General features: G+C 61.4%; 41 protein-coding genes and 1 tRNA gene. 20 read left to right on the forward strand and 22 right to left on the reverse strand.

The genetic code is table 11. The features are described from left to right. Together AB5Y64_RS00315 and AB5Y64_RS00320 are read left to right on the forward strand one after the other, a co-directional pair. A partial coding sequence (locus AB5Y64_RS00315) for a hypothetical protein (RefSeq protein WP_368203035.1) occupies positions 1-230 on the forward strand: 230 nt, incomplete at its 5' end. A gap of 89 nt (positions 231-319) precedes the next feature. Continuing rightward, positions 320-859 carry a gamma carbonic anhydrase family protein gene (locus AB5Y64_RS00320; RefSeq protein WP_039041153.1) on the forward strand — a complete coding sequence of 180 codons (540 nt, stop codon included), beginning with the start codon at positions 320-322 and terminating at the stop codon, positions 857-859. Positions 860-936: 77 nt separating this feature from the next. Here the strand turns inward: AB5Y64_RS00320 and polA are convergent, their stop codons facing one another. Beyond that, positions 937-3687: a DNA polymerase I gene (gene polA, locus AB5Y64_RS00325; protein WP_039041150.1), complete on the reverse strand. Its 2751-nt coding sequence runs from the start codon at positions 3685-3687 to the stop codon at positions 937-939. Between the two features lie 401 nt (positions 3688-4088). On the opposite strand from polA, the gene elbB reads away from it, so the two are divergent. Beyond that, positions 4089-4739, forward strand: a complete 651-nt coding sequence (elbB, locus tag AB5Y64_RS00330) for an isoprenoid biosynthesis glyoxalase ElbB (RefSeq protein ID WP_039041149.1) — start codon at positions 4089-4091, stop codon at positions 4737-4739. A 72-nt stretch (positions 4740-4811) separates the two neighbouring features. On the opposite strand, the gene AB5Y64_RS00335 is transcribed toward elbB, so the two are convergent. From AB5Y64_RS00335 to AB5Y64_RS00350, 4 genes are all read right to left on the reverse strand, one after another. Next, positions 4812-5021, reverse strand: coding sequence for a cell division protein ZapB (locus AB5Y64_RS00335; protein ID WP_010672454.1), 210 nt, complete (start codon positions 5019-5021; stop codon positions 4812-4814). 221 nt (positions 5022-5242) lie between these two features. Then, positions 5243-6523 (reverse strand): hypothetical protein, encoded by a 1281-nt coding sequence (locus tag AB5Y64_RS00340; RefSeq protein WP_010672453.1) that lies wholly within the window; start codon positions 6521-6523, stop codon positions 5243-5245. Positions 6524-6544: 21 nt separating this feature from the next. Next, entirely contained in the window at positions 6545-7324 is a 780-nt protein-coding gene (gene cysE, locus AB5Y64_RS00345; protein ID WP_010672452.1) for a serine O-acetyltransferase, read from the reverse strand. A gap of 8 nt (positions 7325-7332) precedes the next feature. Next, positions 7333-8244, reverse strand: coding sequence for a cation diffusion facilitator family transporter (locus tag AB5Y64_RS00350; protein WP_039041148.1), 912 nt, complete (start codon positions 8242-8244; stop codon positions 7333-7335). Positions 8245-8331: 87 nt separating this feature from the next. Between AB5Y64_RS00350 and AB5Y64_RS00355 the strand changes: the two genes are divergently transcribed. The 3 genes from AB5Y64_RS00355 to trmL all read left to right on the forward strand — a co-directional run bounded on the left by AB5Y64_RS00355 (position 8332) and on the right by trmL (position 10914). Further along, a complete protein-coding gene (locus AB5Y64_RS00355; RefSeq protein WP_010672450.1) occupies positions 8332-9027 on the forward strand; it encodes a response regulator in 696 nt (231 codons plus the stop codon). Next, positions 9024-10379, forward strand: a complete 1356-nt coding sequence (locus AB5Y64_RS00360; RefSeq protein ID WP_039041147.1) for an ATP-binding protein — start codon at positions 9024-9026, stop codon at positions 10377-10379. Before AB5Y64_RS00355 ends, AB5Y64_RS00360 begins: the two co-directional genes overlap by 4 nt. Before the next feature lie 70 nt (positions 10380-10449). Then, complete coding sequence (gene trmL, locus AB5Y64_RS00365) at positions 10450-10914, forward strand: tRNA (uridine(34)/cytosine(34)/5-carboxymethylaminomethyluridine(34)-2'-O)-methyltransferase TrmL (protein ID WP_039041146.1); 465 nt, start codon at positions 10450-10452, stop codon at positions 10912-10914. 31 nt (positions 10915-10945) lie between these two features. Here the strand turns inward: trmL and dinF are convergent, their stop codons facing one another. The 4 genes from dinF to lexA all read right to left on the reverse strand — a co-directional run bounded on the left by dinF (position 10946) and on the right by lexA (position 14415). Then, positions 10946-12316: an MATE family efflux transporter DinF gene (dinF, locus tag AB5Y64_RS00370; protein ID WP_052258911.1), complete on the reverse strand. Its 1371-nt coding sequence runs from the start codon at positions 12314-12316 to the stop codon at positions 10946-10948. Positions 12317-12330: 14 nt separating this feature from the next. Beyond that, on the reverse strand, positions 12331-12957 hold the full coding sequence (locus tag AB5Y64_RS00375) for an SCO family protein (RefSeq protein WP_039041144.1): 627 nt from the start codon (positions 12955-12957) through the stop codon (positions 12331-12333). A 190-nt stretch (positions 12958-13147) separates the two neighbouring features. Further along, positions 13148-13357, reverse strand: coding sequence for a hypothetical protein (locus AB5Y64_RS00380; RefSeq protein ID WP_080560358.1), 210 nt, complete (start codon positions 13355-13357; stop codon positions 13148-13150). 431 nt (positions 13358-13788) lie between these two features. Then, positions 13789-14415, reverse strand: a complete 627-nt coding sequence (gene lexA, locus AB5Y64_RS00385; RefSeq protein ID WP_039041143.1) for a transcriptional repressor LexA — start codon at positions 14413-14415, stop codon at positions 13789-13791. A gap of 204 nt (positions 14416-14619) precedes the next feature. On the opposite strand from lexA, the gene plsB reads away from it, so the two are divergent. Further along, on the forward strand, positions 14620-17043 hold the full coding sequence (plsB, locus tag AB5Y64_RS00390) for a glycerol-3-phosphate 1-O-acyltransferase PlsB (protein WP_039041142.1): 2424 nt from the start codon (positions 14620-14622) through the stop codon (positions 17041-17043). A gap of 64 nt (positions 17044-17107) precedes the next feature. Here the strand turns inward: plsB and ubiA are convergent, their stop codons facing one another. Together ubiA and AB5Y64_RS00400 are read right to left on the reverse strand one after the other, a co-directional pair. Continuing rightward, the gene (gene ubiA / locus AB5Y64_RS00395; protein ID WP_039041141.1) at positions 17108-17971 is read right to left on the reverse strand and encodes a 4-hydroxybenzoate octaprenyltransferase; all 864 of its coding nucleotides are present in this window, start codon (positions 17969-17971) and stop codon (positions 17108-17110) included. Then, entirely contained in the window at positions 17968-18519 is a 552-nt protein-coding gene (locus AB5Y64_RS00400; protein ID WP_039041140.1) for a chorismate lyase, read from the reverse strand. The genes ubiA and AB5Y64_RS00400 overlap by 4 nt, the downstream gene beginning before the upstream one ends. Before the next feature lie 145 nt (positions 18520-18664). Between AB5Y64_RS00400 and AB5Y64_RS00405 the strand changes: the two genes are divergently transcribed. Continuing rightward, complete coding sequence (locus tag AB5Y64_RS00405; protein WP_010672440.1) at positions 18665-19096, forward strand: flagellar basal body-associated FliL family protein; 432 nt, start codon at positions 18665-18667, stop codon at positions 19094-19096. 56 nt (positions 19097-19152) lie between these two features. Continuing rightward, on the forward strand, positions 19153-19323 hold the full coding sequence (locus AB5Y64_RS00410; RefSeq protein WP_010672439.1) for a hypothetical protein: 171 nt from the start codon (positions 19153-19155) through the stop codon (positions 19321-19323). Between the two features lie 57 nt (positions 19324-19380). On the opposite strand, the gene AB5Y64_RS00415 is transcribed toward AB5Y64_RS00410, so the two are convergent. From AB5Y64_RS00415 to AB5Y64_RS00425, 3 genes are all read right to left on the reverse strand, one after another. Continuing rightward, positions 19381-19719, reverse strand: coding sequence for a DUF2799 domain-containing protein (locus tag AB5Y64_RS00415; protein WP_010672438.1), 339 nt, complete (start codon positions 19717-19719; stop codon positions 19381-19383). A 168-nt stretch (positions 19720-19887) separates the two neighbouring features. Next, positions 19888-20010 carry a hypothetical protein gene (locus AB5Y64_RS00420; RefSeq protein ID WP_010672437.1) on the reverse strand — a complete coding sequence of 41 codons (123 nt, stop codon included), beginning with the start codon at positions 20008-20010 and terminating at the stop codon, positions 19888-19890. Positions 20011-20271: 261 nt separating this feature from the next. Next, positions 20272-21294 (reverse strand): LacI family DNA-binding transcriptional regulator, encoded by a 1023-nt coding sequence (locus AB5Y64_RS00425; protein WP_039041139.1) that lies wholly within the window; start codon positions 21292-21294, stop codon positions 20272-20274. Positions 21295-21546: 252 nt separating this feature from the next. Between AB5Y64_RS00425 and AB5Y64_RS00430 the strand changes: the two genes are divergently transcribed. The 4 genes from AB5Y64_RS00430 (at position 21547) to AB5Y64_RS00445 (ending at position 24892) form a co-directional block, all read left to right on the forward strand. Then, positions 21547-21990, forward strand: coding sequence for a PTS sugar transporter subunit IIA (locus AB5Y64_RS00430; RefSeq protein WP_005307534.1), 444 nt, complete (start codon positions 21547-21549; stop codon positions 21988-21990). Between the two features lie 32 nt (positions 21991-22022). Continuing rightward, positions 22023-22310 (forward strand): PTS sugar transporter subunit IIB, encoded by a 288-nt coding sequence (locus AB5Y64_RS00435; RefSeq protein WP_026142047.1) that lies wholly within the window; start codon positions 22023-22025, stop codon positions 22308-22310. A 60-nt stretch (positions 22311-22370) separates the two neighbouring features. Next, the gene (locus AB5Y64_RS00440) at positions 22371-23627 is read left to right on the forward strand and encodes a PTS ascorbate transporter subunit IIC (RefSeq protein WP_011704190.1); all 1257 of its coding nucleotides are present in this window, start codon (positions 22371-22373) and stop codon (positions 23625-23627) included. A 215-nt stretch (positions 23628-23842) separates the two neighbouring features. Continuing rightward, complete coding sequence (locus tag AB5Y64_RS00445; protein WP_080770101.1) at positions 23843-24892, forward strand: glycosyltransferase family 9 protein; 1050 nt, start codon at positions 23843-23845, stop codon at positions 24890-24892. Positions 24893-24913: 21 nt separating this feature from the next. On the opposite strand, the gene AB5Y64_RS00450 is transcribed toward AB5Y64_RS00445, so the two are convergent. The 5 genes from AB5Y64_RS00450 to rfaD are packed head-to-tail and all read right to left on the reverse strand — an operon-like array spanning position 24914 to position 30435. Continuing rightward, positions 24914-25609 (reverse strand): glycosyltransferase family 32 protein, encoded by a 696-nt coding sequence (locus tag AB5Y64_RS00450; RefSeq protein WP_039041138.1) that lies wholly within the window; start codon positions 25607-25609, stop codon positions 24914-24916. Beyond that, positions 25606-26337, reverse strand: a complete 732-nt coding sequence (locus tag AB5Y64_RS00455) for a glycosyltransferase family 25 protein (RefSeq protein WP_039041137.1) — start codon at positions 26335-26337, stop codon at positions 25606-25608. Before AB5Y64_RS00455 ends, AB5Y64_RS00450 begins: the two co-directional genes overlap by 4 nt. Next, complete coding sequence (locus AB5Y64_RS00460) at positions 26318-27640, reverse strand: O-antigen ligase (protein WP_039041136.1); 1323 nt, start codon at positions 27638-27640, stop codon at positions 26318-26320. Before AB5Y64_RS00460 ends, AB5Y64_RS00455 begins: the two co-directional genes overlap by 20 nt. Before the next feature lie 22 nt (positions 27641-27662). Next, positions 27663-29426, reverse strand: coding sequence for a polysaccharide deacetylase family protein (locus AB5Y64_RS00465; protein WP_039041135.1), 1764 nt, complete (start codon positions 29424-29426; stop codon positions 27663-27665). A 49-nt stretch (positions 29427-29475) separates the two neighbouring features. After that, positions 29476-30435, reverse strand: coding sequence for an ADP-glyceromanno-heptose 6-epimerase (gene rfaD, locus AB5Y64_RS00470; protein WP_039041134.1), 960 nt, complete (start codon positions 30433-30435; stop codon positions 29476-29478). Positions 30436-30589: 154 nt separating this feature from the next. On the opposite strand from rfaD, the gene AB5Y64_RS00475 reads away from it, so the two are divergent. The 5 genes from AB5Y64_RS00475 (at position 30590) to AB5Y64_RS00495 (ending at position 36784) form a co-directional block, all read left to right on the forward strand. Beyond that, positions 30590-31234 carry a TetR/AcrR family transcriptional regulator gene (locus AB5Y64_RS00475; RefSeq protein WP_010672429.1) on the forward strand — a complete coding sequence of 215 codons (645 nt, stop codon included), beginning with the start codon at positions 30590-30592 and terminating at the stop codon, positions 31232-31234. A gap of 183 nt (positions 31235-31417) precedes the next feature. Beyond that, on the forward strand, positions 31418-32608 hold the full coding sequence (locus AB5Y64_RS00480; protein ID WP_039041133.1) for a glycine C-acetyltransferase: 1191 nt from the start codon (positions 31418-31420) through the stop codon (positions 32606-32608). Positions 32609-32697: 89 nt separating this feature from the next. Further along, positions 32698-33723, forward strand: a complete 1026-nt coding sequence (tdh, locus tag AB5Y64_RS00485; protein WP_010672427.1) for an L-threonine 3-dehydrogenase — start codon at positions 32698-32700, stop codon at positions 33721-33723. Between the two features lie 220 nt (positions 33724-33943). After that, positions 33944-34396 carry a cytochrome c5 family protein gene (locus AB5Y64_RS00490; RefSeq protein ID WP_039041132.1) on the forward strand — a complete coding sequence of 151 codons (453 nt, stop codon included), beginning with the start codon at positions 33944-33946 and terminating at the stop codon, positions 34394-34396. An 84-nt stretch (positions 34397-34480) separates the two neighbouring features. Beyond that, positions 34481-36784 (forward strand): bifunctional diguanylate cyclase/phosphodiesterase, encoded by a 2304-nt coding sequence (locus tag AB5Y64_RS00495; protein WP_052258909.1) that lies wholly within the window; start codon positions 34481-34483, stop codon positions 36782-36784. Here the strand turns inward: AB5Y64_RS00495 and rep are convergent. Then, the gene (gene rep / locus AB5Y64_RS00500; protein ID WP_039041131.1) at positions 36771-38783 is read right to left on the reverse strand and encodes a DNA helicase Rep; all 2013 of its coding nucleotides are present in this window, start codon (positions 38781-38783) and stop codon (positions 36771-36773) included. The genes AB5Y64_RS00495 and rep overlap by 14 nt on opposite strands. A gap of 152 nt (positions 38784-38935) precedes the next feature. Between rep and AB5Y64_RS00505 the strand changes: the two genes are divergently transcribed. Further along, complete coding sequence (locus tag AB5Y64_RS00505) at positions 38936-40156, forward strand: cysteine desulfurase (RefSeq protein ID WP_039041130.1); 1221 nt, start codon at positions 38936-38938, stop codon at positions 40154-40156. Between the two features lie 13 nt (positions 40157-40169). After that, a complete protein-coding gene (locus tag AB5Y64_RS00510) occupies positions 40170-40604 on the forward strand; it encodes a SufE family protein (protein WP_368203038.1) in 435 nt (144 codons plus the stop codon). 21 nt (positions 40605-40625) lie between these two features. Here the strand turns inward: AB5Y64_RS00510 and tcdA are convergent, their stop codons facing one another. Both tcdA and AB5Y64_RS00520 read right to left on the reverse strand, forming a co-directional pair. Continuing rightward, a complete protein-coding gene (gene tcdA / locus AB5Y64_RS00515) occupies positions 40626-41462 on the reverse strand; it encodes a tRNA cyclic N6-threonylcarbamoyladenosine(37) synthase TcdA (protein WP_290436149.1) in 837 nt (278 codons plus the stop codon). Between the two features lie 147 nt (positions 41463-41609). Next, positions 41610-41686, reverse strand: a tRNA-Asp gene (locus AB5Y64_RS00520). Positions 41687-41696 lie beyond the last annotated feature (10 nt).

The raw sequence follows: 41696 nt of genomic DNA on the forward strand, positions 1-41696 counted from the left end.
ATTGCTTGATTCAAATTGTTAAAGAGCGACGCAGCTTTTGGCTGCTGCGGGAGTGGCATTCTACTCAACCGCCTTCTCGAGTCAAGCCTTATTTTCAAAGGCTTTTCGATGCTACCGACTCAGGCTTTGCGTTGCCGCTTGCCCTGTCGATGGAGGCGCATTATAGGGAGCGGATTCGTTCTGGCAACCCCTCCTCTGCAATAAAATTGCAAAAATCGGCACTTTTTTAGTTATTCATATCCAGGCACAGCTTTTATACAAACTTATCCACAGAAACCGGCCTCGAATTGCTAGAATGGCCGAAAACAAGGAGGCCAAGATGGACTTGCGACTGAGACCTTACAAGGGAAAATGCCCGCAACTGGGCAAACGGGTATATGTGGATCCCTGTGCCACCCTGGTGGGGGATATCCAGCTGGGTGACGATGCCAGCATCTGGCCCATGGTGGCCGCCAGAGGGGACGTCAACCATATCCGCATCGGTGCCCGCAGCAATATCCAGGACGGCACAGTGCTGCACCTGACCCGCAAGAGTGCCAGCAACCCCGGCGGCTATCCGCTGCTGATAGGTGAGGATGTCACGGTCGGTCATAAGGCCATGCTGCACGGTTGCACCATAGGCGACCGGGTGCTGGTCGGCATGGGTGCCATCCTGCTGGATGGGGTGATCGTTGAAGACGATGTGATGATCGGGGCGGGCAGCCTGGTGCCACCGGGCAAGCGGCTCGAGGCCGGCTTTCTTTATATGGGCAATCCCGTCAAGCAGGCCCGCCCTCTCAAGCCGGTCGAGATCGCCTTCCTGAAGACCTCGGCCGACAACTATGTGCTGCTCAAGGATGAATACCTGCAAGAGGCCTGACCCTGCAGCCACAAACAGGAAGCCCGGCATCATGCCGGGCTTCTCTTCTTATATAGCTATGTGACCATCAGGCAGGATCAGTGGGCCTGATCCCAGTTGTCACCGGTGCCCGCTTCCACCACCAGCGGCACATGCAGTTCTGCTGCGGCTGACATCTTCTCCTTGATGAGGGCGATGTACTCCTCCAGCTTCTCTTCGCGGATCTCGAACACCAGTTCATCGTGTACCTGCATCAACATACGGATCGACTCGTCTTCAATGCCCCGGATCCAGCCATCCACGTTGATCATGGCGCGCTTGATGATGTCGGCAGCGGTGCCCTGCATAGGTGCGTTGATGGCGGCCCGTTCGGCCGCCTTGCGCAGACCGGCGTTGCGGGACTTGATATCCGGCAGATAGAGGCGACGGCCAAACAGGGTTTCGACATAGCCCTGGACGTCCGCCTGCTGGCGGGTACGCTCCATGTACTCCAGCACACCCGGGTAGCGTTCGAAGTAAAGATCCATGTACTTCTGCGCTTCGGCGCGACCGATCCCCAGCTGCTTGGCCAGACCGAAGGCACTCATGCCATAGATGAGACCAAAGTTGATCGCCTTGGCACTGCGGCGCATGTCGCTGGTCACCGCATCGAGCGCGACCCCGAACACCTCGGCGGCGGTCGCCTTGTGGATGTCCTTGCCCTCGGCGAAGGCGGTCAGCAACCCCTTGTCACCGGAGAGGTGGGCCATGATGCGCAGCTCGATCTGGGAGTAATCCGCCGCCACCAGCTTGTAACCGGCGCACGGAATGAAGGCCTGCCGAATACGGCGCCCCTGTTCGTTGCGCACCGGAATGTTCTGCAGGTTGGGGTCGGTTGACGAGAGTCGACCGGTCGCCGCCACCGCCTGGTGATAGGAGGTGTGCACCCGCCCGGTCTGCGGCTTGATCATCAGCGGCAGCTTGTCGGTGTAGGTGGACTTGAGCTTGGCCAGCCCACGGTGCTCCATCAGCAGTTGCGGCAGCTCATAGGTCTCCGCCAGCTCGGCCAGCACCTCTTCCGCAGTGGATGGCGCTCCCTTGGGGGTCTTTTTGATGATCGGCAGCCCCAGCTTGGTGAAGAGGATTTCACCCAGCTGCTTGGGCGAGGAGAGATTGAACTCCTGCCCGGCCAGCTCGTGGGCCTGCTTCTCCAGCTCTGCCAGACGTACTTCGATCTCCTGGCTCTGCTGGTGCAGCAACTTGGGCTCGATGGTGGTACCGAGTCGCTCCATCCGTGCCAGCACCGGCAGCAGCGGCAGTTCGATCTCGCTGAATACCTTGGCAAGTCCCGGCTCGGCAGAGAGCTTGCCCCACAGCGTCTGATGCAGACGCAGGGTGATGTCGGCATCTTCCGCCGCATAAGGGGCCGCCTGCTCCAGTTCGATCTGGTTGAAGGTGAGCTGCTTGACCCCCTTGCCGGCGATCTCTTCGAACGAGATGGTTTCGGCGTTCAGATACCTGCGGGCCAGGGAATCCATGTCGTGGCGGCTGGCGGTGGAGTTGAGCACATAGGATTCGAGCATGGTGTCGTAGGCGATACCCTGCAGCTCGATGCCGTGGTTGAGCAGTACGTTGCGATCGTACTTGAGGTTCTGCCCCACCTTGAGACGGGTCGGATCTTCCAGCAGCGGTTTGAGCTTGCCGAGTACCACGGCCTCGGTCAGCTGCACCGGCGCCCCCAGATAGTCGTGGCCGAAGGGCACATAGGCCGCCTTGCCCGGTTCGATGGCAAAGGAGACGCCAACGACCCGCGCCTCCATATAGTCGAGACTGGTGGTCTCGGTGTCGAAGGCAAACAGCGGCGCCGCCTGCAACCGTGCCAGCCACTCATCGAATTCGGCCTCATCCAGGATGCAGCGATAGTCGGTTTCGATGGCGGCTGCCGGGGCGGCGCCTTCCTCATCACCTGCGGCTTCGCTCTCCTCGTCACCAGACTCCAGCTCTTTGATCAGGTTGCGCAGCTCATACTCGCGATAGACCGCCAGCAGAGCCTCTTTGTCGATGGGGCCAAGCTGCAACTCTTCCAGGCTCTGCTCCAGCGCCACGTCGGTCTTGATGGTGGCCAGCACATAGGAAAGGCGCACCTGCTCTTCCTGCTCGCGGAACTTGTCGGCGAACGCCTTGGAGCCACGGAAGCCGAGCGCCGCCACCTTGTCGAGGTTGGCGGCGATCTCGTCGATGCTGCCTATCCCCTGCAACAGGGCCAGTGCGGTCTTCTCGCCGACACCTGTCATGCCGGGAATGTTGTCCACCTTGTCCCCCATCAGCGCCAGGTAATCGATGATGAGCTCGGGCGGTACGCCGAACTTCTCGATCACCCCTTCCCGATCGGTCTTCACATCCTTCATGGTGTCGATCAGGGTGACATGGTCGGAGACCAGCTGCGCCATGTCCTTGTCGCCGGTGCTGATGAGCACAGGCAACTGTTTCTCGGTCGCCTGACGGGCCAGAGTGCCGATCACGTCGTCGGCCTCCACCCCTTCGACCATCAGGAAGGGGAAACCCATCGCCTTGATCATCTGGTGGATAGGGGCGACCTGGCTGCGCAGATCGTCCGGCATGCTGGCGCGTGTTGCCTTGTATTCGGGATAGATGTCGTCACGGAAGGTCTTGCCCTTGGCGTCGAACACCACGGCCACGTGGCAGTCGGGGTACTGCTTGCGAAGGCTGCGCATCATGTTGGCCATGACACGGACGGCGCCGCTAGGCAAGCCGGTCGAGGTGCGCAGATCGGCCTGCTGCGAGGCAAAGAAGGCGCGGTAAAGATATGAAGAGCCGTCGACCAGAATAAGAGGATTGCTAGAGGCCATGAAAATCGTCCTGCCAAGAATAAACAGCCGCTAGGATGCCACAGGGCCCGCACCACACCAAGGGGACTCCCACCATCACCCCGGCGCACCGGTGGGGCATATTGCTGTGGATAACTCTGTGCTCAAAAATGGCACCATTGCATCACGGCCGTGATAAAGCTGTGGATTAAAACAAAAAATATCTTTTAAAACATTACGTTGAGATCATTAAAACTCAACATGACACACGCATCATGATCTCGAACAATGTGGAAAAAAATTCAAGGGGGGTACTGAGGCAGGATCCAAAACGAAACAATCCTAGCACAGGGAGATGACTTGACCAGCGGAGGTCGAACGATAACCATACAAAAGTACAACAATCTACCCTGGCTCACATTTTCAACAACGAGGAGTCTGTCATGAAAAAAGTGGCCGTGATCTTGAGTGGTTGTGGCGTGTTTGACGGCGCCGAGATCCACGAGGCCGTCATCAGCCTGCTGGCGCTGGCCCGTCAGGGAGCATCCGTTCAATGCTTCGCCCCCAATGTCCCTCAGCTTCATGTCATCAATCACCTGACCGGCGAGGTCAGCGAGGGAGAGAGCCGCAACGTGCTGGTCGAGGCGGCCCGCATCTGCCGCGGCCAGATCAGGGATGTGGCTGAACTGGATGCAGCCGACTTCGACGCCCTGCTGGTGCCGGGCGGCTTCGGCGCCGCCAAGAACCTGTGTGACTTCGCCATCAAGGGAGCAGAGTGCCGCATCCAGCCGGATGTGCTGAAGGCCTGCCAGAGCTTTGCCAGAGCAGGCAAACCGGCCGCCTACATCTGCATCGCACCGGCCATGATCCCGCTCATCTATGGCGCCGGTACCCTGGCCACCATTGGCAACGACGAGGGCGCCGCCAACGCCATCGAAGCCATGGGTGGCAGTCATCTCGACTGCCCGGTGCGCGAATTCGTGGTGGATCAGGAGCGCAAGGTCATCTCCACCCCTGCCTACATGCTGGCCAACAATATTGTGGAGGCGGCGGACGGCATCGAGAAGACCGTCAAACAGCTGCTGGCACTCTGATTGCCCGGCAGACCAAAACAAGCGGGCCGCTCAAGGAGCGGCCCGCTTTCATTCCGGTCAATCTAGACGGGATCAGATGGCATCGCCCATCTGGTCCATCTTGCCCAGCAGGGCACGCAGACGCTCTTGCCAGGCAACGTGCTCGTTGCGCAGTTGGTGGTTTTCGTCTTGCAGCTTGCTGTTCTGCTCTTTCAGCTCGTCCAGCTCCATCTTCAGCAAGGAGATGTTGTCGACGGCGGATTGTACTTTGGATTCGAGTTGCTCAAGGACTTCTAGTGACATATGCATACCTGTATGTTCAATTGCGATGCCCCACAGAGGGCGATTCAAGCGCGTGGAGCCAGCATACCCTGATGCGCTCGGCACAAACAAGCCAGCACGTTGCAAAATGCGCCCTGCGGCCCGGTATTGCTTAAATATGCGTCGGTTTTTCTCGCAGGCAGCAGGAACCTCGATCCCGGGCGTCCGCCGTGGCATAACCCGCCCTCCTGCCGATGCCGCCATCAGCCATGCAAGGCGATGAAGCCCCCCATCATCAGACAGGCCACGGCGTACATCAACAGGCCGTAGAGCAGGTTCCAGCGCAGCAGCAGCCCGGCGCTCAGGTTGTAGCGGGACGCCAGCGCCAGATTGGAGCCGGAGAGCGGGCTCGTCCCGGTCGCCAGCCCCCACCCCATGAGGAAGCACATGCCAAGCAGGCTGGGATCCGGTGCCAGCGGCCAGAGCAACGGCGCCACCCCCGAGATGCTGATGAGAGGATGCACGCCCACTATGGCCACCAGGAAGATCAGCAGCAGGGTCAGGCAGGCTTCCAGCCAGCCGAAGTGGTTGAACAGCGGCAGGCCGTGGCCACTGCCAAAGTCCAGTACTGACAGCGCGCTGTTGATGCCAGCCGCCAGCAGGCCGGCCCCCAGAAACAGCACAAGCTGGCCACCGATGGCCGGGAAGCGCTCCACCACCTGGCGCTTGAGAGCAGCCCCTCGCCCCGCTTGCGGCATGAACAGCAAGGCCAGCAAGGGCGCCACCAGGGCGATCACCGCCAGAATGCTGAGTCCGGGCCAGAAACGGTGGATCACCAGCACCAGCAGTGCCAGGGTCACCGGTAGCCCCAGGGTCTGGAGCCGCAGCGGATAACCTTCAAAGGTCTCCACACCGAGTCGCTCTACCTGCCAGGCCGTCAGCCCCATGGCCAGCAAGGCCGCCAGTATGCCAAAAGGCAGTATGCTGCCCAGTTGCAGACCCGGTGCATAGGTGAGGGCCACCGCCATGGCGACGAAGAAGGGGGACCAAAACGCAGCAGCACAGAAGATCCGGCTCAGCACCATGACCTGACGCCGCTCCAGCGTCCCGTTGCGCTCCAGCCGATCGCCGATGATGAAGAGCACCGAAAGATTGATGACGGCCCCCAGCAGATTGAGGCTGGCCATGGTGCTCCACAGCCCCTTGCGACCGGACCAGGAGGCGGTACCGGTCAAGAGACCGGAGGTAGCCAGATTGAGGGTGCTCACTGCGGCAAACATGGTCAGCATGTTGATATTCGGCAAGAGCCAGTCACCTGGGCTGAGGCTGGCACCTCGCCACCAAGAAAAGAGCAGCAGCAGGAGCGCCGCGCCGTAGAGGGCCAGCGCCTGACGCCGTGCGGCACCCACCAGCCAGGGCCAGGTGAGCAGGGAGGCGGCCCAGGCCGCGATGGCGGCGGGCCAGGGGGAGAAGTCCAGATAAAGGTGCAGCAGGTTGAGCAGCCACATCCCCAGGATCAGAAAGCCTGACCAGCGCTTGACCATACAACGGCCTCGGTCAGGGGATCAGAGGCACTGATCCATGTCCAGGGAAGGTTTGTCGCACTCGGGGCGGCCCACAATCCTGGCGGGCACGCCAGCGACCGTGGTGTGAGGCGGCACCGGGTTGATCACCACGCTGCCGGCACCGATCTTGGCGCCGACGCCCACCTCGATGTTGCCGAGGACCTTGGCCCCCGCCCCTATCATCACCCCTTCCCGGATTTTGGGGTGACGATCGCCACTCTCCTTGCCGGTCCCCCCCAGAGTCACACTCTGCAGGATGGAGACGTCGTTCTCGATGACGGCGGTTTCCCCGACCACGATACCGGTGGCATGGTCAAACATGATGCCCTTGCCGATGCGGGCGGCAGGGTGTACATCCACGCCGAACACCACGGAGATCTGGTTTTGCAGATAGAGCGCCAGGGCACGGCGTCCCTGACGCCACAGCCAGTTGGCCACCCGATACCCCTGAAGAGCATGGAATCCCTTGAGGTAGAGCAGCGGGGTGGAGAAGAGGTCGACCGCCGGGTCGCGATCCTGCACCGCGCAGATGTCGGCGGCCACTGCGGCCAGCAGCTCGGGTTCGCTGCGCAGGGCCAGCTCGATCACTTCCCTTAAGGCGATGGCAGGCATGGTGGTGCTGTCGAGCTTGTTGGCGAGCTGGAAGCTCAGCGCCGAGCGCAAATCCCGGTGATTGAGAATGGTGGAATGAAAGAAGCTGGCCAGCATGGGCTCCTGGGCCGCCATGCTCTGCGCTTCCTGCTGAATTTTTTGCCAGGTTCTGGCAACCAGATCATCCATGTTGCAGCCTACTGTTGTTCAGGGTGAGTGCTTTGTCGTTCTTTTGTCAGCACCGAGATGGGGTCCATGTGAATGATCACATCCATCCGCTCGAAGGCCTGGCGGACGGCCAGTTCAGCCTCGTCGGCTATCTGATGGGCCCTGACCAGAGGCAGTTGATCATCGAGTTCCAGATGCAACTGCACGAAACGGGTCGGCCCGGATTGGCGGGTACGCAGGTCATGTACGCCATGCACCCCCTCTACGGCGCAGCAGAGGGCCATTATTCTCGCTTGTTCCTCCTCTGGCAACTGACGATCGAGCAGGGCCTGCACCGATTCGTAGCCGATATGGACAGCCCCCCACACCAGGAACAGACCGATCAGAATGGCAAACAGGCCGTCGGCCCAGTACCACCCTTGCCCCGCCATCACCAGTGCCACCAGCACGCCGCCATTGAGCAGCAGGTCGGAACGGTAGTGCAGCATGTCAGCCTTGATGGCCACACTGTTGGTCTTGCGGATGACAAAGCTCTGGAAGCTCACCAGCAGCAGGGTCAGCACGATGGAGCCGACGCTGACCCAGATCCCGGCCTCCAGGCGCACCACGGGCACCTGATTCAGCATCGACGAGATGCCGTGCATCACCAGCAGCAGGGCGGACCCCGAGATGAAGGCCGACTGCACCAGACCCGCCAGGGACTCCGCTTTGCCGTGGCCGAAGCGATGCTCTTCGTCGGCAGGGGCCAGCGCATAACGGATGGCCAGCAGATTGATGAGAGAGGCGCTGATGTCCATGAAGGAATCGGTCAGGGATGCCAGCAGGCTGGATGAATCCGTCATCAGCCAGGCGATCAGTTTGCCCAGGATGAGCAGGGTGGCGGTGGTCACAGCGGCCATGCTGGCCAGGGTGACCCAGCGGGAATAGTGTTGGTGGCTCAAAACCGGCTTTCCTCCGACGCGTAAAAACTTATTATACCCTGACCCGGACGTCAGTTTGGCGTGCAAAATCAACAGAGTGACTCCCAGATGAACAAAATACTCCTGGTCGACGACGATCTCGAACTGACCCAGCTGCTCACCGAAATCCTGACCCTGGAGGGGTTTGAGGTCACCGTCGCCGAGGATGGGGAAGAGGGATTGCAGCGACTGGCAGAACAGGCATTCGACCTGGTGCTGCTGGACGTCATGATGCCCAGACTCAACGGCTTCGCCATGCTGACCCGGCTGCGCAAGACCCACGACACCCCGGTGTTGATGCTGACCGCCCGTGGCGACAGCCAGGATCGGGTCAACGGGCTGGAGGCCGGTGCCGACGACTATCTCGCCAAGCCGTTCGACGACAGGGAACTGCTGGCCCGGGTGCGCGCCATCCTGCGTCGAACCCAGAGCCAGGCTCCCCAGCGCGGCGGCAGCTCGGAAGAGGTGCGCTTCATGGATCTGGTGCTGCAGCCCGGCCTGCAACAGGCTCGCTGCGACGATCAGTTGCTGGAACTCACCGCCACCGAGTTCGGCCTGCTGGAGTGCCTGCTGCGCAATCCGGGCCAGATCGTCAGCAAGGGCCTGCTCTCCGAGCAGGTGCTGGGCAAGAAGCTCGAACCTTTCGATCGGGCCATCGACATGCACCTGAGCAACCTGCGCAAGAAGCTGCCGGAGCGGGCCGACGGCCAGCCCCGCTTCAAGACGGTGCGGGGACGAGGCTACCTATGGCTGGAGCAGGCATGAAATCGGCCCGCACCTTCAACGGCCTTTCCACCCAGATCTTCCTCTGGTTCTGGTTCATCCTGCTGCTGGTCGTGGCCGCGGTGGTAATCCTACCCACCCTGGACCCCCGCAACATCATCCCGCTGCCGGCCCACGAGATTACCCGTCTCAACAACAACCTGGCGGCGCTGCAACGGGGCGCGGATCCCGAGCAGGATTTCGATCTGGCCAAGGCCATCGATGCCGCGGGCCTTTTGCCGGTGGACAACATCTATCTACGCGATGCCAAGGGGCAGATGCAGTCCAGCACCCGGCTGAGCAAGTTCGTGATCCGTTTCATGCTCGACTCGGACAACCCGGCCAAGCCCATGCTGGGCAGCGAACACCAGCGCGCCATCGCCGGCCCCTTCCAGATGGTCCATCACGGCCAGACCTATCACGTCTATTTCGGTCTGAACGTCGAAAACTCCTACCTGTTCCTCTTCATCCAGATCCTGGATCACCCCATCCAGATCCTGGGCATCGCCATGCTGGTCAGCACCCCGCTCTGTCTATTGCTCGCCTGGCGCCTGACCCGCCCCATACTGCAGTTGCAGCAGTCGGTCTCCCAACTCGCCCAGGGTAACCTGGAAATACAGATCCCCAACCTGGGGCGGCGCGACGAGATAGGCCAGCTGGCCGAACATGTCAGTCGCATGGTCGATACCCTCAAGGACATGATCCAGAAGCAGAAGCAGTTGCTCTCCGACATCTCCCACGAGCTGCGCAGCCCCCTGACCCGCATCCAGCTCGCACAGGCGCTGATCCGCCGCAAGCAGGGGGACAGCGCCGAGCTGGCGCGCATCGAAGGGGAGATAGCCCGGCTCGACAAGCTGATAGGGGATCTGCTGGATCTGTCGCGGGTGCAGCAACATGTGGAGGCGCCGGTGACGCTGCCCCTGGCGGAGCTGCTGGAGCCCATCCTGGACGATGCCATGTTCGAGGCAAACCAGAACGGCAAACAGCTCAGGCTCCCTTCCCTGCCCGCCGAATCCCTCACCATGTGGCCGGAGCTGCTGGCGCGCGCCCTGGAAAACCCGCTGCGCAACGCCCTCAAGTATGCCCGCGAGTTCATCAAGGTGGACTGGTACCGGGAGGGACGGGAGTGGGTCATGACCATACGGGATGACGGCCCTGGCGTGCCGGTGGAGCAGCAGCCCCGGTTGTTCCTGCCCTTCTTTCGGGTGGACGATGCCCGCAACGCCAAGACCGGGGGCACGGGTCTCGGCCTTGCCATTGCCGCCGAGGCGATCCAGCGTCATGGGGGGACCATCCGGGCCAGCAGCAATCAGCCGACCGGACTGGTCATCACCATCCGTCTGCCCATGCCCTGACCTCCCCCTTTTCATCGGCACGGGTGCTGGGTATGCTGGCGCCCGTTTCGCACCAGCCCAGGATCCTTCCATGCTCGATATCGTGCTCTACCAACCGGAAATCCCCCCCAACACCGGCAACATCATTCGCCTCTGCGCCAATACCGGCTACCGGTTGCATCTGATAGAGCCCCTGGGGTTCGAGTGGGATGATAAACGGGTCAAGCGGGCCGGGCTCGACTATCACGAGTTTGCCGACGTCAAGCGCTGGCCTGACTATGAGGCCTTTCTGGCGGCCGTCGCCCCCCAACGGGTCTTTGCCTGCACCACCAAGGGACGCACCGCCCACTCGGCGGCCCGGTTTGCCCCCGGTGACGCCCTGCTGTTCGGGCCCGAGAGCCGAGGCCTGCCCATGGAGATCATCGAGAGCCTGCCATTCGAGCAGCGGCTGCGCATCCCCATGCTGCCCCAGAGCCGCAGCATGAATCTGGCCAACGCTGTCGCGGTGTTCGTCTACGAGAGCTGGCGACAGTTCGACTATTCAGGCTCGCTCTGACCGCTGACGATATTGGCAAGGCGGCCAGAATTCAGACTGACTGCGCCGTCCCCTGCCCCGCCAGCAGCCGTCCATCACGCTCCAGTCGCCAGCAGAGCCAGCCCAGCGTCAAGCCACGACCGGCCATCAGGGCACTCATGGCGGCCCACAGGGCCGCCACACCCCATCCCTGGCAGAGCCACCAGATGGGAAAGAAGCCGGCAAACACCGCCACCAGCATGCTGTTGCGCATCTCCCGGGCCCGGGTGGCGCCGATGAAGACCCCGTCCAGCAGGAAGCACCAGACCGCCAGCAGCGGCATGGCCACCAGCCAGGGGAGCTGACGTTGCGCCTCGGCGATCACCGCCGGTATGTCGGTAATGTGACGGATGAGCCAGTGGCCCCCCAGGGCAAACGAGAGGGTGAATGCCAGGGCGATCAGCAGCGCCCAGCCCAGATTGAGGACGATGGCCTCCCGCAGCAGCGGCCTATCACGCCGCCCGATGGCGCGCCCTACCATGGCTTCCACCGCATAGGCAAATCCATCCAGCCCGTAGGAAATCAGCATCAGGAAATTGAGCAGCACCGCATTGGCGGCCACCGCCACATCCCCCAGTCTGGCCCCCTGCAGAGTCATGAACACGAAGCAGAGTTGCAGGCAGAGGGAGCGGATGAAAATATCCCGGTTCAGGGCGAGCAGCCGCAGCAGGGCCGGCCACTGGCGCCAGCGCTGCCAGGCGTTGTGCCACACCCCGGGGTCAAGTCGGCGCAGATGCCGGCTCACCAGCCAGAACCCCACCACGAGCGTGCTGTAATCCGCCAGCAGGGATGCTGCGGCCACCCCTTTCACCTGCCAGCCCAATCCCAGCACGAACCAGGCATCCAGCACCATGTTGACGAGATTGCCCAGGATCAGCAGCAGCATGGGACTGCGTGCATCCTGCATGCCCAGCAACCACCCCATGATGACCAGATTGCACAAGGCCGCCGGGGCGCTCCAGACCCGCACCGACACATATTGACCGGCATAGGTCTGTACCTCGGAAGAGCCGCCGCCGAGGGCGATGATGGCAGGCAGGAACGGCAACAACAGGAGCAACAGCGCCATGCCCAGTCCGATCGCCAAGCCCAGGGCCCGCGCCAGGGTGTCGAGCTGCCCTTCGGCATGGGCTGCACCCTGAGCCTGGGCAGTCAGCCCTGTGGTGGACATGCGCAGGAAGCCAAGCAGCCAGAACAGCAGATTGATGAAGGTCGCACCGACCGAGACGCCGCCGAGAAACCAGGCCTGGCCAAGATGACCGATCACCCAGGTGTCCACCAGCCCCAGCAAGGGCGTGGTGACGTTGGAGAACACCATGGGCAGGGCCAGGGCGAAGACGGCTCGGTGGCGGCGAGGATCCTTCAGCCAGGCGGGAATCAGCATGGTGCGCGCCGGGCTCACTCGCCAGCCAGCCGCACGATGCGCGCGAAGTCGGCCACCATGGTCTGCATGTCCACGTGGGGCACCTCACCCGGTGCCACTTTGGGTCGGAAGGTGGCCACCAGCTTCCCCTCGGGGTTGATCAGCACGATGGAGGCGGAGTGGTCGATCAGGTAGTCCTTGCGATCCCCTTCCACGATGGAATAGACCAGCCCCAGATTGCGGACCAGAGGAAAGAGGGCACTGTGAGGTGCGGTCGCCGCCTTGAACTCGGGCTCGAAGAAGGCGGTATAGCTCTTCAGGCGGGCGCTGTCATCCCGCTGGGGATCCGCCGAGATGAATACCACCTGGCTAGTGGGGGCTATCTTCTTCAACGCCGGATAGACGCTGCGCAGATCCGCCAACGTGGTCGGACAGACATCCGGGCAGTAGGTGTAGCCGATGAACAGAAAGCTCCAGTGTCCCGTCAGGTTGGCAGGGGTAAAGGGCTGTGCATCCGCATCCGTGAGGGCAAACGGGTTGATGTCTCGCCCCGCCGGGTAGTAATCGGCCTGTTCCGGCACCGCGGGCTGACTCCAGTAATAAGCCGCCGCAATGGCGCCGATGAACAGCAATAGCAGCAGGTAAAAGCGTGGTTTAACCATATAAAACAAAGCCTTGCTTATGTTAGAAGCCCTGGGGGCAAAACCGGTAGGGGTCATTGTAACCCGCCTGCCCCCGCCGATGGCTAGTCTTGCATCCCGGCGGGAAAGCGTCTGTGCCATGGATAAGCCGCATCGGCGCCAAAACAAGAGCCCCGCTCTGGCGGGGCTCTTGTTTGTACAGGAAGAGGGATCAGGGCCGCAGCCTGTGCTGCGGCTGGGCACGTCTCAGGGGGACGCGCAGCGGGATGACGGGGGCAGTCCAGGGCTCATCCGGCAATCCGATGTCGTGATGACGGCGAAACAGACGAACCAGGCGGACAATCTTGTCTTTGGGGCACCCAAGCCAGATGGTCCAACCATCTCCCTTGTGATAGACCCAGAGCGCATAGAACCATGTCATCCGACTGCCCTTGATGAATCGGGTGATGGAAGATGCGGGCGCTGCGGCCGGCACCGGATCCCACGGCGAGCTTGAAGCCATACCTGTCCTCCTTGCTCAACAGGTCACGCTGACGGGTCTCTTTGTCCCCAACGACGAACCAACCACGGCAGCGTACTGACTGTACGAGTCCCCAGTCTGAGGCGACTCTCCCTTATGCGCACCGACCCGGCGATCATGCATCCCTGCCATGGCGTACTGCCCGGTGCGACTCCCCCTTCCCTGATCACCGACCATGACAGGGGCCTTATCAAAGGATATATCCGAAATGCATGTCGTGCGGCGAGACTATGTGCACAGGAAGGAGAAGCGAAAAGGTGGGGAGGGAGATGCCATCGGCAGATGAAAATGAAGAGGCCTCCCGCAGGAGGCCTCTTCATCGCATCGGATGCTTACATCCAGTCGGCGTTGCGGATCACGCCGACCGCCAGGCCCTCTATGGTGAGGTGCTGACTGGCGAGATCCACCTCGATGGGGGAGAGATCTTCGTTTTCCGGCAGCAGCCATACCTGGCTGCCCTTGCGCTGGAAGCGCTTGACGGTGACGTCCTCGTCCAGACGTGCCACCACGACCTGGCCGTTACGTACCTCCTGGGTCTTGTGTACCGCCAGCAGGTCCCCGTCCATGATGCCGATGTTCTTCATGCTCATGCCCTGCACCCGCAGCAGGAAGTCTGCCCGCGGGTGGAACAGGGCGGGATCCACCTGGTAATGGCTCTCGATGTGTTCCTGGGCCAGGATGGGTTCCCCGGCCGCCACCTTGCCGATCAGTGGCAGGCCGTTTTCTTCAGGCTGCACGTCCTCTTCTTCGAGCAGCAGACGAATGCCGCGGGACGTGCCCGGCATGATCTCGATGACCCCTTTTTTGGCCAGGGCCTTCAGATGTTCTTCGGCCGCGTTGGCCGACTTGAAGCCAAGCTTCTGGGCAATCTCGGCGCGAGTCGGCGGCATGCCGGTCTCGTTCATGTTCGCCTTGATGAGCTCGAGTACTTCAGCCTGGCGAGGGGTAAGGGGTTTCATAGCATGGGCACCTGTCTTTTTATACAGCACACTGGCAGTATATACAGTGCTGGGGCCAAGGCAAGGCGCAACTGGCATTTGTCGCGACCCGACGCACATTTGTCCCTCCCCCCGCTCTGAAGTGCCGACTCATCGTACCTCTCGGCGACAAGCTGTCGGTGATTTGCTATGCTCACGCCGCATTTTTTTGGAGAGCAGACGCACATGTCCCTTGGACAGAAGATTTCCAGAGCCATCCTGCAATGGCCGGTCAGCGGCTTGGTCAATCACAAGAGCCTGCCGGAAAATCCCATCACCGAGCTCAAGCTGGATCCGGCCAGACCCATCGTCTACGCCCTGAAGACCAGCTCGATCACCGACCTGATGACCCTGCAACAGTGCTGCGAGGATCTCGGCCTGCCCGGCCCCTTCACGCCGCTGGAGCTGAACGGTCAACTGCTGCCACGCTACGTCTGTCTGGATCGTCCGCCTCCCCTGTTCGGCACGCGCAACAAGCCACTCCCCTTCCTGCAGGAGTTCCACCAGCTGCTGGACCTGCACAAGCAGGATCCGGCGCTGGACATCCAGGTAGTACCCGTCACCCTGTTCTGGGGCCGCGCCCCGGGCCGGGAAGACGAGGAGGCCTCCGGCTGGAACATCATCAGCAGCCTGGCGCCAAACCGCCTGAAGAAGGCGCTGATCGTGATCCTGAAAGGGCGCGAGAACCTGGTGCGCTTCTCCCCGCCCCTCTCCCTGCGCTACATGGCGGACAAGCACGGCACCGACGAGGCCATCGCCCACAAGCTGGCGCGGGTGGCCCGTACCCACTTCAGCCGCCAGCAGCTGGCCGCCACCGGGCCCAAGCTGCCGAACCGCAACCTGCTGTTCAAGCAACTGCTGGATTCGAGCGTGATCCAGCAGGCCATCGAGGAGGAGGCCAGACGGGAAGGGATCAGCCTGGAGAAGGCGCAAAAGCGTGCCCACGGCTACATGGACGAGATCGCCTCCAATTTCTCCTATCGGTTGATCCGCCTCGGGGAGAGTTTCCTTGGCTGGCTGTGGAACAAGCTCTACCGGGGCCTCTCGGTCAACGGTGCCGAGCAGGTGCGTCAGCTGGCCCAGGAAGGGCACGAGATCGTCTACGTCCCCTGCCATCGCAGCCACATGGATTACCTGCTGCTCTCCTACGTCATCTACCACCAGGGCATGGTGCCGCCCCACATCGCGGCGGGCATCAACCTCAACTTCTGGCCGGCAGGCCCCATCTTCCGCCACGGCGGCGCCTTCTTCATCCGCCGCACCTTCAAGGGCAATCCGCTCTACAGCACGGTATTCCGGGAGTACCTCAACCTGCTGTTCGCCAAGGGCTACTCGGTGGAGTTCTTCACCGAGGGCGGGCGTTCGCGTACGGGTCGCCTGCTGCCCCCCAAGACCGGCATGCTGGCGATGACCCTGCAGGCCATGATGCGCGGGCTGGACAGACCGGTGACCCTGGTCCCCGTCTATCTGGGCTACGAGCACGTGATGGAGGTGAACACCTATCACAACGAACTCAAGGGGAGCCGCAAGGAGAAGGAGAGCTTCCTGCAGGTGCTCGGCATCCTGCGCAAGCTGCGCAACTATGGCCGTGGCTTCGTCAATTTCGGCGAGCCGCTGACCCTCAACAGCTATCTCGGCGAACATGTGCCCACCTGGAAGGAGAGCATCGGCCGGGAGGAGCGTCCCGAGTGGATGGCCTCCACCGTCAACCAGCTGGCCGAGCTGCTGATGACCCGCATCAACGATGCCGCCGCCGTCAACGGCCTCACCCTGAGTGCCCTGGCCCTGCTGGCCGCCGAGCGCCACGCCCTGACCCGGGACGAACTCCAGGCCCAGCTCAACACCTATCTGGACCTGCTCAAGCAGGTGCCCTACAGCCCGCACAGCACCATGCCGGACGAGGACGCCAGGACCCTGCTGGAGCAGGCGATGGAGCTCAACAAGTTCGAGGTGAGCGAGGACAAGCTGGGCCAGATCATCAGCCTGGACCGCTATCAGGCGATCCTGCTCACCTACTACCGCAACAACATACTGCACCTGTTCGCCATGCCCTCCCTGGTGGCGGCCCTGATCGAGCGGTGCGAGGGGATCTCCCGCAGCGAGATCGTCGCCCGCTGTGTCGACATCTACCCCCTGCTCAAGACCGAACTCTTCCTGCGCTATGAAGAGGACGAGCTGCCGGAGCTGATCGATGCCCTGCTGGCCGAGCTGTTGCGCCAGCAACTGGTCGAGGCCCGCGACGGCGGCTACTGGGTCAACCCCGGCAACCAGATGCGCCTGCTGCTCTTGGCCGAAAGCATTCAGGAGACCCTGCAACGCTACGCCATCGTGCTGACCCGCATGCTGGCCCAGCCCCACATCGAGGCGGAGCAGCTGGAAGCGGACGGCCTGATGATGGCGGAGCGCCTCGGCACCCTGCACGGCATCAACGCCCCCGAGTTCTTCGACCAGAAGCTGTTCAGCACCCTGATCCACACCCTGCGCAGCGAAGGCTATCTGGATCCGGGCTGCAAACCGGATCTCGGCCGCTTCCAGGCATTGGCCGACAACATAGTGCCGCTGCTCAGCAACAAGATCCGCCGCACCATCCAGGCGGGCAACCGGCTCTGAGGCGTCGACACCCAACAAAAAGGCCGCATCATGCGGCCTTTTTTCATCAAGGAAGGGGCGCGGGTTAGAGGTAGTGAACCATCACCCCGAGCAGCACCAGCGCCCCCACGTAGTTGTTGTTGAGAAACGCCTGGAAGCAGGCTTCCCGCTGCCGCTCCCGGATCAGTCGCTGCTGGTAGACGAACAGCGCCGCCGCCCCCAGCAGCCCCCAGTAATAACCTGACCCCAACCCCATCAGCTGCCCGACCCCCAGCAGGATCAGCAGGGTCGCCAGTTGCAGCGCGCCGATGATCCGCTTGTCGTGGCGACCGAACAGGATGGCGCTCGATTTCAGGCCGAGCTTGAGGTCGTCATCCCTGTCCACCATGGCGTACTCGGTGTCATAGGCAATGGTCCACAGCAGGTTGGCAAGAAACAACAGCCAGGCTTCCGGCGGCAGGGTATTGGCCTGGGCCGCATAGGCCATGGGAATGGACCAGGAGAAGGCCATGCCGAGCACCAGCTGGGGGATGGGGATGAAGCGCTTCATGAAGGGGTAGCAGACCGCCAGCAGCAGACCGGCAAAGGACAGGCTGATGGTGAGCGGGTTCAACGTCAGCACCAGGGCGAACGAGAGAAGCGCCAGCACGGCAAACAGCACCAGCACTTCCCGCTCGGCGACCCGCCCCATGGGCAGCGGTCGCCCGGCGGTGCGTTTGACATGACCGTCGAAGTTGCGATCCGCATAGTCATTGATGACACAGCCGGCGGAGCGCATCAGAAAGACGCCCACCACGAACACGGTCAGGATCCAGGGGTCAGGCAGGCCACCAGCCGCCAGACAGAGCGCCCACAGGGTCGGCCACAGCAGCAGCAGGGTACCGATGGGCTTGTCGATGCGGGCCAACTGCGCATAGGCCAGTCCCCGCTCCTTGGTTAACAGCTTCACTCCAGCTCCTTATCCGATGGCAACGAATGAGACGATAGCGAGGGCAGGAAAAGTTCATGGACCAGCAGTGGCCATTGCCTCAGAAACAGGCGGGAACGACGCCCCCAGACGGTGGCGGCCGGACACCAGGGATTGCTCGCTATCTCGAAACAGGCCAGTTGCAGGTGATCCCGCCGCGCCGGAGCATCACCGAAAATGCGCTCTCCCAGCGGCTGCTCTCCCAGATCCTGCAAACCGCCCCCCTGCAAGGCAGCTTCGGCAAACAGGGTCCAACCCAGGATGGCAGGCCCGCCATCACCGTGCAGGATCACCTCGCGGCACATGCCCACGGGGGCCGACACCGCCACCAGCGCCTGCTCGTCCACCGTCAGCGACACGGCGCGATTGCCGAGCAGTTGCACCGAGAGGTGATGATTGTAACGACGCAGGCGCCGGGTCATGGAATCGGCCTCCAGCAACCAGGGACGCAGCGCCTCGGGTGGTTCGCACTCTGCAGGCGCCCGCCACGGGACGAGCTGGACGAGGGGAACAGTCAACTCGGACTTCACAGCTTCACCATCCGGAGATTTCCGTTGTCAGGTTAAAAACCGGTTTATTATCCGTAAATCAATGGCGAATTGTAAGAACATCCGTGCTTGACGGCCCCGATGGCAGCATCAAAAATGGGGCATCCGTCGCTGCCGAGCCATCCAGATGAAGATCTTCAGAATTCTGCTGCTGTCCCTGGGGTGTACCCTCTTGAATACACAGGCCTTCGCCAATGAGGAAGAGGCCACCGATCCCGCCTCCTCCGCCGTCCAGCCGGGATTCGCCTATCACGCTCTGGATCCGGACATCATCACCAACTACCTTGGCGACGGCAAAACCCTCGGCTATGTACGGGTGACGGTAGAGCTGATGGCCACGGACGCTGCCGACCTCAAGTTGCTGGAGCAGCACGACCCCCTGATCCGCGACGCCATCATCCGGCTGATTGGCAGCAAGACGGGCGCACAGATCAAGTCCCTGGTGAACCGGGAAGAGCTGCGCAAGGAGTGTGAGGCCAAGGTCAATGAGCTGCTGGTCAAGGAGACAGGCAAGAAGGCGGTCCGCGAGCTCATCTTCACCAAATACCTGTACCAGTAACCACACCGGGAGGGGTCCCGCCCCTCTCACCCGTTGCATTCACTGTCGAGGACGTCATGGGTCACAAGACGCTGTGTGAGTGGCGCCGTCACGAGATCCCCGCCGATCTCAAGACGCTGCGCAAGATTGTGCGCAAACCCAAATTCGTGTGTGGCAAGTGTGCCCGCAGCGCCAATGACAAGGATTACCTGTGCCAGCCGCTGCGGCTGAAGCATAAAGAAGGGTAGGTCCCTCTTCTCACGAAGAGGTTCACGCAAGATTTCAGAAGAGAGAGGAAGGCTGATTTATTGATCAGTCCAGCCATGGCGACCCTGTTCAAACAGGCGACGGGCCTGCACGTCGTTGGGACAGACGCCGCGATACTCCTCTCCCGACCGTCCTGCCAGATAGAGATGCTCGGGTCGGCAATACCAGGCCAGCCCCTTCTGGCGACCCAGCTCCCAAAGGGCAACGTCCACTTTTTCCCCGCACTGGGTCTGGTGAAAAGCAACCCGATCGCCAGCAAAACCGAGCTTGCCGTCCGCCTCTCCCACGTCGCTCCACACCTTCTCGCAAGGGTCGTCGGAGTTGGAAACACAGCCCCCGAGCAGGGCGGCACAAAACATGATGACGAGTGAGCGCATATTCATCCTTGGCGTCGTTGGAATCGTTGTTGAGCCGCTGCCTGCCTCGTACAGCGTCATTTGAGCAGTTCATTCTAACCAGCCCGCCCCATTCTCACCAAGGGCTGCCCCCCTAGCCACACAAAAAATCGGGCGGGCACCAGGCCCGCCCTCAGGCGTTACAGGGAGTCACTGATCGTCGAGAGGGTCATAGTCCTGCCAGCTCTCGTCATCCAGCTCCTCCAGCTCGTCTTCCCAGGATTCCGGCTCCCAGTCATCATCGAGATCGAAATCAGGCGTCTGCGTACCCATGCTCATTCTCCTTGGATAGTGCACCGGCCTACAAAGTCTATCCAGAATAATGGGGCTCGCCAGTGGTTCCGATCAGAGCTTTACCTGGGTGCAGCCACCTGGAGTCATGGCTCCGGTGGCATCCACGCTCTGTGTCAACCTGGTGACAGACCGGGCGAACACGTCGGCTGGCAGTTCCCGCGCAGGGCGACGGGGCACCGACTTGGTCTTCGGTCACAACGCCTTGAACATGCTTGCCTCGCCCTGTCGTGGCATCGCTCCTCAGGTGCTCTGGCGCTTTTGCAATTGAAAATCCAGGGCGAGGCTCATGCCGGCCACCTCCTCGCCCGCCAGCTGGCGCAGGATCAGCTCCGCCGCCTCCCTGCCCATCTGGTGATAGGGGATCCTGACCGAAGTCAGCGCAGGATGACAGGCGCGCGCCACATCCAGATCGTCGAAACCGGCGATGGCGAGCTTGCCCGGCACGCTCAGATGGCGGCGCTGGCATTCGAACAGCACCCCGGCCGCCAGCTCGTCGTTGACGCAGATCAGCGCATCCAGTTCGGGCCAGCGCAGCAGAAACTCCCCCAGCATGGCCGCCCCCGTGCTAAAACTCGGCAGCTCAGAGGTGTTGATGATGGCGTCCGGGGAGAGGTAGTTGTCCAGCAGCGCCTTCTGCCAGCCCTGCATGCGCTGCTGCAGCATCCACTGCTCCTGGCGGGCACAGAGAAAGCCGATGTTGCGGTAGCCGCGCTCGATGAGGTGGCGGGTCAGCTGGTAGCCGGCATCGAAGTTGGAGACCCCGACGTTCATGTCGATGGGATGGCGCGCCATGGCTCCCACCTCCACCACCGGCAAGCGGGCCGCCTGCAGGCGCTGCCGGATGACCTCCCCGGGATCCCCCCCAAACAACACCACAGCGGCCGGATTGTGCTGCAGGAAATTGCTGAGCAGGCTGGCCTCCTGCTGCTTCAGGTGCTGGGCATCCCCCAGCATGATCTGGTAGCCCTCGGCGAGCAGGGTCTGCTGCAGCCCGGCAATCATGTCACCGCAGGCGCGCTCCGCCAGGCTGGGGACGATGACCACTATGGTCTGGGAAGTGGCGGAAGCCAGCGCCCCCGCCGCCCGATTGGGGATATAGCCGAGCTCATCCACCGCCGCCTCGATGCGCTCTCGCATCTTGTCTGACACCAGCTCGGGGGTGCGCAGGGCGCGCGACACCGTCATGGCTCCCACGCCAGCCAACTGGGCCACGTCGTTGAGGGTCACCCGACCCGTGCTGCGGCGTTTTTTCGCTTCTGACATCCTTTCCCTTCCTCGGCATACGGGTGCTCACTTTAAGGCAAAAGCGGGGCACTGACTATTTGCTCAAACCGGATTTTACCTTCTTTGAGGCCGATAAGGGGCAGGATGAATCCCTTCTGTGAGAGAAATGATAGCGCTATCACAGATCAATGTTAGCGCTATCTGGTAGCGCTAACTTTCGGGATCAAACTCACAGTTATCAAGAGGCAAGATCGCTAGATTGGCGCCATCCTATCCAGCCCGGACACTGCCATGCTGACCCAATTGCTGACCGAGGAGGTCATTTCCATCGAAGCGGGCGCCCGCGACTGGCGCCACGCCATCGAGCTGGCCACCGCCCCCCTGCTGGCCAACGGCACCATAGAGCCCTCCTATGTGGCGGCGCTCTATCGCTCCCACGAGGAGCTCGGCCCCTACTACGTGCTGGGACCGGGCCTGGCCATGCCCCACGCCCGCCCGGAAGACGGCGTCAACCGGTTGGGACTGGCGCTGACCGTGCTGAAGGAGGGGGTCAACTTCGGCTCCGAGGGCAACGACCCGGTGCGGCTGCTGGTCACCCTGGCCGCCAGCGACAGCAACTCCCACGTGGAGACCATCGCCCAGCTGGCCGAGCTGTTCATGAATGAAGAAGACGTGGCGGCCATCATGGCGGCCACCAGCAAAGACGACATCTTGCGCATCCTGGCGCGTTATTGAGTGGCGCCCTGCGCCCGACAGAGGAAGAGAACATGAAGATTCTGGTTGTATGCGGACACGGCCTGGGCACCAGCCTGATGATGGAGATGAGCATCAAGAGCATTCTCAAGGAGCTGGCCGTGACGGCCGAGGTGGATCACCGGGATCTCGCCTCCGCCGGCAGCGAGCGCGCCGAGATCTTTGTCGCCACCCGCGACATCGCCGAACAGCTGGTCAGCATGGGGGTCGACGGCCGGCTGGTATCCCTGGACAACATGGTCGACAAGGCCGCCATGAAAGAAAAACTCGCCATCGCCCTGCGCGAGCTGGGCGCACTCTAACCCCTTTGCGACTGTCTGGGCGGCCGGTGAGCCGCCGCTTCCATCTGCTTGGAGCTGACCATGGAATTTTTCAATTTTCTGATGTTTGACGTGCTGTCGGAGCCGGCCGTGCTGGTTGGCCTCATCGCCCTCATCGGCCTGATCGCCCAGAAGAAACCGGTGACCGAGTGCATCAAGGGCACGGTCAAGACCATCATGGGCTTCGTCATCCTGGGGGCCGGCGCCACCCTGGTGGTGAACTCGCTGGGCGACTTCGCCACCATCTTCCAGCACGCCTTCGGCATCAAGGGGGTGGTCCCCAACAACGAGGCCATCGTCTCCATCGCCCAGCAGTCGTTCGGCAAAGAGATGGCGATGATCATGTTCTTCGCCATGCTGGTGAACATCCTGATCGCCCGGCTCACCCCGTGGAAATTCATCTTCCTGACCGGTCACCACACCCTGTTCATGTCGATGATGGTGGCGGCCATCCTCTCCGCCGGCGGCATGAGCGGCATTCCGCTCATCGCGGTGGGCAGCCTGGTGGTCGGCGTGACCATGGTGCTGTTCCCGGCCCTCGCCCACCCCTACATGAAGCAGATCACCGGCTCCGACGATGTGGCACTCGGCCACTTCTCAACCTGCTCCTACGTGCTGGCCGGCTGGATCGGCGCCAAGTTCGGCAACAAGGCCCACAGCAGCGAAGAGGTGCAGGTGCCCAAGAGCCTGCTGTTCCTGCGCGATACCCCGGTGGCCATCTCCTTCACCATGGGCATCATCTTCCTCATCACCTCCGCCTTCGCCGGGCCCGAGTTCGTCGCCAGCGTCGCCAAGGGCAAGCACTGGTTCATGTTCTCCCTGATGCAGTCCATCACCTTCGCCGCCGGGGTCTACGTGATCCTGCAGGGGGTACGGATGGTCATCGCCGAAATCGTGCCGGCCTTCAAGGGGATCTCCGACAAGCTGGTGCCCAACGCCAAGCCGGCGCTGGACTGCCCCATCGTCTTCCCCTACGCCCCCAATGCGGTGCTGATCGGCTTCCTGTCGAGCTTTGCCGCCGGTCTGGTGGGCATGGTGTTGCTCTACCTGCTGGGGCTCACCGTCATCATTCCGGGGGTGGTGCCGCACTTCTTCGTCGGCGCGGCGGCCGGGGTGTTCGGCAATGCCACCGGCGGCCGTCGCGGCGCTTTACTCGGTGCCTTCGCCAACGGCCTGCTGATCACCTTCCTGCCGGTATTCCTGCTGCCGGTACTGGGAGATCTGGGCTTTGCCAACACCACCTTCAGCGATGCCGACTTCGGCGTGGTGGGGATCCTGCTCGGCCTCATCGTACGCTGATCACTCTTGCCCATCGGGGTCATGGCCGACGGTGCCATGCCCCCGCTCATCTTCCCGCACTGCCAGCCGGGTCCCACCAGCCCGAACAACGTCGAAAATATGTGCAAACACAGTGCGTTGGATCGGATTTTCACCCCATAGCGGCAGCATCTGACAGGGGAGTGCGATATGCTGATGCGCTGACGTTCAACCCGACCTCGCTCGAGGCCCTTTCCATGAAATATCTGGTAGTACAAACCAAACAGATAGGAGATGTGCTGATCTCCACCGCACTGTGCAACAACCTCAAGCAGCACGACCCTGCCGGGGAAGTTCACTATCTGGTCATGGATTACTGCGCGGGCATGGCAGAGGGAAACCCCAACATCGATCGATTGATCGTCATCGAGAAGGCGCGCCGCAACGAGTGGCGCTATATGAAGGATTTGCTGCTGGGCATTCGCCGCGAACGCTACGATGTGGTGATCAATAGCCAGGGCCAGATGATAGGCCTGCTCACCTGCCTCTTCTCCGGCGCCCGCCTGCGGATCGGCTTCGACTCTTTCCCATGGCGCCTGGGCCACAACCGCATCGTGCGCTTTCGCCATGACACCGAGCATCAGGGCAACAGTACCCTGGTGGACGATCGATTTTCACTGCTCAAGCCCCTCGGCCTCGCCAGGGAGGATCGCAACTACTACCTCTGGCTCAGCGACGCGGAGAGACAACGGGGGCGCGAGACCCTGCTGGCCGCTGGCGTCGACACGACCCGGCCACTCATCGCCATGGGAGTGAACTCCCTCGGCCATTACAAGCGCTGGCCCATCGACTGCTTCGCCAAGGTCGCCCAGTGGCTCATCGAGGAGCACAATGCCCAGATCCTGGTCTATTGCGGACCGGGGGAAGAGGAGTACAACCGGGGGCTGAAGCCGCTGCTGCCAGAAGCGCTGCAGGCCAGCGTGTTTGACCATGTGCAGACCCGCTCGGTACGGGAACTGGTGGGGCTCTTCGCCCATTGCCAGCTCTTCGTCGGCAATGACACCGGACCGCGGCACATGGCGCAGGCGCTGGATATCCCCCTGCTCACCATCGTCTCTCCCCTCGGACACTCCGCCATTGCCAATCCCGTCTCTCATCCCCGTTATCGCTTCGTCGACACGGGTCGTCAGGATCCGCAGCAGGAAGTGCGCGAGGTACAGATGCAGCTGGATCAGCTCTGGAGTCAAGTCACTCCCGTCACCGGCAATCAAGCAGATGGAGACACGGCTCCCCTGCCCACTGTCTAGCACGGCGATGCCATGTCGCCGTCATTTGCGCAGGCGGAAGAACTCCTTCTGCCATTCATAGAGATACCCTGACCAGCCTTTGGCCTTGGCACGCAGGAACACAAGACCGGATGAGCGTTTCCAGCTGTGCTGGAACCAGTGGGTCATGTAGCGCTCTGCCGCCGGCTCGAAATGAATCGCCTCCCCCTGGTAGTTGTAGAAATAGTGCACGGGGGCGATCAGGGCGGTATCCCCTGATGATGCCAGCTTCTCCGAGACCAGGTGTGTCATGATCTCCGGCCCCATGTACATGGGAGAGGACATGATCTCCTGTTCATAGAAGCGCACCAGTTCGGACAGCATGGCCGAATCCTGTCTGGCGTAGATGACCGCGGTGCCGATCAGTCGATCGGATTCGTAGCCAACGCCAAAGGCTACGGACTCGAAGAGCGGGAAGGGATCCTGGTTGATGGTGACATCGGTATCCAGGTACAGACCCCCTTCCTGAGCGAGGATCTTGAGCCGCAGGTAATCGGTCACGAAGGCCAGCAGGCCTCGCCGGTAGCACTCCCGGGCAAAGGTGCACTCCTGTATCCAGCGTTTGACCTGCGGATCCGTGTCCAGCCAGAGCTTGTAGTCGTAACCCTGCTTGCGCCAGTCATCGATGCACACGTGCGCCAGAGGAGGCAAGCGGCTGCCGAGCCAGATGGCGTGAATGGTTCTGTTGGTCGCACTCATGCCTTGCCCCCCGCCTGTTTCATGTTCCACAGGGCCATCCTGACGAAGCGGTAGAAGCGATAGAGTTCACGGGTCAACTTGAATCCCAGCGGAACTTTCTTCAGCACGACCTGATTCTGGATGTCGCTGCCCATGTCCCGCGGACTGTAGATGGCATAGGGAATCAGGCCGGTACAGATGAGCCCGGTGCGATAGGACTCACCGATGAAGTTGTCGACCGAACAGAGCCACCGCTGGCTGTGGGCCAGCAACCGGCGGGCCCCCTGGGGAGAGATGCTGTACCCCGTGGTCCAGCACGAGTTGTTGTGCCAGAACATGAGCTGCATGTTGTCCACTGTAGTCAGGGCCGTGGCGGTGCCGATCTGGGGTTCCACTTTCACATACTCGTACTGTTCGTGGATCTTCGGCAGGGTACCCACCACCTCTTCAAAATACTGGGTGGGCAGGAAATCGTCTTCCAAGATGAGGATGGGCTCGTTGAGCTCGACACACTTTTCCCAGAGCAGGTAGTGGCTGGCATAACACCCCTTTTCCCCGGGTGTCAGCGGTCTGCTGCGAAACCGGATCCTGTGCTGATCATCCGGCAGGGCTTGCAGCCGCTCGGGCAGCCCCTCAAAGCCGTTCACTGCGCTGAAAAATTCGAAGGGGATGCCTCTGGCAGAGAGCACAGACTCGACACGACTGCGCCGCTCGACGGCCCTGTCCAGACTAATGACGTAAATTTTCATGACCTTCCTTTCCAAGCCTGTTCAGTTCCCAATGCAATGCGGTCGAGTAGATGGCGCCCATGAAGACGCTGAATACCCACTGCCCGGAACGCATGTAGAAGAATGATTCGAAGTTGTTGATGATGAGCCAATAGAGGATGAAGGAGATGGCCAGCATCTTGATGAAACGGGACGAAACCGGACAGCACAGCACCTGGCGGAGCACCGAGAAGAGCGTGCCATACAACACCAGGAAACCGGCTACTCCCCAGCACACCAGTGTTTCCATGTTGGAGTTGTGCAGGTGACGAAACTCCCGGGTAATGTAGTCAGGCAGCGTCTTGGAGAGGGTGATCACCAACGACTGGCTGCCATAGCCTGTCCCGAAGAAGGGGTGAGCGAGGAACCACTGGATGGCCTCCAGCCAGGTCTTCAATCTCACCCCGATGCTGAAGTCCCGTACCTCGTTCCAGTTACCCGTCAGGATGGCATGCACATCCCCCTGATGCACGAAGCCGGCCAGCAGCCGCTCCCGGATGAACGAAACCTGATAAAGCGCCAGCATGGTCATCAGCAAGATGGCGTAGGTCAACACCACCTTGCGCCTTGGCCAGTGCTCTCCTCCCCCAAGCAAGGGGAGGATGGCCAGCGAAGCCGAGATCGCCAGCCAGGACTGACGGGACTGCAGAATGACGGAGAAGACCCCGAACAACAGGATGCCGAGCAGGATCCCGGCATTGCCCAGCGACAGCTTCCTGAATTTCGATGTAAGCAACAAGAGCACAAAAAACAGGAAGCAGGCCCCCGCGATCAGGGAGCCGTGCTGGGCATTGCGGTAATTGAAATCTACCCTGGCCCCATCAAGACCTGTCTCGACGATGGAGAAGAAGGATGAGTGATAGGCAAAGGTGAAAATGACACCGAGGCAGAAGGTCAGCAGGGTGATGACGATGCGGCGAGGGTCCCCCTTCAGCCAGTAGGCGAGACCAAGGAAGAAGAAGAGGTATGCCATCGACTTTACAGAAGGGTACTTGAGGGCATACTCGGGCACGAACTGTCTGGATGCGACCCAGCTCAGGCACTGTACCACCACGGCCAGACAGAGCAGTTGAAAGATCCTGTTCCTTGTAAAGAAGGCCCTCTCCACATAGAAGGCCATCAGGGTGGCCAACACTATGATGGTCTGGCAGACGTCGGCGATCAGCTGAATCGAATCCTTGAACAGGGTGTAACCCAGAATATTCAGGAAGATGAAGTTGCCGAACGCCTGGCCGTGAAAGATGCGGAGAAAATAGTCACTCGTCGATGAGTCATGATCTGTCATACGGAGCAAGGTGTATTCCCTGTCAGGTTTTTCGGAAGACATAGTTGCCACGGATCTTGCGCCACAGGCCGAACATGTCGGTGCGGGGGAAGATGGCGATCCGGCGGATCTGGAACGGATCCCGGTGCATGGCTCTGGGGCCGCTGTTGGTGGCCACAGCATAGCGATAACCGGCGGCAACGGCCTGGGATTTTGCACTGTCGTTCAGATCCCCGTAAGGATAGGCAAACGAGATCAGGGGATGGCCGAGCAACTGCTCCAGCCAGGCCTTGTTGGCCTGGATCTGGTGGGCCTGCTCCTCTGGGGGGAGCGTACTCAGGCGGGGGTGAGTCAGGGTATGGCCCCCGATCTCCACATGACCGGAGGCCACCAGCGCCTTGATCTCCTCCGGGGTCATCAGGGTCACCGGGGTATCGGGGTGGGTCGGGTGCTCCACATCCCAGCGATTGTGATCCTCACCGGTCACCACATAGACCACCGCCTTGTAGCCATACTTTTCCAGCAGCGGCAGCATGCGGGTGAGGTTGTCCCGATAGCCGTCGTCCACGGTGATCATCAGGTACTTCTTGCCGTATTGCAGCCGGTGGATGAACCCGTTCTCCGCCAGGTCGGCAAATGTCAGCGTCTCGTAGCCCAGCCACTTCATCAGCTTGAGGTGCTTCTCGAACATGGCGACCGGGAGCCAGGTGCCATGCACTCCCTTTTCGCTCTCGTGCTCGATGAAGCGGTGATACATGATGACCGGCATCTCCCGGCGCAGGGTCTCGACCACGGCATCCTGATAGACGGATTCCAGCCCGGTCACGACGCCTTGCAAATCATACTCTTGCAGGATCCGTTGACGCACTGGGTCTGGCACCACCTTGGAGGCCAGCGCCGAAGGGATCTGCACCTTCAGCCCGGCAAAGTCGATGGCCAGATCCCTGGGGCCGATGTCGCCGAAGTTGCTGGCGAGGGCCTCGTCCAGATTCTGCTCCGTCACCAGACCGATGGCCCTGGCTTCGCCGATGGCAAACGCCGGACGACCGCACAGCAGCGCCTCCATCGCCACCCGACCGGCACCGATCACCAGATCGCAGCCCGCCATCAGGGCGGGCACATCGTCCACATAGCCGACGAAGTCGACCTTGTCCTGAAAACGGGCAAAACGCGCCGGCACCTGGGTGCCGCTGACGACGCGCACCCGGCAGGCTTCCAGATCCAGTACCTCGTCCAGCAACCGGTAGCAGAGCTCCCCCTTGGGACCGCTCAGCCGACCAATGATGGCGATCACCGGTTTGTCGTTGTCCGGTATCGGCACGGGCTGGAACTTGTCGGTCTCGATGCCGTTGCGCAGCACCTGCACCATGGCCGGGTCCACCCCCAGGTTGTCGATGATCTGGCTGGCGATATCCTCGCACACCGCCACCGCCCGATAACCCAGCGCATGGAATGCCTTGCGAGAGGCGTGTACCGGCTGGCGCCCGTGCACCGTGGTGATCATGGGGGTGCCGGTCAGCTTGCAGGCGACGTAGCTGCTCCAGCCCGAGGCGCGCGAATGGGCGTGCACAAGCTGGATCCTGTGCTTGCGGATCAGATAGATGAGATAGAAGACGTGCCAGAAGCGGCGCAGGATGCTGCGCTTGTTGAAGCGCAACCGAAAGACCGGCCCCAGAGTCGGTTTGGTCAGGGTGTCAGAGACGTAGAAAACCTGGTGACCACGGCGGGTCAGCTCGTTGCCGACCGTGGTGGCATAGACCTCCGCGCCCGTCACTTCGAGCTGGGAGAGAGCCATCAATATGTTCATGCAAGCGCATCCGATCGACGGGTGGCCAGAGCCACCCGCCAGAGGGGGATCAAGCCCGGTTCAACCAGGCCATGTAATCGGCCACGCCTTCGGCCACAGTCTTGAACTCGCCGTCATAGCCGACGCCGCGCAACTTGGTGAGATCCGCCTGGGTGAAGCTCTGGTAGCGACCCTTGAGGTGATCCGGGAAGGGAATGTATTCGATGGCGCCTTTCTGGTGATGCCTGATCACGGCTTCCGCCACGTTCTGGAACGGCTCGGCACGGCCGGTGCCGCAGTTGAAGATGCCGGAGTGCTGCGGATTCTGCCAGAACCAGAGGTTCACCTTGCAGACGTCGTCCACGTAGATGAAGTCGCGCATCTGGCCGCCATCCGGAAAGCCGTCACAGCCCTCGAACAGCTTGGGATTGTCACCCTGCTTCACCTGGGTATTGAGGTGGAAGGCCACGGACGCCATGGATCCCTTGTGCTGCTCGCGGGGACCATAGACGTTGAAGTACTTGAGACCCACCACCTGGGAGTTGATCTCCGGCATCCAGCGACGCACGTACTGATCGAACAGCTGCTTGGAGTAGCCGTAGACGTTGAGGGGCTGTTCGAACCTCGGGTCTTCGATGAAGTTGTCGTTGCGCCCGCCATAGGTCGCGGCGGAAGAGGCGTAGATGAAGGGGATTTCCCGCTCGATGCAGTAGTGGAACAGATCCTTGGAGTACTCGTAGTTGACCTCCATGATGAACTTGCCGTTCCACTCGGTGGTCGCGGAGCAGGCGCCTTCGTGGAAGATCACCTCGATGCCGTCATCCCACTCCTCGAATTCGTCACCGGAGACGATCCGCGCCTGGAACTCGTCCTTGTCCATGTAGTCGGCGATGGTGAGGTCGACCAGGTTGACGAACTTGGTGCCGTCGGTCAGGTCATCGATGACCACGATATCGGTCCGTCCTTGAGCGTTCAGCTGCTTGACCAGATTGCTGCCGATAAAGCCAGCACCGCCAGTTACTACGATCATGGAGTTTGCCTCGCGTACGTTGTGGCCCCGTGTGACTGCCTGTTAAAGCTGTGTATAGTGGGCCAATTTGAAATTGCCGAAAAGTTTATCACGGGCCGCAAGGGGATTCGACCTCGATGACTTTTCCCCTTAGGGCCCGGCAGAGGGACCAGCGATGAAGACCAGAGACAGGATCATCCACAGCGCCACCGAGCTGTTCAACGATCAGGGCGAGCGCAACATCACCACCAACCACATTGCCGCACACCTTGGCATCAGCCCGGGCAACCTTTACTACCACTTCAGAAACAAAGAAGACATCATCCACTCCATCTTCGATCAGTACGCCCGCCACCTGAGCGACAGCTTCACTCCGATCCGCAGCAGCGAGATCCGGCTGGAGGATCTGATGGGCTACCTGGATGCCATCTTCTATTTGATGTGGCAGTTCCGCTTCTTCTACGCGAACCTGCCGGACATCCTGAGTCGCGACGAGCTGCTGCAGCAGAAATACCTCAAGGCACAGGAGCAGCTCCGTGCCACCGTGGAGACGCTGCTCAGAAGCCTGCGCGAAGGCGGTATCATCGCCGTCAGCGATGAAGACCTGCCGGATCTCGGCCAGACCATCAAGATGGTCGTCACCTGCTGGATCCCGTTCCAGATCGCCCAGGCCCCGGCCACCCGCATCACCAAACCCCTGCTCTACCAGGGGGTCTTGCGGGTGCTGTTTTTGCTGCGCCCCTACGTGCAGCCACAGGTGGCCCCCCAGATACATCAACTGGAGCAACATTATCACCAACTGGCCCAACCAGCCGGGTGAGATCTGTTTCACAATTGTTGATTATCAGCATAAAAATTTGAATTTATACGCAGGGATTACAGTAAAATGTCGCCCATTCTAGGGTCTGTCGGCGTTTCGTCGCGACCGTGACGACGCCGAACCGTGCGGGTTGCACGGCCCGGGATCCTGATAACACAGTCGATACAGCAATGAGGACCGAGGATGTCTAACGGATTCTATCGTCACCTGACCGAACAGCTCGAACAGGTCAAGGCGGAAGGGCTATACAAGCAGGAGCGCATCATCACCTCGGCCCAGCAGGCCCAGATTGCGGTGGGCGGCGAGCAGGTACTGAACTTCTGTGCCAACAACTACTTGGGGCTGGCCAACCATCCCGACCTGATTGCCGCCGCCCATCAGGGGCTCGACAGCCACGGTTTCGGCATGGCCTCGGTGCGCTTCATCTGTGGTACCCAGGACCAGCACAAGGAACTGGAGCAGAAGCTGTCCGCCTTCCTCGGCACCGAAGACAGCATCCTCTACTCCTCCTGCTTCGACGCCAACGGCGGTCTGTTCGAGACTCTGTTCGGTGCCGAAGACGCCATCATCTCCGACGCCCTCAACCATGCCTCCATCATCGATGGGGTGCGGTTGTGCAAGGCCAGGCGCTATCGCTACGCCAACAACGACATGGCCGAACTGGAAGCCCAGCTCAAGCAGGCCGATGCCGACGGCGCCCGCTTCAAGCTGATCGCCACCGACGGCGTCTTCTCCATGGATGGCGTCATCGCCGACCTCAAATCCATCTGCGATCTGGCCGACAAGTACGACGCGCTGGTGATGGTGGATGACTCCCACGCCGTCGGCTTCATCGGCGAGAACGGCCGCGGCACCCACGAATACTGCGAGGTGATGGAACGGGTCGACATCATCACCGGCACCCTGGGCAAGGCGCTGGGTGGCGCGTCCGGTGGCTACACATCCGGCAAGAAAGAGGTGATCGACTGGTTGCGTCAGCGCTCCCGTCCCTACCTCTTCTCCAACTCCCTGGCACCCTCCATCGTCTCGGCCACCATCAAGGTGATCGACATGCTGGCCGAGGGTCACGACCTGCGTGCCCGCCTCAAGGAGAACAGTGCCTACTTCCGCGAGCGCATGAGCGCCGCCGGCTTTACCCTGGCCGGCGCCGATCACGCCATCATTCCGGTCATGCTGGGGGATGCCAAACTGGCCGCCGAGATGGCGAGCCGCATGCTGGCCGCCGGTATCTACGTGGTGGGCTTCTCCTTCCCCGTGGTACCCAAGGGTCAGGCGCGCATCCGGACCCAGATGTCCGCCGCCCATACCCGGGAGCAACTGGACAAGGCGATCGATGCCTTCATTCGCATCGGTCGCGAGCTCGGTGTGATTTGATCACATGGCTGGCTGATTAAAACGGGGGCCAAGGTTGGGCCCCATTTTATTACCCTCTGTACCCGGCATGGCGCCGTGAGGAATCTGTCATGAAAGCACTCTCCAAACTCAAATCCGAAGTCGGCATCTGGATGACCGATGTCCCGGCTCCCGAGCTCGGCCACAACGATCTGCTCATCAAGATCCGCAAGACCGCCATCTGCGGCACCGACATGCACATCTACAACTGGGACGAGTGGGCCCAGAAGACCATTCCCGTCCCCATGGTGGTGGGGCACGAGTATGTGGGAGAGGTGGTCGCCGTCGGCCAGGAAGTGCGCGGCTTCGCCATCGGCGATCGCGTCTCCGGCGAAGGCCACATCACCTGCGGCCACTGCCGCAACTGCCGTGCCGGTCGCACCCACCTGTGCCGCAACACCATTGGTGTGGGTGTGAACCGCCCGGGATCCTTCGCCGAATACCTGGTGATCCCGGCCTTCAACGCCTTCAAGCTGCCGGACAACATCCCCGATGAGCTGGCCGCCATCTTCGATCCGTTCGGCAACGCCGTGCACACCGCCCTCTCCTTCGACCTGGTGGGTGAAGACGTGCTCATCACCGGCGCAGGCCCCATCGGCATCATGGCTGCTGCCGTCTGCCGTCACGTTGGCGCCCGTCACGTGGTGATCACCGACGTCAACGAATACCGGCTGGAACTGGCCCGCAAGATGGGCGCCACCCGTGCCGTCAACGTGGCCAAGGAGAAGCTCTCCGATGTCATGGAAGATCTCGGCATGACCGAAGGGTTCGATGTGGGGCTGGAGATGTCCGGGGTGCCCAGCGCCTTCCAGGACATGATCGACAAGATGAACCACGGCGGCAAAATCGCCATGCTCGGCATTCCTCCCTCCACCATGGCCATCGACTGGGGCAAGGTGATCTTCAAGGGACTCTTCATCAAGGGGATCTACGGTCGCGAAATGTTCGAAACCTGGTACAAGATGGCAAGCCTCATCCAGTCTGGCCTGGATCTCAGCCCCATCATCACCCACCATTTCCATATCGATGACTTCCAGCAGGGCTTCGAAGCCATGGGCTCGGGCAAGTCCGGCAAGGTGATCCTGAACTGGGATTGACGACGCGCGAGGGGCGCCTGGGCAATCAGCGTGTCCTGCTCTTGTTCAGCCTCACGAAACCCGGCGCATGCCGGGTTTTTTGATGTGGGATCACCCCTTCCCGCTCTACCACTTTGTTTGCAGATTGCTTAACACTTCACACACAAGCGTTTAAATGGCTGTAACTATTCGGTTATAATCCCGTCGTTTTCTGGGGATAATAAGAGCCTGCTGGGAGTACATGAGCGTGTTGAAAAAACTGAGCTATTTGCTGGCTGCCGGGATGGCGGCTGCCACTCTGTCCGGCGCCGTCCTTGCCGCCGATGACATGTCGACAGAGGCCATCGCCGAGCGTATTGCCCCGGTTGGCCAGGTTTATACCGCCAAGGATCTGGAAGGCATTGCGACCGCCGCGGCCGCGCCTGCGGCAGCCTCCTCTGGCCCACGTGACGGCGAGACCGTGTTCAAGGGTGCCTGCTTCGCCTGCCACGATACCGGTGCCGCTGGCGCCCCCAAGCGAGGTGACAAGGCCGCCTGGGAGCCACGCATCGCCCAGGGATTCGACACCTTGCGCAAACACGCCATCGAAGGCTTCACCGGCAAGGCTGGCATGATGCCACCGCGGGGGACCTGCGCCACCTGCAGTGACGAAGAGATCGAGAACGCCATTCACTACATGATCGACAAGCTCTAAGTAATTGAAAGGGCTCCTCTTGCAGCCCTTTCAATCCCATCACTTCCGACTACGCTTGAAGGTAAGTTTTTTCGGGAGTGTTGCATGTCAGTTCAGCCCACCACACCGCCAGACTCGCACTCCTTGCTGGCGGTCGTCTCCTCCATCATGGATTTTCCCGCCCCCGGCATTGCCTCCCCCGAGGATTACGCCCGACTGGTCGGTCTGCTGGACAAACTCTGCCCTCTGCAACATTTCGCCATGCTGGGGCTGGCCGACGGGGGGCTGAACTGGCGTTACACCTATCAGCTTCCCGACGTGTTCAAGCAACAATTGGGACGGGAAGAACCTCGCCTCACCGAACAGCTCACCCGGCTCGATGAAGGTCAGGGCTGGTGCGTGCAGCCTGTGGAGCATATCGACGTGCAGTGGTTGCTGGCACGCAGCACCCCGGATCAGGCACCCACCCTGAGGTTGCTGCTGGAGTGCCTGGCCAAACGCCTGCACGAAACCCAGACCGGTACCCAGCTGGCGGGGCAGGCTTCCCCTCTCATGCAGCGAGATCCCCAGTGGCAGGAGAAAATCGAGAAGATCGGCCGAGTCATGCGCCTGGCTCACAACCTGCCTCAGCATGCCCTGTTTGCCCAGTTGGAAGCGGTGTTGCGCCAGATGCTCTCGGTCAGCGACATGTTGCTGATCCGGCTGGAAAACCAGCGACTGGAGCGACTCTATCCACCACACCTGACATACGACGATGACATCATTCGGGCTATGTGCCACAGCACCAACAGCGTAGAGCGCCATGAAGAGAGGCTTTACTGGTACAGCCTGCCCCTGCGCCAGCAGCAGCAATACTTTGCCCACCTCATCCTCAACATGACCCGGCCTCTGGAAACCGATGACAGGCTGTTCCTCGATTTCCTGCGCCATCAGCTGACCCTGTTGCTGGAGCTCAAAAGGGTGCGACAGCAACTCGATGAGCTCAACTCGGAGGAGTCCATCAACCAGCGCCTCCAACAGCTGCGCCAAACCAACTTGAGGTTGCAGAAACGGCTCAAGCATCATCAGGAGCTGGAGCGGCGGCTCCAGTTCAATGCCCTGCACGACCCGCTGACCCAGTTGCCAAACCGGGCGCTGCTGATGAATCACCTGCATCATGCCATGACCCGCTACCGCCGTTACCAGACAGCCGGCTTCACCCTGATTTTCGTCGATGTGGATCACTTCAAGCAGATCAATGACGCCTTGGGCCACAGTGCTGGCGATCAGTTGCTGCAGGAGCTGGGCAGCAGGCTGCAAGGCTGCATCCGGCAAAATGACATGGTGGCGAGGCTCGGAGGGGACGAATTCGTCATCTATCTGGACAACAGCCAGCGGGAAGAGGACATCAGCCCCGTGCTCAATCGCCTGATTGGCCGCATCGGCCATCCGTTCAGGCTCCAGGGCAACGAGCTGACCATCACTGTCAGTCTGGGGGTCGCCAGCGTGACGGAGCAGACGGCCGATGTCAGTGAACTGCTGCACCAGGCAGACCTCGCCATGTACCAGGCCAAGCGCAACGGCCGCAGCCGCATCGTCATGTATTCGGAGGCCTGTACCGAACAGGCGGGGTCACCGGAAGAGCGGCTCTTCAGAGCCTTGCGGGAAGGGCGGATTGTGCCCTACTTCCAGCCGGTGATCAGGCTGTGTGACAGCCGCCTGGTCGGACTGGAGGTGATGGCGCGCTGGATAACGGAGGAAGGGGAGCTCAAGGATGCATTCGACTTCATTCCTCTGGCGGAACAGTGCGGCCTCATTCAGGATCTGGACCGCCAGATCCTCAAGCGCACCTGCCAGCAACTGAAGCTTTGGCAACCCGCCTCCGGGGTCGGTCGTTTCAGGATAGCCATCAACCTCTCCGGCAAGCACCTGGCCAGCCACGAGCAGATCATGCAACTGCTCACCATCATGGAGGAGGAGGGTGTCATCCCCGCATGTTTCATCTTTGAGTTCAACGAACGCGAGCTCTCCCGGCAGAGTGCCGACTCCCTCACAGCCTTGCATGAACTCAGGGCGAAAGGGATCCAGGTCAGCCTGGATGACTTCGGCACCGGCTTCTCTTCTCTCAACGCCCTGTTTCACTTCCCGGTGGATTACATCAAGGTGGACGACAGCTTCACCCATCGCATGTTGAACTCACCCAAGGATCTGGCGCTGATCCGCGCCATGCGGGACATCTGCCAGGACCTCGACTTCACCCTGGTGGTCGAGGGGATCGAAAATCAGCAACAGTTGCAAAAGCTCATCGAGCTTGGCTGCGCCCTCGGGCAGGGGCGCCACATCTCCCCCCCGCTGCCGGGAGCCGATATTCCCCCTCTGCTGGGTCAGGCCGCCCGAGAGGCCAAGCCTTCCGGCCTCAATCCTTCTTGAACAGGGCCCGCAGGTTGGCGACACCAACCTGCCCCTTCTGCTGGCGTTCCTCTGCCGTCACCTTCTTCTGGTTTTCCCACTCCAGGTCATCCTGGGGCAGCTCCAGCAGGAAGCGGCTCGGCTCCGGCCGCACCGACTCGCCAAACTGGCGACGCTCCTTGCAGAGGGTAAAGGTCAGCTCGGTCTGGGCCCGGGTAATCCCCACGTAGGCGAGGCGCCGCTCCTCCTCCACGTTGTCCTCGTCGATGCTGGTCTGGTGCGGCAGCAGCCCCTCCTCCATGCCCACCATGTAGACATAGGGAAACTCCAGCCCCTTGGAGGCGTGCAATGTCATCAGCTGCACCTGATCCGCCTCATCCTCCCCTTCGTTGCGTTCCATCATGTCCCGCAGGGTGAGCCGGGTAACCACCTGAGCCAGCGTCATCGATTCCTCCAGCTCATCCCCTTCCAGCATCTCGCTGATCCAGCGATAAAGGGTGGAGACGTTTTGCATCCGCATCTCCGCCGCCTTCGGGCTGGGGGAGGTCTCGTAGAGCCACTCCTCGTAGTGGATCTCCTTGATCATGTCCCGCACCGCCTCCACCGGGTTGCCGCGCAGGGCCTGATCACCGAGCCGTACCAGCCAGTTGGTGAAAGCCTGCAGCGCGGTGAGGCCACGACCGGAGAGGTGTTGCTCCAGCCCCAGCTCGAAGCTGGCTGCAAACAGGCTCTTGCCGCGCTGATTGGCGTACTGGCCCAGTTTCTCGAGGGTGGTGGGGCCGATTTCCCGGCGCGGCAGGTTGACCACCCGCAGGAAGGCAGTGTCCTCGTCCGGGTTCACCAGCAACTTGAGGTAGGCCATGATGTCCTTGATCTCGGTGCGGGAGAAAAACGAGGTACCGCCCGAGATACGGTAGGGAATGCGGTTGGTCATCAGCGCCTTCTCGAAGATGCGCGACTGATGGTTGCCCCGATAGAGGATGGCATAGTCTTTGAACCGGGTGCGATTCATGAACTTGTGGCCCATCAGCTCGGCGGCGATGCGCTCCGCCTCGTGCTCCTCGTTCTTGGCAAACAGCACCTTGAGCTTCACCCCCTCGTCCAGCTCGGAGAAGAGCGCCTTGTCGTAGACATGGGGGTTGTTGGCGATCAGGATGTTGGCGCACTTGAGGATGCGCCGCTTGGAGCGGTAGTTTTGCTCCAGCTTGATGAGCCGCAGATTGGGGAAATCTTCGTTCAGCAGCACCAGGTTCTGCGGCTTGGCACCGCGCCAGGAGTAGATGGACTGGTCGTCGTCCCCCACCACGGTAAAACGGGCCCGCTCACCGACGATCTGCTTCACCAGCTCGTACTGGCTGGTGTTGGTGTCCTGGTATTCATCGACCAGCAGGTAGCGGATCTTGTTCTGCCAGCGCTCGCGCACCTCCTGATTGCTCTTGAGCAACAGGGTCGGCATTACGATGAGGTCGTCAAAATCCAGCGCGTTGTAGGCCACCATCTGGCGGTGGTAGCGCTCGTAGAGCTGGGCCAGCAACACCTCTTCCGGCCCGCGGGCGATGCGCATGGCCCGGGCAGGCAGGATGAGGTCGTTCTTCCAGTTGGAGATCTGGCTGATGAGGGCCGAGAGCTTGTCCTTGTCGTTGTCGAGCTCCGCCTCGGTCAGCTCCTTGAGCAGCGCCAGCTGATCGGTGTCATCGAACAGGGAGAAGTTGGCCTTGAGGTTCAGGCTCTTGTGCTCGCGACGAATAATTTCGAGTCCCAGGGTATGGAAGGTGGAGACCATCAGCCCCCGCGCCTCCTTGCGACCCAGGGTCTGACCGACCCGCTCCTTCATCTCCCGCGCCGCCTTGTTGGTAAAGGTGACCGCCGCTATGTTGCGTGCGTTGTAGCCGCACTGCTGTACCAGATAGGCAATCTTGTTGGTGATGACGCGGGTCTTGCCCGATCCGGCACCCGCCAGCACCAGGCAAGGGCCGGAGACATACTTGACCGCTTCGTTCTGATTGGGGTTGAGCTTCATGGGCCGGATCTCTTGGCTTATGATGAGGGGCGGCATTGTAGCAGAGATCCCGCAAGCAGCCGAAACCGGGCACGGGATCCCGCCACTTCATCTTGTGTTTGCCCGCCATTTTCCGGATCATGACCGACTTTTCCAGACGAGATGAGGGGAGCATGAATCAGCAACAGCACGCCCGGCTGCGCGGCCAGTTTCCAGCCTTGGCGCAGGAGGTGAACGGCCACCCTCTGGTCTATCTGGACAACGCCGCCACCACCCAGAAACCGCAAGCCGTGCTGGATGCGATCAATCACTACTATCGGGCCGACAATGCCAACGTGCACCGCGCCGCCCATGCCCTGAGCGGCCGGGCCACACGCGCCTTCGAAGATGCCCGCGAGACGGTTGCCCGCTTTATCAATGCCCCTCGCAGCCACGAAGTGATATGGACCCGTGGCACCACGGAGGCGATCAATCTGGTGGCCCAGAGCTGGGGGATGAGCGAGCTGAGGGCGGGGGATGAAATCGTGCTCAGCACCCTGGAGCATCACGCCAATATCGTCCCCTGGCAGCTGGTCGCCCAGCGTACCGGTGCCGTCATCCGGGTCATCCCCCTCGATGAGCGGGGCGATCTCGACATCGCTGCCTATCTGGCCCTGCTGGGACCACGTACCCGACTGGTGAGCGTCGCCCACGTCTCCAATGCCCTCGGCACCGTCAATCCAGTCAAAGAGATGGTGGCTGCGGCCAAGGCGGTCGGGGCCTTGACCCTGATCGACGGCGCCCAGGCGGTGGCCCATCTCGAGGTGGATGTGCAGGCTATCGGCTGCGACTTCTACGCCTTCTCCGGCCACAAGCTCTATGGCCCGACCGGCATCGGCGTGCTGTGGGGTCACACTGCACTTCTGGAGCGGATGCCCCCCTGGCAGGCCGGCGGCGAGATGATCGACAGAGTCAGCTTCAGCGGCACCACCTTCAACACTCTGCCCTTCAAGTTTGAAGCTGGTACTCCTCATATTGCCGGCACCATCGGCCTCGCAGCAGCCATCGACTTTGTGATGGAGCAGGACAGGGACTCACTGGCCAGCCATGAAGCAGCGCTGACCGACTATCTGGTTGCCGGACTGCAACAGGTGCCAGGGCTGCGTCTGGTCGGCGAACCCGGTCAGCGCGCCGGCGCCGTCTCCTTCCTGCTGGAGGGTATCCACCCGCAGGACGCCGCCACCCTGCTCGACATGCAGGGCATAGCCCTGCGGGTCGGCCATCACTGCGCCATGCCGCTGATGGAATCGCTCGGTATCGGCGGCACGATGCGCGCCTCGCTGGCCTGCTATAACAATCGGGACGATGTCGACGCCCTGCTGGCCGCCCTGCACAAACTCAGTGACTTCTTCTAAGGCAGACAATCCAATGAACAGCCTCGCAACCTATACCCGGATCGGCCTTGAGCCCGATGCCGATACCATCCGCCAGCAGTTTGCGGCGGCGAACGGCTGGGAGAACCAGTACCGCCTTATCATCCAGCTCGGCAGACTGCTACCCACCTTGCCAGCAGAGTGGCAGCAGGAAGAGAACCGCCTGAAAGGGTGCGAGAGCCAGGCCTGGCTCAAGGGAGAGATGGGTGAGGACGGCAACTGGCATTTTGCCTGCGACTCCGACGCCCGCATCGTGCGCGGTCTTATCGTCATCGTGCTGGCGGCACTCAATCATCAGACTGCCGACACTATCCAGGCTTTTGATATGGATACCTATTTCAGCGAATTGGGGCTTGAGAAACACCTGAGCCCGTCGCGGGGCAACGGGCTCAGAGCTATCGTGTTGGCAATCCGGGGGCTGGCCGTCTAATCCGCCTTGTCCAGTGGTCGATTAGGCTTCGCCAATCGACCCTGTGCCTTCATCTCCGGCCTCTTTCTCGGCGCGGGCCCCGCGCTCGGCAATCTTCTTCAATACCCGGGACGCGGCAACCAAGCCAAAGGTGGCCGTCACCGGCGTCACGGCACCGAAGCCGGAGGCGCAATCCATCTTCATATTGCCGTCGCTGGCCCCCTTGGCCTGGCAGGTGCCGCCATTACCATCCGGATAACTCAGTTGCTCGGTTGAGAAGACACACTCCACCCCGAATTTGCGCGCCGGATTCTTGCTGAAGTTGTGCAGTCGGCGCAGGTCGGAGCGCACCTTGGCGGCCAGCGGATCCTGAATGGTCTTGGCCAGGTCGGCCACGGTGATCTGGGTCGGGTCCATCTGCCCGCCGGCACCGCCCGCCACGATCACCGGGATCTTGTTGCGCTTGCAGAAGGCAATCAGCGCCACCTTGGCCTTGACCGAGTCGATGGCATCCACCACATAGTCAAACTCCCGCTTGATATGCTCGCCCAGGTTGTCGGCGGTGACGAAGTCATCCACCTCGATCACCCCGCAATCCGGGTTGATGGCACGGATGCGCTCGGCCATCACCTCCGTCTTGAGACGGCCGACCGTGCCCTGCATGGCATGGATCTGGCGATTGGTGTTGGTGATGCAGATATCATCCATGTCGATCAGAGTGATCTGGTTGATGCCGGCCCGAGCCAGCGCCTCGGCCGCCCAGGAGCCGACGCCACCGATCCCGACCACGCAGACTTTCGCCTGGCTGAAGGAGCGCAGCGCACTCTGACCATAAAGACGGGCTATGCCCCCGAATCGCTGTAGATACTCTGCTTTCATACCACCACCTTGCTTGAGGGCGGCCATTATAGCGGCAACCTCTCTCAGGGGCGATGATCGGATGATGGCGGTGTTGATGTGAGGGGAAATGGGTGCTGTCTCGGGAACGAAAAAAAGCCCAGTCGTTAGACTGGGCTTTTTAAGTAGTGGCGGAGCGGACGGGACTCGAACCCGCGACCCCCGGCGTGACAGGCCGGTATTCTAACCGACTGAACTACCGCTCCGCATTCGGTT

The organism is Aeromonas sp. R5-1 (assembly GCF_040908265.1).
GTDB classification, from domain to species: Bacteria; Pseudomonadota; Gammaproteobacteria; order Enterobacterales; family Aeromonadaceae; genus Aeromonas; species Aeromonas caviae.

Coding starts and splice junctions, on each gene's coding strand:
- AB5Y64_RS00320 (WP_039041153.1), top strand. CDS start 320: ATGGACTTGCGACTGAGACCTTACAAGGGAAAATGCCCGCAACTGGGC.
- polA (WP_039041150.1), bottom strand. CDS start 3,687: ATGGCCTCTAGCAATCCTCTTATTCTGGTCGACGGCTCTTCATATCTT.
- elbB (WP_039041149.1), top strand. CDS start 4,089: ATGAAAAAAGTGGCCGTGATCTTGAGTGGTTGTGGCGTGTTTGACGGC.
- AB5Y64_RS00335 (WP_010672454.1), bottom strand. CDS start 5,021: ATGTCACTAGAAGTCCTTGAGCAACTCGAATCCAAAGTACAATCCGCC.
- AB5Y64_RS00340 (WP_010672453.1), bottom strand. CDS start 6,523: ATGGTCAAGCGCTGGTCAGGCTTTCTGATCCTGGGGATGTGGCTGCTC.
- cysE (WP_010672452.1), bottom strand. CDS start 7,324: ATGGATGATCTGGTTGCCAGAACCTGGCAAAAAATTCAGCAGGAAGCG.
- AB5Y64_RS00355 (WP_010672450.1), top strand. CDS start 8,332: ATGAACAAAATACTCCTGGTCGACGACGATCTCGAACTGACCCAGCTG.
- AB5Y64_RS00360 (WP_039041147.1), top strand. CDS start 9,024: ATGAAATCGGCCCGCACCTTCAACGGCCTTTCCACCCAGATCTTCCTC.
- trmL (WP_039041146.1), top strand. CDS start 10,450: ATGCTCGATATCGTGCTCTACCAACCGGAAATCCCCCCCAACACCGGC.
- dinF (WP_052258911.1), bottom strand. CDS start 12,316: ATGCTGATTCCCGCCTGGCTGAAGGATCCTCGCCGCCACCGAGCCGTC.
- AB5Y64_RS00375 (WP_039041144.1), bottom strand. CDS start 12,957: ATGGTTAAACCACGCTTTTACCTGCTGCTATTGCTGTTCATCGGCGCC.
- AB5Y64_RS00380 (WP_080560358.1), bottom strand. CDS start 13,357: ATGACATGGTTCTATGCGCTCTGGGTCTATCACAAGGGAGATGGTTGG.
- lexA (WP_039041143.1), bottom strand. CDS start 14,415: ATGAAACCCCTTACCCCTCGCCAGGCTGAAGTACTCGAGCTCATCAAG.
- plsB (WP_039041142.1), top strand. CDS start 14,620: ATGTCCCTTGGACAGAAGATTTCCAGAGCCATCCTGCAATGGCCGGTC.
- AB5Y64_RS00405 (WP_010672440.1), top strand. CDS start 18,665: ATGAAGATCTTCAGAATTCTGCTGCTGTCCCTGGGGTGTACCCTCTTG.
- AB5Y64_RS00410 (WP_010672439.1), top strand. CDS start 19,153: ATGGGTCACAAGACGCTGTGTGAGTGGCGCCGTCACGAGATCCCCGCC.
- AB5Y64_RS00415 (WP_010672438.1), bottom strand. CDS start 19,719: ATGCGCTCACTCGTCATCATGTTTTGTGCCGCCCTGCTCGGGGGCTGT.
- AB5Y64_RS00420 (WP_010672437.1), bottom strand. CDS start 20,010: ATGGGTACGCAGACGCCTGATTTCGATCTCGATGATGACTGGGAGCCG.
- AB5Y64_RS00425 (WP_039041139.1), bottom strand. CDS start 21,294: ATGTCAGAAGCGAAAAAACGCCGCAGCACGGGTCGGGTGACCCTCAAC.
- AB5Y64_RS00430 (WP_005307534.1), top strand. CDS start 21,547: ATGCTGACCCAATTGCTGACCGAGGAGGTCATTTCCATCGAAGCGGGC.
- AB5Y64_RS00435 (WP_026142047.1), top strand. CDS start 22,023: ATGAAGATTCTGGTTGTATGCGGACACGGCCTGGGCACCAGCCTGATG.
- AB5Y64_RS00440 (WP_011704190.1), top strand. CDS start 22,371: ATGGAATTTTTCAATTTTCTGATGTTTGACGTGCTGTCGGAGCCGGCC.
- AB5Y64_RS00445 (WP_080770101.1), top strand. CDS start 23,843: ATGAAATATCTGGTAGTACAAACCAAACAGATAGGAGATGTGCTGATC.
- AB5Y64_RS00450 (WP_039041138.1), bottom strand. CDS start 25,609: ATGAGTGCGACCAACAGAACCATTCACGCCATCTGGCTCGGCAGCCGC.
- AB5Y64_RS00455 (WP_039041137.1), bottom strand. CDS start 26,337: ATGAAAATTTACGTCATTAGTCTGGACAGGGCCGTCGAGCGGCGCAGT.
- AB5Y64_RS00460 (WP_039041136.1), bottom strand. CDS start 27,640: ATGACAGATCATGACTCATCGACGAGTGACTATTTTCTCCGCATCTTT.
- AB5Y64_RS00465 (WP_039041135.1), bottom strand. CDS start 29,426: ATGAACATATTGATGGCTCTCTCCCAGCTCGAAGTGACGGGCGCGGAG.
- rfaD (WP_039041134.1), bottom strand. CDS start 30,435: ATGATCGTAGTAACTGGCGGTGCTGGCTTTATCGGCAGCAATCTGGTC.
- AB5Y64_RS00475 (WP_010672429.1), top strand. CDS start 30,590: ATGAAGACCAGAGACAGGATCATCCACAGCGCCACCGAGCTGTTCAAC.
- AB5Y64_RS00480 (WP_039041133.1), top strand. CDS start 31,418: ATGTCTAACGGATTCTATCGTCACCTGACCGAACAGCTCGAACAGGTC.
- tdh (WP_010672427.1), top strand. CDS start 32,698: ATGAAAGCACTCTCCAAACTCAAATCCGAAGTCGGCATCTGGATGACC.
- AB5Y64_RS00490 (WP_039041132.1), top strand. CDS start 33,944: ATGAGCGTGTTGAAAAAACTGAGCTATTTGCTGGCTGCCGGGATGGCG.
- AB5Y64_RS00495 (WP_052258909.1), top strand. CDS start 34,481: ATGTCAGTTCAGCCCACCACACCGCCAGACTCGCACTCCTTGCTGGCG.
- rep (WP_039041131.1), bottom strand. CDS start 38,783: ATGAAGCTCAACCCCAATCAGAACGAAGCGGTCAAGTATGTCTCCGGC.
- AB5Y64_RS00505 (WP_039041130.1), top strand. CDS start 38,936: ATGAATCAGCAACAGCACGCCCGGCTGCGCGGCCAGTTTCCAGCCTTG.
- AB5Y64_RS00510 (WP_368203038.1), top strand. CDS start 40,170: ATGAACAGCCTCGCAACCTATACCCGGATCGGCCTTGAGCCCGATGCC.
- tcdA (WP_290436149.1), bottom strand. CDS start 41,462: ATGAAAGCAGAGTATCTACAGCGATTCGGGGGCATAGCCCGTCTTTAT.